Annotated in this window: 34 protein-coding genes; 28 read left to right on the top strand and 6 right to left on the bottom strand. The window is 37.1% G+C overall.

Annotation, left to right across the window (positions count from 1 at the left end):
• Positions 1 to 637: 637 nt before the first annotated feature.
• The 7 genes from dnaN to mscL all read left to right on the top strand — a co-directional run bounded on the left by dnaN (position 638) and on the right by mscL (position 10,200).
• Positions 638 to 1,759, top strand: a complete 1,122-nt coding sequence (gene dnaN / locus Q0X59_RS04795) for a DNA polymerase III subunit beta (protein WP_297643529.1) — start codon at positions 638 to 640, stop codon at positions 1,757 to 1,759.
• Positions 1,760 to 1,978: 219 nt separating this feature from the next.
• Positions 1,979 to 3,457, top strand: a complete 1,479-nt coding sequence (gene recF / locus Q0X59_RS04790) for a DNA replication and repair protein RecF (protein ID WP_297643527.1) — start codon at positions 1,979 to 1,981, stop codon at positions 3,455 to 3,457.
• On the top strand, positions 3,454 to 3,912 hold the full coding sequence (locus Q0X59_RS04785) for a DciA family protein (RefSeq protein WP_103043336.1): 459 nt from the start codon (positions 3,454 to 3,456) through the stop codon (positions 3,910 to 3,912). Before recF ends, Q0X59_RS04785 begins: the two co-directional genes overlap by 4 nt.
• Positions 3,913 to 4,188: 276 nt before the next feature.
• Entirely contained in the window at positions 4,189 to 6,264 is a 2,076-nt protein-coding gene (gyrB, locus tag Q0X59_RS04780; RefSeq protein WP_103043335.1) for a DNA topoisomerase (ATP-hydrolyzing) subunit B, read from the top strand.
• A 69-nt stretch (positions 6,265 to 6,333) separates the two neighbouring features.
• The gene (gene gyrA / locus Q0X59_RS04775) at positions 6,334 to 9,039 is read left to right on the top strand and encodes a DNA gyrase subunit A (RefSeq protein WP_297643522.1); all 2,706 of its coding nucleotides are present in this window, start codon (positions 6,334 to 6,336) and stop codon (positions 9,037 to 9,039) included.
• A 230-nt stretch (positions 9,040 to 9,269) separates the two neighbouring features.
• A complete protein-coding gene (locus Q0X59_RS04770; protein ID WP_103043334.1) occupies positions 9,270 to 9,773 on the top strand; it encodes a DUF3566 domain-containing protein in 504 nt (167 codons plus the stop codon).
• 16 nt (positions 9,774 to 9,789) lie between these two features.
• Positions 9,790 to 10,200, top strand: a complete 411-nt coding sequence (mscL, locus tag Q0X59_RS04765; protein WP_075523616.1) for a large conductance mechanosensitive channel protein MscL — start codon at positions 9,790 to 9,792, stop codon at positions 10,198 to 10,200.
• Positions 10,201 to 10,303: 103 nt separating this feature from the next.
• Here the strand turns inward: mscL and Q0X59_RS04760 are convergent, their stop codons facing one another.
• The gene (locus tag Q0X59_RS04760; protein ID WP_075523617.1) at positions 10,304 to 11,062 is read right to left on the bottom strand and encodes a phosphatase PAP2 family protein; all 759 of its coding nucleotides are present in this window, start codon (positions 11,060 to 11,062) and stop codon (positions 10,304 to 10,306) included.
• A gap of 211 nt (positions 11,063 to 11,273) precedes the next feature.
• Here Q0X59_RS04760 and Q0X59_RS04755 point away from each other — a divergent pair, with 211 nt between their 5' ends.
• The 8 genes from Q0X59_RS04755 (at position 11,274) to Q0X59_RS04720 (ending at position 21,810) form a co-directional block, all read left to right on the top strand.
• On the top strand, positions 11,274 to 11,975 hold the full coding sequence (locus Q0X59_RS04755; RefSeq protein WP_075523618.1) for a DUF3662 and FHA domain-containing protein: 702 nt from the start codon (positions 11,274 to 11,276) through the stop codon (positions 11,973 to 11,975).
• Positions 11,976 to 12,002: 27 nt separating this feature from the next.
• Positions 12,003 to 12,533, top strand: a complete 531-nt coding sequence (locus Q0X59_RS04750) for an FHA domain-containing protein (RefSeq protein WP_075523619.1) — start codon at positions 12,003 to 12,005, stop codon at positions 12,531 to 12,533.
• A gap of 158 nt (positions 12,534 to 12,691) precedes the next feature.
• Positions 12,692 to 14,338, top strand: coding sequence for a PP2C family serine/threonine-protein phosphatase (locus tag Q0X59_RS04745; protein WP_297643533.1), 1,647 nt, complete (start codon positions 12,692 to 12,694; stop codon positions 14,336 to 14,338).
• The gene (locus Q0X59_RS04740; RefSeq protein ID WP_297643518.1) at positions 14,335 to 15,924 is read left to right on the top strand and encodes an FtsW/RodA/SpoVE family cell cycle protein; all 1,590 of its coding nucleotides are present in this window, start codon (positions 14,335 to 14,337) and stop codon (positions 15,922 to 15,924) included. The genes Q0X59_RS04745 and Q0X59_RS04740 overlap by 4 nt, the downstream gene beginning before the upstream one ends.
• Entirely contained in the window at positions 15,917 to 17,383 is a 1,467-nt protein-coding gene (locus tag Q0X59_RS04735; RefSeq protein WP_297643516.1) for a penicillin-binding transpeptidase domain-containing protein, read from the top strand. Before Q0X59_RS04740 ends, Q0X59_RS04735 begins: the two co-directional genes overlap by 8 nt.
• Positions 17,380 to 18,345 (top strand): serine/threonine-protein kinase, encoded by a 966-nt coding sequence (locus tag Q0X59_RS04730; RefSeq protein ID WP_297643514.1) that lies wholly within the window; start codon positions 17,380 to 17,382, stop codon positions 18,343 to 18,345. Before Q0X59_RS04735 ends, Q0X59_RS04730 begins: the two co-directional genes overlap by 4 nt.
• Positions 18,342 to 20,387, top strand: a complete 2,046-nt coding sequence (gene pknB / locus Q0X59_RS04725) for a Stk1 family PASTA domain-containing Ser/Thr kinase (protein WP_297643511.1) — start codon at positions 18,342 to 18,344, stop codon at positions 20,385 to 20,387. The genes Q0X59_RS04730 and pknB overlap by 4 nt, the downstream gene beginning before the upstream one ends.
• 52 nt (positions 20,388 to 20,439) lie before the next feature.
• Positions 20,440 to 21,810, top strand: coding sequence for an SAM-dependent methyltransferase (locus Q0X59_RS04720; RefSeq protein WP_297643509.1), 1,371 nt, complete (start codon positions 20,440 to 20,442; stop codon positions 21,808 to 21,810).
• Positions 21,811 to 21,981: 171 nt separating this feature from the next.
• On the opposite strand, the gene crgA is transcribed toward Q0X59_RS04720, so the two are convergent.
• Positions 21,982 to 22,395 (bottom strand): cell division protein CrgA, encoded by a 414-nt coding sequence (gene crgA / locus Q0X59_RS04715; RefSeq protein WP_075523624.1) that lies wholly within the window; start codon positions 22,393 to 22,395, stop codon positions 21,982 to 21,984.
• A 75-nt stretch (positions 22,396 to 22,470) separates the two neighbouring features.
• On the opposite strand from crgA, the gene Q0X59_RS04710 reads away from it, so the two are divergent.
• The 3 genes from Q0X59_RS04710 (at position 22,471) to Q0X59_RS04700 (ending at position 26,134) form a co-directional block, all read left to right on the top strand.
• Positions 22,471 to 23,265, top strand: coding sequence for a DUF881 domain-containing protein (locus tag Q0X59_RS04710; RefSeq protein WP_297643506.1), 795 nt, complete (start codon positions 22,471 to 22,473; stop codon positions 23,263 to 23,265).
• Complete coding sequence (locus tag Q0X59_RS04705) at positions 23,262 to 24,374, top strand: class E sortase (protein WP_075523626.1); 1,113 nt, start codon at positions 23,262 to 23,264, stop codon at positions 24,372 to 24,374. Before Q0X59_RS04710 ends, Q0X59_RS04705 begins: the two co-directional genes overlap by 4 nt.
• 92 nt (positions 24,375 to 24,466) lie before the next feature.
• Positions 24,467 to 26,134, top strand: a complete 1,668-nt coding sequence (locus tag Q0X59_RS04700) for a PASTA domain-containing protein (RefSeq protein WP_297643504.1) — start codon at positions 24,467 to 24,469, stop codon at positions 26,132 to 26,134.
• A 464-nt stretch (positions 26,135 to 26,598) separates the two neighbouring features.
• On the opposite strand, the gene Q0X59_RS04695 is transcribed toward Q0X59_RS04700, so the two are convergent.
• A complete protein-coding gene (locus tag Q0X59_RS04695) occupies positions 26,599 to 27,306 on the bottom strand; it encodes a rhomboid family intramembrane serine protease (RefSeq protein WP_075523628.1) in 708 nt (235 codons plus the stop codon).
• 158 nt (positions 27,307 to 27,464) lie between these two features.
• On the opposite strand from Q0X59_RS04695, the gene Q0X59_RS04690 reads away from it, so the two are divergent.
• Positions 27,465 to 27,683 carry a hypothetical protein gene (locus tag Q0X59_RS04690; RefSeq protein ID WP_075523629.1) on the top strand — a complete coding sequence of 73 codons (219 nt, stop codon included), beginning with the start codon at positions 27,465 to 27,467 and terminating at the stop codon, positions 27,681 to 27,683.
• Between the two features lie 244 nt (positions 27,684 to 27,927).
• Here Q0X59_RS04690 and Q0X59_RS04685 read toward each other — a convergent pair whose 3' ends face one another.
• The gene (locus tag Q0X59_RS04685) at positions 27,928 to 30,411 is read right to left on the bottom strand and encodes a glycogen/starch/alpha-glucan phosphorylase (protein ID WP_297643501.1); all 2,484 of its coding nucleotides are present in this window, start codon (positions 30,409 to 30,411) and stop codon (positions 27,928 to 27,930) included.
• Between the two features lie 218 nt (positions 30,412 to 30,629).
• On the opposite strand from Q0X59_RS04685, the gene Q0X59_RS04680 reads away from it, so the two are divergent.
• Positions 30,630 to 31,058, top strand: coding sequence for a sterol carrier family protein (locus Q0X59_RS04680; protein ID WP_075523631.1), 429 nt, complete (start codon positions 30,630 to 30,632; stop codon positions 31,056 to 31,058).
• A 340-nt stretch (positions 31,059 to 31,398) separates the two neighbouring features.
• Here the strand turns inward: Q0X59_RS04680 and Q0X59_RS04675 are convergent, their stop codons facing one another.
• Positions 31,399 to 31,773, bottom strand: a complete 375-nt coding sequence (locus Q0X59_RS04675) for a DUF3073 domain-containing protein (protein ID WP_075523632.1) — start codon at positions 31,771 to 31,773, stop codon at positions 31,399 to 31,401.
• Between the two features lie 144 nt (positions 31,774 to 31,917).
• Here Q0X59_RS04675 and trpS point away from each other — a divergent pair, with 144 nt between their 5' ends.
• Positions 31,918 to 33,009 carry a tryptophan--tRNA ligase gene (trpS, locus tag Q0X59_RS04670; protein ID WP_297643498.1) on the top strand — a complete coding sequence of 364 codons (1,092 nt, stop codon included), beginning with the start codon at positions 31,918 to 31,920 and terminating at the stop codon, positions 33,007 to 33,009.
• On the opposite strand, the gene Q0X59_RS04665 is transcribed toward trpS, so the two are convergent.
• Entirely contained in the window at positions 33,010 to 34,701 is a 1,692-nt protein-coding gene (locus tag Q0X59_RS04665; RefSeq protein WP_103043517.1) for a threonine/serine exporter ThrE family protein, read from the bottom strand.
• A 307-nt stretch (positions 34,702 to 35,008) separates the two neighbouring features.
• Here Q0X59_RS04665 and Q0X59_RS04660 point away from each other — a divergent pair, with 307 nt between their 5' ends.
• The 7 genes from Q0X59_RS04660 (at position 35,009) to Q0X59_RS04630 (ending at position 42,956) form a co-directional block, all read left to right on the top strand.
• A complete protein-coding gene (locus Q0X59_RS04660) occupies positions 35,009 to 37,765 on the top strand; it encodes a phosphoenolpyruvate carboxylase (RefSeq protein ID WP_297643496.1) in 2,757 nt (918 codons plus the stop codon).
• Between the two features lie 292 nt (positions 37,766 to 38,057).
• A complete protein-coding gene (locus tag Q0X59_RS04655) occupies positions 38,058 to 38,723 on the top strand; it encodes a carbonic anhydrase (RefSeq protein ID WP_297643494.1) in 666 nt (221 codons plus the stop codon).
• Between the two features lie 138 nt (positions 38,724 to 38,861).
• On the top strand, positions 38,862 to 39,953 hold the full coding sequence (locus Q0X59_RS04650; protein WP_297643492.1) for a permease: 1,092 nt from the start codon (positions 38,862 to 38,864) through the stop codon (positions 39,951 to 39,953).
• Positions 39,950 to 40,099 (top strand): hypothetical protein, encoded by a 150-nt coding sequence (locus Q0X59_RS04645; protein WP_297643490.1) that lies wholly within the window; start codon positions 39,950 to 39,952, stop codon positions 40,097 to 40,099. Before Q0X59_RS04650 ends, Q0X59_RS04645 begins: the two co-directional genes overlap by 4 nt.
• The gene (locus tag Q0X59_RS04640) at positions 40,096 to 40,878 is read left to right on the top strand and encodes a TIGR03943 family protein (RefSeq protein ID WP_296157212.1); all 783 of its coding nucleotides are present in this window, start codon (positions 40,096 to 40,098) and stop codon (positions 40,876 to 40,878) included. The genes Q0X59_RS04645 and Q0X59_RS04640 overlap by 4 nt, the downstream gene beginning before the upstream one ends.
• A gap of 200 nt (positions 40,879 to 41,078) precedes the next feature.
• The gene (locus tag Q0X59_RS04635) at positions 41,079 to 42,386 is read left to right on the top strand and encodes a hemolysin family protein (protein WP_296157210.1); all 1,308 of its coding nucleotides are present in this window, start codon (positions 41,079 to 41,081) and stop codon (positions 42,384 to 42,386) included.
• Between the two features lie 90 nt (positions 42,387 to 42,476).
• The gene (locus tag Q0X59_RS04630) at positions 42,477 to 42,956 is read left to right on the top strand and encodes a DNA starvation/stationary phase protection protein (protein ID WP_296157208.1); all 480 of its coding nucleotides are present in this window, start codon (positions 42,477 to 42,479) and stop codon (positions 42,954 to 42,956) included.
• The last annotated feature ends 140 nt before the right edge of the window (positions 42,957 to 43,096 follow it).

Raw genomic sequence — 43,096 nt, 5'->3', positions numbered from 1 at the left:
GTGGACTTCCTCGCCAGCGAAGTGTCGAACTGTTAGTGCGTGCGCGATAAAAAATGGCACTAAAGATCTCATTCAGGGCGAAAAATCTTAAATCTCTGCCTAACTAATAGCAAAGCATACGTTGTAAATCTTTGTATTATTTTTTCATAAATAATTTTTACGAATTTTTCGCCTTCGTTCTGAATTTTTGATTTATTTTTAACTATAAAAAGCGGTTTTCCACAAACTTATTATTGGGTAGTTAATAAAAAAATAAAAAGTTATCCACATATTTATTAACAAATGTGGGTAAACCCTGGGTATAAGTCGTGGAAAACGCCGCTAAAAAATGTGGATAACAAGTTAATAAAAGCCTTTAAAATGTGGATACGCCAAGAAATAGCTCCGAATGTGGATAAGTCGCCAAGTTATGCACATTGACTTCCACAAGTTATGCACATTCTCTTTTTGTGGATAAGCCTTCTTATTTCTTGATTTTTATTAGTTATCCACATATCCACGGTGCTTAATATGAATATTATTTTTATTTTATTTAATAACTAAAGTAATAACCAACCATTTTTTATATCAGCTTTTGAAAAGATTTCGGGTAACACCTTACGCTAAACTAAATTAAGATTTTAAGAAACGAGGAAGTATGCAAGTAGAAGTTAATTCCGAAGCCTTTGCAGACGCAGTAGCTTGGACCACAAGAATCATAGATTCTAGACCAGCAAACCCTATTCTTGCTGGATTAAAAATTGAAGCATCAAATGGTACGCTAAACCTTTCTGCTTTCAATTATCAAGTTTCAAGCAAAAACCATATTGAATCTGAAGTTGAAGAAGATGGAAGCATACTAGTTCTTGGTCGCCTATTAGCCGAAATAACTAAACTTCTACCTAACGAAAAAACAACATTATCCTCAAATGAAACTACTTTGACTATTACTTCTGGAAAATCAACTTTTAATTTGCAACTAATGCCTGAAAGTGAATATCCAGATCTTCCTACAATGCCTGAAAAATTAGGTCAAGTTGATGCACCTACTTTTATTCAAGCAGTTAATCAAGCTTCTGTAGCTATTTCACGTGACGATGAAAGACCTGTTCTTAGAGGAATTCATGTTCGCTTTGAAAATGATTCTGTTATTATGACTTCAACTGATAGATATAGGCTATCTAGAGCATCTTTTAAGTGGACTCCAGAAAAACAAGATATAAACACTGAAGCTCTTATTATGGGCACTTTACTTAAAGATATATCTAGATCTTTAAACGATAATAGCAATGTTTTAATAAATCTTAATGCTGAAGATCCTAATCTCTTAGGATTTGAAAATTCATATCATTCCACTACAGCTCAACTTATTGATAGCGAATTTCCTTCTTTAGATCTCTTATTCTCAGAAGAATATTCTATTCACGCTGTTATTGATAAACAAAATCTTATTAACGCAATTAAAAGAGTTTCACTAGTCGTAGGTAGAGATCCTTCTATTACTCTTTCATTTGAAGGTCAAGAGCTAACTCTTTTCGCTGGAGATTCAAATGAATCACAAGCAAAAGAGAGCATTAACATTGACATGGATGGAGAAGATATTCAAGTTAAATTTAATCCTAATTTCTTAATTGAAGGATTAAATAATATTACTGAGCCATACGTTCATGTGAAGATAAAAACAGCTGTTAAACCAGTAGAATTTAATGGACAACAAGAAATAGATGGAGATGAATCTCTAACTTATCGTTATCTTGTTGTTCCAATGCTTCCACGATAAAAATAGCAATAAAAATATTAGATTCTTAGCCTTTGAATGATGTTTTAATAGATTATTTATAATCTTAAATTTTCTGCTAAATATCATTCAAAGGTAAATATTTTTATTTAGAAAACAAATAAGAATAAATAAATCATTAAATAATAAAATAAAAATATTAGAATATAAAAAACATTAGTTTTAAAAGATTTTGATTAGCATTTTTTTTTAGGAGGAATAATGCATATTTCGCTTATTGCTCTAGATAATTTTAGATCATGGAATCATTGTGTAATTGATTGCAATACTGATATTAATGTTTTTTATGGTAATAACGGTCTAGGTAAAACAAATATTGTTGAAGCTATTGAAGTTATTTCAACTGGAGTAAGTCATAGAACTTCTTTAACAACTCCACTTATTAAAAAAGGAAATTCTTCTGCAACTATTCGTTTTAATGTTAATAATTTAAATAGTTTAAGTGATTTAAATAATACTTTTAAAAATAAGAATTTATTAGACAATGAAAAATTAAACGATTCTTGTAACGAAATTTGTACTTATGAAGTTACTTTGAATTCTAGAGGAGCTAATCGCGCTCGTATAAATTCTGGAAAATCTATTTATATGCGAGATGTCGTTGGCTTAATACCATCTGTTTCTTTTACTCCAAGAGATCAGTTTTTAGTATTAGGAGATCCTTCTAATCGTCGAACTTTTTTAGATCAAGCTGGAGTTTTACTGATATCTGGATACTCTAGACTTATTCAAGAATATAAGCATATTGCTAAGCAAAGAACTGCTTTATTAAAACAATTATCAAATAATTCTGTAAATGTTTCTCTTTCAAGTTTGGAAATTTGGACTGGAAGATTGATTGAAGTTGGTATTTCCATAACTAAAAATCGCATAAAAATTATCAAAGAACTTTCAAAATATTTTTCATCTATTATAAGTGAAATAACTAGCTGTAAGCAAAATGCAAATATAATTTATAATCCTTCTTTTGAAGAAGTTTTTGATGTTTTTAGCGATGCTAATGGTGAAAATAACTGTAATCTTGATTGTAATGTTGATGGCGTTTTTTGCCGTGATACAAATGGTGAAGTTTCTGTTGGCGAAAAAAATAGTGATTATTTATTTAAAAGTTGTGCTTCAAAAATAAGTGAGCATTTTCAACGTATCTATGCTGGTGAAGTTGCTAGAGGATGTAATCTTATTGGCCCTCATCGTGATGATTTTTCTATAGAACTTGACGGATTTGATGCTAGAGATTTTGCATCTAATGGAGAGTCTTGGACTATTGCTTTAGCTCTGAAAATGTCTTTATTTAAGGCTTTAGAAGATAAAAATAATCAAAAACCTATTATTATTTTAGATGATGTTTTTTCTCAATTAGATGAGTCGCGTAGATTGCAAATAGTCAATTTTATTCGTAATAAAGGTCAAGTTTTTATTACTGTTGCTTCATTAAGTGATATACCGAAAAATGATGTTATAAAAAGTGATTCTTTTATTGATGTTTCTAAATTAGTTTTTTGTGAAAATAATTTTAATAATACTATTCAAAACATTGATTCTAGTCATAAAAGTATTATCGATGAAGTTATTTCTAAGCGAAATTTAAGTGGTTCGAGTAGTAGTGATTCAAGTAGTGGTTCGAGTAGTAGTGATTCAAATGATGTAAGCAGTAAAGAAAACAATGGTGAGAGAATATGAAGAAGCCTGTACATTTAATTTTGAATCTTGATACTAGAGTTTTACCATCACTTATTTTTGAACCTATTAAAAATAAGGGAGAAAAATTAGAAAAGCGAGATCAAAAGCAAGAGGATTCTTGGGAAAGTTTTGGTAAGCCTGGAAGAGATCCTAGCAAATTAAATTCTGTTTTAGACTTATTTGCTCATAATCATAATTGGGACAAATTCCTTACAATTTCTAAATTAAATAAGCTATGGCCAAATATTATTGGTGAATATAATGCAAAATTTAGCAAAGTTGAAGATTTAGATAAAGAAACTTTAATTATCAGCGCTTATAATCAGTCTGCTTATACAATTACAAAATTTTTAGTTAATTCATCTAAAAAAATTATTCTTAAAAAAATAGAGGAAAAGAGTATAAAAAATATTAAAAATATAAAGTTAGTTATTTCAACTGATAAAAAACATTAGTTTTTGTTTTTGTTTTTGTTTTTAGTTTTAGTTTTAGTTTTAGTTTTTTGGTTTCTAGTTTTATTTTTTAATATTGTTATTTAGTATTTTAATCTTTATATTTCGCTATATAAAGCCAAATCTTTACAATGGCTCTTATTCTTAAGCCGTCAGGGTATATGTGTAGAATGTCGTATGTTATAGTTCAATCGCTAGAACCCCCTTTTATGTGCTTTCTAGCGTGTATCGACCTTGTGAATAGCATATTTTGCGAGGCAATACGGGAAGGGATCGAAGTTGTCAAATATGGAAGACGATTCGATAGAGAAAATCAATGATGAGCATAAGTTAGATGATGCTCAACTTGATGATTCGCTTGCTCCTGAACATTACGATGCTAGTGATCTTCGTGTGCTCGAAGGTTTAGAAGCAGTGCGTATTCGTCCAGGTATGTACATTGGTTCAACAGGTCCTCGAGGATTACACCATTTGGTTTATGAAATCGTAGATAACTCTGTTGATGAAGCTTTAGCTGGTTATGCTTCTCACATTGAAGTGACGATTTTGCCAGATAATGCAATTAGAGTTGTTGATGATGGACGTGGTATTCCAGTTGATGAAGTACCTGGAGAAGGTGTTTCTGGTGTAGAAACAGTTATGACTAAGCTTCACGCAGGTGGTAAGTTTGGCGGCGGCGGTTATGCTGTTTCAGGTGGTCTTCACGGTGTTGGTATTTCTGTAGTTAATGCACTTTCTACAAGAGTAGATATTGAAGTTAGACGTCAAGGATTCCATTGGACTCAAACTTATATAAATCAGCATCCAACTGCTCCTTTAGCTAAAGGTGAGCCAATGGCAGAAGGTGAATCAACTGGTACTTCTGTTACATTTTGGCCGGATGCTGCAATTTTTGAAACTACTATTTATGATTTTGAAACATTACGTTCTAGATTCCAGCAAATGGCATTTCTTAATAAGGGATTAAAAATTTCCTTAACTGATTTGCGAAAGCCTGATGAAGCAGGTGATGAAGTAGCAGGGGATGCTGAATCTAGTAATGAAGATAAACATAGAAGTGTGAGTTATAGATACGAGCATGGTATTAAAGATTACGTTGACTATTTAGTTAAATCTCGTAAAGCTGTTCCAGTAGAGCCAGATGTTATTGATTTTGAGGCTGAAGATCTTGAAATTGGTATTTCTGCAGAAATTGCTATGCAATGGACTGTTGCTTATTCTGAAGCAGTTCATACTTTTGCTAATACAATTTCAACTACTGAAGGTGGAACTCACGAAGAAGGTTTCCGTGCAGCTCTTACTACTTTAGTAAATCGTTATGCGCGTGAAAAGAATATATTAAAAGAAAAAGATACTAATCTTTCTGGTGACGATGTTCGCGAAGGCTTAACTGCTGTTGTTTCAGTAAAACTTACCACTCCTCAATTTGAAGGTCAGACAAAAACTAAGCTTGGAAATTCCGAAGCTAAGACTTTTGTTCAGCGAGTTATGACTGAAAAACTCGGTGATTGGTTTGATGCTCATCCAAGTGAAGCAAAGAATATTATTCAAAAATCAATTGAAGCATCTCGTGCACGTTTAGCTGCAAAGAAAGCTAGAGAGAATACTAGACGCAAGTCTATTTTTGAAACTGCTGGAATGCCAGATAAATTGAAGGATTGCCAATCAAATAATCCTGAAGAATGCGAATTATTCATAGTAGAGGGTGATTCTGCAGGTGGCTCAGCAATTCAAGGTAGAGATCCTATTACTCAAGCAATTTTGCCTTTGCGTGGTAAGATTCTGAACACTGAGCGTGCTTCAATAGACAGGATGATGAAATCAGAAACGATTGAATCCTTAATTACGGCTGTTGGCGGCGGTTATGGTGAAGATTTTGATTTAAGCAAAGTTAGATATCACAAAGTTATTATTATGGCTGATGCTGATGTCGATGGTGCTCATATTGCTACATTGAATTTGACTTTGTTCTTCAGATACATGCGTCCTATGATTACTGCAGGATACGTTTACGTAGCTATGCCTCCGCTTTATCGTTTAAAGTGGAGTAAGGGAGCACATGATTTTGTTTATACTGATGCTGAGCGAGATAGAGTTTTAGCAGAAGGTAAAGCTGCTGGTCGTCAACTTCCTAAGGGTGAAGGTATTCAGAGATACAAGGGCTTAGGTGAGATGAGCTATCAGGAATTGTGGGAAACTACTATGGATCCTGATCATAGAATCTTAAAGCAAATTCATATTGAAGATGCTGCTCGTGCTGATGAAACGTTCTCAATGCTTATGGGTGATGAAGTAGAGCCTCGTAGACTTTTCATTCAGCGAAATGCTCATGATGCACGTTTCATTGATGCTTAAATCTTAAAAATATTTGTAAATATTTTATAAGTGCAAAAATACTTCGAATCGTAAGAAAAAGGAATTACATTGGTAGATGAAATGAACTCCGTCAATAATGATGGTGAAGAGCAGCTGCCGGACGAATCAATGGAGCCACAAAGCCCACAAGAAGCAGATAATACTGATTATGGCTTAATGAAGGGTGCTCGCGTAAAGCATATGGATTTGCAACAAGAAATGCGTGAATCTTATTTAGCTTACGCATTATCTGTTATTGTTGAGCGCGCTTTACCTGATGTTCGTGATGGTTTGAAGCCTGTTCATCGCCGCGTTATTTACGCTATGTATGATGGCGGTTATAGACCGGATCGTGGATATAATAAGTGCTCTCGCGTTGTGGGTGACGTTATGGGTAAGTATCACCCTCATGGTGATTATGCTATTTACGACACTTTAGTTCGTATGGCTCAATCTTGGTCTATGCGATACATGCTTGTTGATGGTCAAGGTAACTTTGGTTCTCCTGGTGACGATCCTGCAGCAGCAATGCGTTATACAGAATGTCGTATGGCACCTTTAGCCATGGAAATGGTTAGAGATATTGATAAAGACACTGTTGATTTCTTGCCTAATTATGATGGTAAAACTCAAGAACCTACAGTTCTTCCAGCACGTTTTCCAAATCTTTTAGTTAACGGTTCTGCTGGTATTGCTGTTGGTATGGCAACAAATATTCCACCTCATAATATGCGTGAAGTGGCTGATGGTGTGCACTGGGCTTTGAATCATCCTGAAGCAAGTAAAGAAGAATTACTTGAAGCTTTAATTCAGCGTATTAAAGGACCTGATTTCCCTACTGGAGCAACTATCTTAGGTCATAAGGGAATTGAGCAAGCGTACAGAACTGGACGCGGCTTAATTACAATGCGCGCAGTAGTTAATACTGAGGAAATTAAGGGAAGAATGTGCTTGGTTGTTACTGAGCTACCATATCAAGTTAATCCTGATCGCTTAGCTGCTTCTATTCGTGAAGCTGTTCGTGATGGCAAAATTCAAGGCATTGCGGATATGCGAGATGAAACATCTGGTCGTACAGGTCAGCGTTTAGTTCTTGTTCTTAAGCGAGATGCTGTACCAAAAGTTGTTTTAAATAACTTGTATAAGCATTCACAATTGCAGCAGACTTTCGGCGCAAATATGCTTGCTTTGGTTGACGGCGTTCCTAGAACTTTGAGTTTAGATGCTTTTATTCGTCATTGGGTAACTCATCAGCTTGAAGTAATTGATCGTCGTACTCGTTATTTGAAGCGCGAAGCCGAAGAAAGAGATCATATTTTACAAGGCTATTTGAAAGCCCTAGATATGATTGACGAAGTAGTTGCCTTAATTCGTCAATCTAAAGATGTTGATACTGCTCGCACAGGCTTAATGAATTTGCTTGATGTCGATGATGTACAAGCTGACGCTATTCTTGCTATGCAACTTCGTAGACTTGCAGCTTTGGAACGTCAAAAGATTTTAGATGAGCATGAAGAATTGATGCGTAGAATTGCTGATTATAACGATATTTTGGCAAGCCCAGAACGTCAACGCAAAATTGTTGGCGATGAACTTGATGAAATAGTTGCAAAATATGGCGATGAACGCAGAACTAAGATTCTCCCATTCTCTGGTGAAATGAATGTTGAAGATCTTATTGCTGAAGAAAACGTTGTTGTAACAGTAACTCGAGCAGGTTATATCAAGCGAACTAAGGCTGATGAGTATCGTGCTCAGCATCGCGGTGGTAAAGGCATTAAAGGTGCAAAGCTTCGTGAAGATGATGTTGTTGATCATTTCTTCTTAACATCTACTCACAATTGGTTGCTTTTCTTTACTAATCGTGGTCGAGTCTATCGTTTGAAAGCTTATGAATTGCCAGAAGGTTCACGCGATTCTAAGGGTCAGCATGTTGCTAACCTATTGCAATTCGCTCCAGGAGAAACTATTCAAACAGTTCTTTCAATTCCAAATTATGATGTTGCTAAATATTTGGTTTTGGCAACTCGTTCTGGAAAAGTTAAGAAAACTTCTTTGCAAGAATATGATTCACCTCGTCAAGGTGGTTTAATTGCAGTTCGCTTAATGTCTAATGAAGAAACTGGTGAACCAATAGATGAACTTATTGGTGCAGCACTTTGCAATTCAGAAGATGACATTATTCTCGTTTCTAAGCTTGGAATGAGTTTGAAGTTTAGAGCTGATGATGTGCAACTTCGCCCAATGGGTCGTCAGACTGCTGGTGTTCAAGGTATGCGATTTAGAGATGGCGATGAATTACTTGATATGGATGTAGTTGCTGCTGAAACAAGTAAAGATCTTCTTGTTGTTACAAATGAAGGTTTTGCTAAGAGGACTGCTATTGAAGAATATCGTTTGCAAGGTAGAAATGGTTATGGTGTTAAAGCTGTACAGCTTGCAGAGGGACGCGGTTCTTTGGTTGGTGCTTTGATTGTTGAACAAACAGATCAAGTAATGGCAATTATGAAATCTGGAAAAGTAATTCGTTCAGATGTGAATGAAGTTAAGCGCACTGGAAGAACTACTCAAGGTGTCACACTTGCTAAGCCAGATAAAGGCGATGAGATTATTTCTATAGCTCGTAATGAAGAAAAAGATGAAGAAAATCCTGAGATAGTTGAAAATCAAGAATCTTCTGAATTTGATTCAAAAGAAGTAAAAGAGAGTCAAGAAATAAATGAATCTCACACTATGAACGAATCTAGCGAAGATACAGATAATAATAGTATTTAATAATTAAAAATATTTAATACTTAATTAAATAATTATTATTAAACACTTAAATAAAGAATAATAAACTTTAATAAAGTGTGAAAATTAAAGAGTATCAGTCTAATGGCACGTCCTTTTCGACTGATACTCTTTTTTATTAGAAATAAGCAATAAATAGGCTTAATCAGCACATTATAGAGTTATTAAAACTTCTTGTACTGACTAAACAAATATAAGAGAAGGAATAATTCATGAGCGAGGATTATGAACCAGTGCGTACAGCTTCTTCTGGAGCGTATTCATCTGAAAATAGTGGTGGTGCAATGCCTCGTACTATTGGAGGAGTGGCTTCTTCTCAGACTAAAAAAAGAGCGCATTCTTCGCATCGTCCACGAGCACGTAGAATGAGCCTTTCTTTAGTTAGGGTTGATCCTTGGTCTATAGCTAAAGTAGCATTTTTGCTGAGTGTTGCTGTAGGAATTATTCAAGTTATTGCTGCAGGTTTAGTATGGGTGTTCTTGAACATGGTTGGTGTTTTTGATCAAGTAACGCAGATTGTATCTTCTACCGGTTTAGACACTAATGGTTTTAATCTTGCAGACGTATTCTCACTTCCTGCTGTTTTAAGCGCGACAACTATATTTTCAGTTGTTGAAATATTAGTTGCTACTGTTCTTTCTGTAATTGTTTCTTTGCTTTATAACGTTGTTGGAGCATTAGTTGGAGGAGTTCATCTCACTTTGGGAGATGACTGATAGAGTTTAGAACATTATGTTAAAGGGATTTAAGAAGTTTATTTCTCGCGGCAGCGTTATTGATATGGCTGTTGGTGTTGTTATGGGTAGCGCTGTTACTTCAGTTGTAACAGCAATTGTTAAACACATAATTAACCCTTTAATTGCTATGATTTGTGGAAAACCAGAGCTTAATGGTGTTCTTACAATTACGTTTAACAGAGCAACAATATCTTTTGGAGCTGTTATAGGTGCTTTATTGAACTTCATTATTGTTGCTGCAGCTGTATATTTTTGTATAGTTCTTCCTATAAATAAATTAAGAGAAGTTAGCGCGAATTTGTTGCAAATAGATAAAGAAAAAACTGAAGAAGAGAAACGAGAGATTCGCGAAAAAGAAATAATTTCACTATTGAAAGATATTCGTAGTGAGTTAGCGAATAAGTAGTTTAGATTTAGTTTAGATTTAGTAAAGAAAAATATCCTCTCTAACACAAAAAGATGTTCAAAAGTTAGAGAGGATATTTACTTTTATTGTTATTTTGTTATTTCTATTTTTCGCTAGTGTTTTCTATTTCAGTGTTTTCTATTTCAGTGTTTTCTACTTTATTCAATATATCTGATCCATTTATTTTATTGATTTTAATTGATTCATATAAACCACGTTTTTGAAACATGTAGAAAATAGTTGTTGCTAATAGCGGATAAATAATAGCTGAAGTTAGAACATCTGTAGGGAAGTGTGCTGCAACAATAAGTCTGGATATTGCAACAATAATCACAACAAATCCACTTATAAACAATCCTGATTGAAGGAAAGTAGGTTTTTTAAGATAAACAATTAACATGATCATCGTGCAAATTGCTACAGCTGCAGCAGTGTGACCACTAGGAAAGCTTGGATCTGGAGGTAATTGAACGGATATTCCTATATTTGGCCTATTTCTATGAACAGCAAATTTAACTGCAAAAACGTATATCATCGGAAGTAATGATATAAGGAGTTGAACAATAGTAATTTTATAATTTTTATGTATATAAAGAGATGCTAACGCTAATAAAACTAATATAAGAATGCAACATTTAGTTGAGAAAATTATTGCTATAACATGAGAAATTGAATACAAAAAATGTGGAGAATTATTATGGAATAAAGCGACTATAGAATTTTCATAAGCAATTTCTTTTGGATTTGTCAATATTGCTTTACCTATAATAGGAAAAGCAACAGCTAGTAAAAACGTTATAGAATACAAAAAGCATTGCATAACTTTTTTAAAATTCGAATTTTCATTATTATAAGTATTCATATTATTTAAGAGTACTACATTAACTATGCTAAAAGGTGAATAAGCTATAACTAATAATGAATACTTTGATAAGGCTTTAATATTGATATATAAACCTTAATATTTGTTTTTGAGAGTTAAAAATTATTATAAAAATTATTATAAAAATATGGAATGTTGAATACCGTACCCGGTGACGAGTACTATGTTGAAAAGATAGAAAGGGTTTATAATGAGCGTGCTTGACCGACTTGAGAAAAGCGTTGAAGGTGCAATGAACGGTGTCTTCGCCAAATTTGGCTCTAAAGATTTACAACCTGTAGATCTTTCTAGTGCTTTGGAGCGAGAAATTGATTCTGAAGCCATGCCAATTGGTCATGATCATACGGTTGCTCCTAATGAGTATCGTTTTAAGTTGAGTACACCTGATTTTGATCATATTGAGCAATGGGGAAGTGAAGCATTGGCAAATGAACTTGCCGATAATCTTACTCAATATGCTAAAAGTCAGCATTATGCTTTTGTTGGCCCTGTTGTGGTTATTTTTGAGGAAGATTTGGAATTAACAAAAGGCAATTTCCAATTATCTTCTGAATCTGTTCAAGGTAATGCTGTTCCTGTTACTACAGAAGATCAATCTCAAAATCATCCTATGCTGGAAATCAATGGAAATCAGTATTTGTTGACTAAAGATAACACTATTTTAGGTCGTGGATCTGGATGCGATATTGTTATTGATGATCCTGGTATTTCTCGCCGTCACCTTAATATCAATATAACTCCAGATGGTGTGATTGCTAGGGATCTTGGTTCTACGAATGGTACTTTTGTTGAAGGTCACCAAGTTCCAGCAGCTACTTTAGTTGATGGCAATACGATTACCATTGGTAGAACTCGCATACTCTATTGGGCTTCCTCGCAAGATCAGGAGTAAGAGAACTTCTAAGAGACGAGCACGCGCATGATTTTTACTGAACTTACATTTGCAATACTGAAGTATGGTTTATTAGCTTTACTTTGGATTTTTGTGTGGTGTGCTATTCGGTCTTTGCATAAGGATATTGAAATTTTTAGTCCTCGTAAAAAGAAGTTGATGGACAAAAATAAGCGTTCTAATTACGCTTCCGAGTCTAATAATAAGGTTCGTAACAATATTTCGCAAAATGATGAGCAGCATAACAAGTCACCTCATAATAATGGTCCTACACTTTTAGTTATTATTGACGGGCCTTTAGCAGGATCTTCATTCCCATTAAATGCGTCTGGAGTTACATTAGGAAGATCTGCATCTAATACTGTTGTATTAAATGACGAATTTGTTTCATCTCATCATGCTCGTGTTTATTTCAACAATAGTGTTCAATCATGGGTTCTTGAAGATTTGGGAAGTACTAATGGAACTATGATTGGTCATGCTCGTGTAACAGAGCCAGTTGTACTAAAGCCTAGGACTTCTGTGCGTATTGGCGCGACCATGTTTGAATTGAGGTGATACATATGGCTCATTCTGATTCAAATATGACCAATAATAATATAGATGATTCTGATTATAAAAATATCGAAGATTCATTTAAAAATAAATCTGATGAAATAAAAGAAGCTAAATCAGAAAATTATAATAATTCTTTTTCTATAGATAAGACTTTATTCATGTATGCTACAGCTGTAAGTGATGTTGGTACAGTTCGTAGTAATAATCAAGATTCGGCATTTGCTGGTGAACATCTTGCTGCAATTTGCGATGGTATGGGTGGTCATGCTGGTGGAGATACTGCTTCTACTATTGCTATTAGATCTTTAGCTCATATAGAACAAGATTCTCGCCCAAATGATGTTAAAAAAGTTTCTGATATGTTGGAAACTTCTATTATGGCAGCTCACGATGCAATAGTGGGTAAAGCTAAGCGAGAACGTAAATTAGCAGGAATGGGTACAACTGTTACTGCATTATCTCTTGTAAGTAGTTATTGGGTTTTAGCTCATTTGGGGGATTCTAGAGCATACTTATTGAGAGATAATCATCTTATGAGAATAACTTCAGATCATAGTTATGTTCAACATTTGATTGATATGGGTCACATAACTCCTGAAGAAGCTCGAAATCATCCTCAAAGAAATGTTGTTATGAGAGTATTGGGTGATTTTGATATTGATCCTCGTCCAGATATTTCAATACGTGTTGCGCATCCTTCTGATCGTTGGCTTTTATGCTCAGATGGTTTATGTGGAGTTTTAGAGGATTCTACTATTCAAGAGGTTATGAGCACTATTTCTAACCAGGAAGAATGTGCTCAAAAACTTGTTTCTATGGCACTTCGTGCAGGTAGTACTGATAATGTTACTGCTGTTATTGCGGATGCTACTTTGGCTTTAGATGCTGATGCTTTTGATTTACCTCATCAAACTCCTCTTATTGGTGGAGCTGCTAGTTTAGATTTGGAATCTATTGCAGATATTGTTAATAAAGCTGTTGCTTCTACTCCCGCATTGCGTGACGATAATTCGCCTGCTAAAAGAGCTGCAGCTTTAGCTCAAAATAGCGATCAATCTTCTGATAATTCTAATATTGAGCAGGCAACTCGTCTAGTTCAGCCATCGCATATTCGTGAAGATTCTAGTGATTTGTATACTCCAGATACTAATGAAATACCTGTTGTTGCTAAGAAAAATGGGAAAATTTCCACAGATCCTCGAGATCCTGATGTTGCGCGTGCTGTAAAGCGTGAACAGGACGAAGCGCATAAAGCAAATCATTTACGTCGACGTTGGACTAGAATAGGAGTCGCTTTAGCGTCACTATTTGTTGTAATTATTGTATGTGCATGTGGATATGGAGTTTATGCTTGGACTCAAATGCAATATTACGTTGGTAGCAACAATAATCGTGTTGCTATTTATCAAGGTGTACCAACGAATATATTCGGTTTAGCTTTATCTCATGAAGTTGAATCAACTGACATAATCGTAAGTAATCTTGATAAATCTTGGCAAGAGCAACTCAAAACTGGTATTACTGTTAGTAGTCTTTCTGAAGCTAGAGGTCATGCTGCTTTAATTCGTCGTGAAATGCACGCTAGAGAAATAGAAAAATTGCGTGATAGCGGTAAAAATACTAAATCTAATAATTCTGAAGATTCAGATAAGAAAGATAATTCAGATAAGAAAGATAATTCAGATAGTAATAGTGGCAGTAAGTCTTCTTCCAATAATCAAGAGTCACAAAAATCTGATGGCGATTCAGATAAAGATAATAATCATAAAAGTGACGGTACTGGTCAGGAGGATCACAACTCATGACTTTTACTCGTATTAGACAAGTAGCGTTATTAGTATTTTCAATGTTGATCGCAAGCATTATATTCATTCAAATGTTCTTGCGAATAGATGGCTATATAACAACTCAATTCGCTTCAATACTTTTATTAGTTGCGATTCTTTATTTGATTCTATGGGGAGTTTTATTAGTTAAAAAGCCATTTGCAAGTCAAGTTATATTACCTTGCATGTTGATTTTGACTGCTATTGGTACAGCGATGATAGCTCGTATTGATAAGCAACTTGGTACGCATGTGGCTCTTAAACAACTAATTTGGGTTTGTGTTGCATTAGTTCTTTCGATTTTATTAGTGATTTTTATTGATGATTATCGTATTTTAAGAAGATTCTCGTATGTAAGCATGGTTATTGGTATTGTGCTTCTTTTATCTCCTATGATTCCTGGTTTTGGAAAAGAAATCGGTGGAGCGAGAATTTGGGTTGGTTTTGGTCAACATACTCTTCAACCTAGTGAATTTGCGAAATTATTCTTATCGTTCTTCTTTGCAGCGTATCTTTTTAATCACAGAGATCGTCTTGCTGTTGGTGGTATGAAGATTTTTAAAGTTCATCTTCCTAGATTGAAAGATACAGGACCTATAGCTATAGTTTGGGCAATTTCTATGGGCGTGTTAGTTATTCAACACGATTTAGGAACTTCCTTAATGTTCTTTGCTATGTTCGTATCGATGTTGTATGTGTCAACAGGAAGAAAAAGTTGGCTTGCAATTGGCGTAATAGCATTCATGATAGGATGTTTTGCTGCTGTAAAACTATTTGCGCATGTTCAATATAGAGTTGATGCGTGGTTACATCCATTTGATTCGCAAATTTACAATAGGTTCCCTGGAGGTTCTGCTCAAATTGTAAGTGGTCTTTTTGGACTTGCATCTGGTGGAACAATGGGTACAGGTTTAGGTAAAGGACATCCTTCTCTTACTCCTTTAGCTAATTCAGATTTTATTTATGCTTCTGTTGGAGAAGAATTAGGACTTACTGGATTACTAGCTATATTGATGCTTTATTTGATAATTATTACTTCTGGCATTATTACAGCTATGAAAATTAAAGATGGATTTGGAAAATTATTAGCGTCTGGCTTAGTTTTTACAATGGCTTTCCAAGTTTTCACTGTTGTTGGAGGTATTACATTAGTTATTCCATTAACTGGTTTAACAATGCCTTACATGGCTGCTGGAGGATCTTCGCTAGTAGCTAATTATATTCTTGTTGCAATTCTTGTTGTGATTTCTAACGCTGCTAATAAGCCTGAAGCTGCTGTGATGTCTGATACGTTCCAATATGAAGCTTTAGCTGCGTTAAGAGAGCGCGAATTACAAGAGCGTGCTGATGCTGCTCAAAATAGAGAACAAGAAAACGAAGATTATGATGATTTAGATAGCGATGAGAGTTCATCTTATTCGGATTCTGATTCTTCGGATTCGGATTCTGGTTCTTCGGATTTGTATGAAAATAGGCAATTAGATGATGACTTATGGCCTGAATTAGTAGTTCCATCTCTTAATATAAACAATCACTCTGCAAATAGGGGTGATAGTGATGAATAAATGCTTAAAGCAACTTTTTGCTACAGTAGTGATTTTGTTTGTTATTCTTGGAATATCAAGTATGACAATCACTTCTATAAGAGCGAACGCGTTAAATTCAGATCCTCGTAATAGGCGTGCTTTATATAACGAATTTGGAGCGCCTAGAGGTTCAATATTGGCATCTGATGGGACTATTTTGGCTAAATCAGAGCCTTCTAAAGATGCTTTTGCGTATCAAAGATATTATACCCAAGGAACACTTTACGCTCCTATAACTGGATATTTTTCTATCAGTCAACGTGCAGATAGAGGTCTTGAAGCTTCACGCAATGAACTATTGAGTGGTGATTCTCATGCTTTGTTCTGGCAAAAATTTAAGTCGTTATTTACTGGTGTAGCAAATAAAGGTGCTTCGATAGAAACTTCAATAGATCCTAAACTACAAAAACTAGCCTACGAATTACTTAAAGATAAAGATGGAGCTTTGGTTGCGATAGAGCCTAAAACTGGCAAGATTAGAGCAATGGTAAGCACTCCAAGTTATGATCCGAGTAATTTAGCTCTTCATAATATAGGTTCAGTTAATAGTTCTTATAATAAGTTGACTTCAGATGTTAATAATCCAATGCTTAATCGAGCAATATCTGAATTATATGCTCCTGGTTCAATATTCAAAACTGTTGTTGCAGCAGCTGCATTAGAGTCTGGAAAATATCAGCCAGACAGTATTATTCCTGCTGGCTCAAGTTATATTCTTCCTGGAACTAAAACCTCGTTAATGAATGTTGTATATCAAGCAAATGGAAATGATGGGAAAATTTCTTTAGAAGATGCTTTAGCTTATTCATCTAATACTGCTTTTGCTCAGCTTGGAGTTAGTTTAGGTGCTGATGCTATAACGCAACAAGCTAAAAAATTTGGATTCTTCAGCTCTATTACAGTTGATGGTTCAGATTCTACTGGTTTCCCTATGCGCGCAGTAACATCTAGGATACCAATTAAGCCAACGCCTGATAAGTTAGCTATTGAGTCAATTGGACAAGGAGATGTAGTAGTTACACCTTTGCAAGCTGCAATGGTTGCGTCTGCAATTGCGAATAAAGGTGTGTTAATGAAACCTACGTTAGTGGATTGTGTAAGGTCTAGTGATTTATCGGTTCTTTCTCAAACAAAGCCAACTGTTATGAGTGAAGTTATGAGTGCTGATAATGCTGTAAAATTAACAAATATGATGCAGTCTGTTGTAACTAAGGGTAATCCTCACTTATCTTTGCCAAATATTCCTGTGGCGTCAAAAACAGGTACTGCTCAAATTGGTGTTCATAAAGAATCATTAAATGGTTGGGTTATTGGATTTGCTCCGGCTCAAGACCCTAAAATAGCTATAGCAGTTGTTATTCATAATTCTCACTCATTTGGAACTGTAACAGCAGGACCAATTATGCAAAAGGTGATGAAGGAGGCGCTTACGAAATGAAACTTATAGAAGGACAATTAGTTCATCATAGGTATCGCCTTGATCATCGCTTAGCACAAGGTGGAATGGGAGAAGTTTGGAAAGGCTTTGATATACAACTTGGTCGTGTTGTTGCTATTAAAGCTTTAAGAACAGATACTTCTAATGTTGAAGCTAAATTAAGACGTTTACGCGCTGAAGCTCATAACTCTGCTAATCTTGCGCATCCTAATATTGCTGCTTTATTTGATTATTATGAGCATGATGGAATTGGATTCCTTATTATGGAATACGTTCCAAGTAAATCTCTTGCTGATTTGTATCGTAAAGAAAAAGTTGTTGAGCCAACTAGATTGTTGCCAATTCTTATTCAGACTGCTAGAGGACTTTTTATAGCTCATTCGCATGGAGTTATTCATAGAGATGTTAAACCTGCAAATATTATGGTTTCTAAAACTGGTAGTGTGAAAATCACTGATTTTGGTGTTTCTTATTCTAATGATCAAGAACAAATAACCCAAGATGGAATGGTTGTTGGCACTGCACAATATATTTCCCCTGAACAAGCACAAGGTGAACAAGCTACTGCTCAGTCAGACATTTATTCTCTTGGAGTTGTAGCTTACGAAGGATTGTGTGGGCATAGGCCTTTTACTGGAGCTACTCCAGTTGATATTGCAGCTGCACATGTAAATGATCCTGTACCGCCTTTACCTGAAACTATTGATTTGCAATTAAGACAATTTGTAATGTCAATGCTTTCAAAAGATCCTAAAGATCGTCCTCAAGACGCTCTTATAGTTGCAAAAGTTCTTTCTAAAATTGAACGAAGATTGTTAGATCAACAGACAGCTTTTGACGATAAAACATCGGTGCTTAATTCGCAGAATTCAAGGCCGCTACGTCGAATAAAAAGTTTACCTCAAACAAAAATAAATATAATAGATATTTTTGATACCAATAATCGCAAGGAGCAACAATGAGTAGTACAATGCCAACTTCATTGGCGAATGGCCGATATCAATTAGGAGAACTCATTGGTCGCGGCGGTATGGCTGAAGTTAGAATAGCGCAAGATAGCAGGCTTGGCAGAACTGTTGCTGTAAAGATAATGCGTTCTGATTTAGCTACAGATGAGATTTTCTTATCTAGATTTAGAAGAGAAGCACATTCGATTGCTCAAATGAACAATCCAAATATTGTGAATATCTATGATTCTGGAGAAGAGTCAGTTGTAACCGAAAATGGCGTTGAAGAATGTTTGCCATATTTAGTAATGGAATATGTAAAAGGCAAAACACTTCGAGATATTCTTAAAATGAATGGAGCGTTGAGTCAACGTGATTCAGAGCAGATCATGTTGGGAGTTCTAAATGCTTTAGAATATTCTCATAGAATGGGAATCATTCATAGGGATATTAAGCCTGGAAATATAATGATTTCCGAACAAGGGATTGTTAAAGTCATGGACTTTGGCATTGCTCGTGTTCTAGATGATTCTGCAACTACTATGACGCAATCTCAAGGTGTTGTTGGTACTGCACAATATTTATCTCCTGAACAAGCTCGCGGAGAGCAAGTTGATATGCGATCTGACTTGTATTCAGCAGGATGCGTATTGTATGAAATGCTTACTGGAAGACCGCCTTTTATAGGCGATTCTGCTGTTGCAATCGCTTACCAGCATGTTTCTGAAGTTGCAACACCTGTTAGTACCTTAGTGCCAGGTTTACCTGTTATGTGGGATAAAATTTGCGCTAAGGCAATGGCTAAAGATCGTCAAAATCGTTATGCTACTGCTGCAGAATTTAAGAATGATATTCTTGCTTTTATGAATGGCGGTGTGCCAGCTGCAGCAGCATTTAATCCGCTAACAGATCTCGCGAATATAAAATCTCGTAAGCAAGCGGAAATGTCTGCTACTCAAACCATGAGTGCAATAGACACAGCATCAACTCAGAGTTTTAATCCTATAGAACAATATGGAGAGGATTCAAATAATACAGGAACATTTACTACTAGAGCAGCTCAGCGTGCAGCCGTTCAAGCTAAGCATAGAAAGAAGGTAGTGCTTGGCTCTATAATCGGCGTGTTTGTAGCTCTTGCAGTTATACTCGGTTTGGTAATTGTGCTCATACAGGGGCGTAATACTGGAGAAGTTACTGTTCCAACTTTTAGAGAATCTACTACTCAAGATGCTGCTAGAGAAAAACTTCGTGCGCTTGGCTTGATAGCAGATATTCGTGAAGATACTAAGTCTATTCAGCCTGAAGGAACTCTTACAAAGCAATCTCCTAAAGGAGGGGAGCGTGTTGCTGTTGGATCGAAGGTAATTCTTTGGTTCTCTGTTGGTCCGCAATCTACTAAGATTCCTGATGTAACTAATGAAAGTCAAGAAGATGCTCGTAAAGCATTGACTAAAGCAGGATTTAAGGTATCTAGTGTTTGTGTGGAAGATAGTTCTGATGTTAAGAAGAATCATGTAACTCGAACTGATCCAGTTGGAGGATCGTTTGCAGATAAAGGTTCTTCTATAACACTTTATATTTCTTCTGGAATGACTAAAGTTCCTGACAATATGGTTGGTCATCCTAAAGATAGTGTTATTAGCCAATTGCAGAGTCTTGGTTTTAGCACAGACACTACAACTGAGGAATCAGATTCTGTTCCTGAAGGTTCAGTAATACGTTTAGATCCTTCTTCTGGTAGCGTTGTAGAGCCGCATAGTTCTATTAAGTTGTATGTTTCTTCAGGAAGTTCAAAAGTTGAAGTTCCTCATATTGCGTTTGGAACAACTACAGTTAAACAGGCAAAGATGATTCTTGGATCTAGAGGATTTAAGGTTATTTTAAGTGCCGGTGCGACTGATGATGACATTGTTACTGAAATGTCTGTAGCTGAAGGAACTAAGCTAGAAAAGGGTTCTCAGATTACTCTTACTACTACTCCGTCTGCTTCAACTACGCCTACTGATCCGAACGGAAATCATTCCGGATCTCAAACGCCTTCTGGCAATGGAAATTAGATTGTGCGAATTTGAGTAAAACTTAAAGGAGATATTTACGCAAGAATAAATTATGTTTTTAGAGTTAAAGAAACCTCAAAAAGTAGTTCAAACTAATCCTCAGACGCTTAAATTTATTGAGGATAATTTGAGCTTGCCTTCTGATGTGGCTGCTCTGAAAGCATCGAAAAATTCTAAAGTAGATACTGTTTTTGCTGTTAATCAAATCGCAGGGCGGAAAATCGCATCAGAAAAGCTGCCGCTATGGGCGTCTTTAGAAAATGTGATATATTCAGTTCATCTTTCTTTAGAGCAATGTTCGTCACAATTTACTGCAGAATATAAGAAATCTTTAACTAGAGAATTACTTAAATCAATACCAGAAAATCATTCAACGTTTGTGGATTTAACTGGAGGATTTGGAGTAGATTTCACTATACTTTCTCAGTTGTTTGATGAATCTATTTATATTGAACAACAGAGTGAATTAGCTAGTATTGCTCAACATAATATTAGTGTTATGTGCAAAAATATTGTGCATTGCTTTAATGAAGATAGTGTTATTGCTCTTAATGCGATTCATAAAGCAACTATGATTTATATAGACCCTGCAAGACGTGATTCGCATGGTTCTCGAACTTATGCTATTGAGGATTGTACGCCAAATGTATTGTTACTAAAACATAAATTACTTGATGTATCTGATTTTGTTATAGTTAAACTTTCTCCAATGTTAGATTGGCGTAAGACTATATCTGATTTTGAAGGTAACGTTTCGCAAGTTCATATTGTTTCTTGCAATAATGAATGTAAAGAATTACTTGTTGTTTTAGATAATAATATACATACTAATATTCGTATTCATTGTGTGAACGATGATCAGCACACTATTTTTTGCGCGAAATATGATTTAAAGTCTGCTCGCATAGAAGTTTTCTTAGACGATTCAATTGATGCGAGTGAATCTGATTGTGAATCTGCTAGTGAATCTGAAACTAGCGAGTTCGGTCTTTCTGCTGTTGAATCGTCAATTCCAACTTGTGTGGGAAAATCAAAAAACTTTTTAAAAGAATACGCAAATTACGTTTATGAGCCAAATGCATCTATTATGAAATCTGGATGTTTTGAACTTTTAACGCATATGTATTCAGTTAATCAAATAGCACAAAATAGTCATGTTTTTGTTTCTAAAAATCCTGTAAAACAATTTCCTGGGAAAATGTTAGCTGTTACAAATATTTGTACTATGAATAAACTTGATTTAAAGCAAGCTTTAAATGGAATAACTCATGCGAGTATTGTAGTACGTAATTTTCCTATGTCTGTAGATTCTTTGCGTAAGAAATTACGAATTAAAGATGGTATGCAAATGCGTATTATTGCAACAACTGATTCGCAAAATAATCATATTTTAATTTTTGCAAAACCAGAAAATGAAAAATAAGAAATAAATAACAAAGAAATCAATAACAAATAACAAAGAAATAAGAAATATTTCTAAATATAAAAATATAGCGTTGAAGCAATCTCATAAATTTATAAGAAATACTTCAACGCTAAAACTATCTATGAAATAACATAAATAGTTATTTAAGTATCAGTGCTTATTTAAGTATCAGTGCCAATGCATCATCATGAAGAATCCTGCAAGTGCAATAACTCCAGCAATAAGCAGGTTCCAAGCGCCAATACCAGGAATTGGATAAGATGCAGTCAAGTAAAAAATAACTGCCCACAATAATCCAATTATCATTAAGCTGCAGAAAAGAGGCACAAACCAGCCTGCGTTAGCTTTAGTACCTTTAATGCTCTCTTCAACGCGGCGCGTATTTTCAGCTTGGCGCTGCATCATACGTTGCATCTGTGGAGTCAAAGTAGATTTATCTGCAGTAGTATTTAATACTGCTTCTACCTTATCCATAGGGACGCCATAAAAATCGTCATGAGATTCCTCATCACTATTATCGCTTGCTACGGCAGCGTCGTTAGCTGCAGTCGTGTTTAACGTATCTAATTTTTCGTCAGCCATAACTGTAACTCTCCAATCAATAGGCTACACGCTATAATAATAGTTACACTCGAACGCAGAAAGAAACAAGTCATTATGTCAAAGCAAACAGGAAAACATATAGCAAAAAAACACTTGCTAAGCAGCGTTGCTATTGCTCTTGCATTAACGGGTTTCTTATTCGTCACAAATCAACGAGTGAATCGCACAGCCTTTGTAACTTCAGATACTAGTCAAATGGTTGAGCGAAATTCTCAACGAGCGAAAGAACTTAGAGAAGAAGTTAAAAAATTAGATTCGAAGGTCACTCTTTTAAATAAGACGTTAGATAATAATAATGAAAATAATCCTTCTAATTCAAATATAAGCAGCACTGTATTGCCTGAAATACAAGGTCCTGGTATTACTGTTACTCTTAATGATTCGCCTTTATGGAAATCAACAGTGAATGGATCTGGAAGTTCTCCAAATATAAATGATTACGTAATACACCAACAAGATATTGAAGCAGTTGTGAATGCTTTATGGCGCGGCGGCGCAGAAGCAATGACAATTCAAGGACAGCGAGTTTTATTTAATTCCGCTGTTATTTGCATTGGAAATGTTCTAATGTTGCAGGGTCATCAGTACTCACCACCATATAAAATATCTGCTATTGGTTCTACTGACGATATGTTAGAAGCGTTGGATAATTCTCCGGCAATTCTTACATATAAGGACTACGTAAATGCTTTTGGATTAGGGTGGAAAGTAGAAAAAAAGGAGAATTTGCATTTCTCTGAATCTTCTGCTTTGCTGCAACCGCTTAGGTATGCACGAGTTCCACGCGGAACGAATATGGATACTTTTGGTTCACAGCATCATTCTCATAGCAATAAAGGGGTGGCATGAAGCACTATCGCACTGATGAAGAAAATCCTCAGGCTAAAGTTCAGAAAAGCACAGGATTTTTCTGGCAAGCCATAAACGTATTAGGAGAACTTCTAATTGCTTTTGCTGTAATTTGCATACTTTATATTGTTTGGCAATTATGGTGGACTGGAGTGCAAGCTGAACACGCTCAAGTTGCTGTGCGTACATCAGTTTCTTGGACTAACCCTAATAAAGGGAATAATACGAAAATTGCAATGCGCCAATCTGGTGAGCCTCCTGTAGAAGGAAAAGTCAAAGTAGGCGAATTGCTTGCTCGTGCGTATGTTCCTAGATTTGGAAATCAGTGGGAACGAAATATTATTGAAGGATCAACTGTTCAGATTCTTAATAGATTGGGCTTAGGTCATTATGAGGGCACTCAATTACCTGGTCAAATTGGCAATTTTGCTGTTGCCGGTCACCGTGAGGGTTACGGACAAGCATTGATTGATGTCGATAAACTTGTTCCAGGAGATCCAATAATAATACGTACAAAAAATTATTGGTTTGTGTATAGGTATACTACTCATAAAATTGTAACTCCTGATCACACTGAGGTTATTGCTCCGAATCCTGAAAATCCAGATAAAGAGCCAGTCAAGCGTATGATTACTCTCACAACGTGTGAGCCAAAGTATGCAACACCGATTTACCGTTGGATTAGTTATGGAGAATTTGATTATTGGGCTAAGGTTTCTGACGGTATACCTAAAGAGCTTTCAACGGTTGATGAAAGTGGCCATGTCCGTTTTATAAACAATGAGCAGCAATCTCTTATTTCTCATCTCGATTCATTGGTTAATCCAATGATTGTTGTTTCTGTGTTATATGTGATTGTTTTTATAGCAGGCGCTGCCGCTTGGCGTTGGCCTTTGCGCAAAAAGATTCGTGAAGGAGTTGTTAAAAAGCCTGATGCTAGTATTTTTGGAGGCATAGCTAGGCTTCAGCCTGGAATCTTATTTATTCGTTTAGTACTTCAAGTTCTGCTCTATTTGCTTATTATAATGATTTTGATGCAATGGATATTCCCGTGGCTTTCAGCAAATATACCATTCTTGCAGAGAATGTCTAATTACACTCCAATTTAAAAAATTTAATGTATTTAACGCATTGGCTATGATTAAAGTTACATAGTCAATGCGTATTTGTTTAATTATTGTTTTTTTAGAAGAGAGAAAAGATGAATTTCTGTGATAATTGCGGATCTAAGCTAGAAGAAAATAGTAAATTCTGTGATAATTGCGGAGTTGCAATTGAAGATAGTGTTAATGAAAATTTAGATTCACAAAATAATTCTGATAATGTACAAAATAATTCTGATAATTCAAAAAAGCGTAAACCATTTGGAATATGGAAATTTATTGTTATAGGAATTGTTGTAGTAGCACTTATAGTTTGCGCGGTTGCGTATGTAGTTTTCCAAAAATCTGTGATTCCTGCCCTAAAAGCTGATAGCGCGAAAGAAATGGCGGATAAGTTATCGTCATATGGTCTTCCTGTAAAGGTAGTTAAAAAAGTTTCTCCTCTTAAAAAAGGCGATCTTGTTGAAGTAAAAGGAGTAAAAGAGGGCGAAAAAGTAGATCGTTCGCGCAAAGTTACAGTAGTTGAATCTCTTGGACCTGGTGTGCCTGAAGGCGTTAATAAAATGTCTTTAAATAAAGCTTTAAAAGTCTTAAAGAGTATGAAAGTTCCTGTAAAAGTTCATAAAGCTATTGCTACAAAACCAGGTAAAATCGTTGGGTCTTATCCAATGCCGGGAAACCCAATTATCGAGCATTCAGAACGTGTTATAAACGTGTTGGTTGGCTCAGAGGGTAGGGGAGTTCCAGCAGATTTATATGGAATGGATTCTAATAAAGCAAAAGATATATTGAGTAAATATGGATTTAAGAATATATCTTTAGTTCCAAAATTATCTTCTCGTAAAAATATTGGTAAGATTATAGGCTCAAATCCTTCTCTTGGCTCACAAACTAATAGTGACACTGTTACGCTTTATTTTGGCGCAGGTGTTGATAAGAAAATGTTTATAAGTGAGGACAAAGATTTTGACGGCAGCACAGTATATTTGGCTGAGAACTTTGATCCTTTTGATGGTTTGTGGTGTACTAATTCAGGTGATTGTCTTGATTTTGTTTCAAAAATTAAGTATCCGGGAACTAATATGAAAATGCTTGAATTGCATGGTTCTCATGAGCGAGATTATTTGAATTTACGTAAAGCAGATAATGTTGCTAGTTTTGAAGGTCTTGGCCTAAATAATGAATTGAATATGTGTGTTACAAATCAGACGTTTATGGGCTGTGATTTGAATCCTGCTCTTGGAGAAAAGAGTTGGATGAAGAATCATCTCATATTCGGAGATACTGGAGCTGTAGAGCTTTATCGAGGCGGATTTGAAGAATTCTGTGGTAATTCGATGTTTGATCCAATTACTGGCTATTCTTGCGTTGGTGGAAAGATTGACAAAAATTACGAGAACGAGGAAGAAAATAAAAAGAATCCAGAATATAACCATAAAATGAGTTTTAGAATGGCTGATTTTTATGTGATTTTCCCTGTTGGAGCAGATTTGAAGAAGTTGGAAGCTGACGGTTATTTCCAAGGTGTTGGCAAACATGAGCCAGATATGAATAGACCGTTTATTCTACGAAGAGATCCTAAGTTATATAAGAAAACTCAAATAAATATTCCTCCGAAGGATGTAAACAGTATGTCTTTATTTAATCCTTTTATTCCAACTAGAGAAAGTAAGCCTGTGAAGTTTGCTCCAGCTCCAGATGACGACAATGCTTACTATTTGGTTGAAAAGCCTTTTGATATGAGCAAATTGCCTATAGAAAATTAGTAGTTTAAAATTCACTGAAAAACGTGCTGCGTTTGTCATATGCTCATCTTTATGTGAGTTAAGTGGTTCTCGTGGCGCGCTTTTTATATTTTAGGTTTATTGTGCTTTTGGGAAATAATCCGAAATATCTCGAAATAACCAGCTTTGGGCTGTAACGCTGCTTTTATTTTTGTTGTTTCTTGGCTATTTTTGGATATTTTTATTATTTTGGGGGATATTTTTTAACTGTAGCTGAGCGTATTCTAGAGCGCTATAAAAAGTAATCCACCAATTCGTTAAAATGTGGATAACTTTTTATCCACATGCGCACAGCGCTAAAAAGTGCTAGTTATCAACGTTTGTGCATAACTTTGTGGATAACTTTTGGGCATTTTGTGGATTTATACCCAACTTATGCCCAGGTTATCCACATTTTTGTGCACATCTGTGGAAAACTACATGCGTGTAATTTGTTTGATATCGAATTAAAAAACAAATAAGCACAACATAGATATTGCCAACAGAATAATTAGCAATGCTGAAGAATAAATAGTGAATCGTTTATTAAAAGAACAATTTTTCAAAATAGGATTATGTGTTACTAAAAGCATTGATAAAACAATTCCAACAACAAGTCCTCCAAGATGTGCTTGCCATGCAATGCGAGGAATAATAATAGGTAAAGCTAAAGTAATAGCAATCCAAATAAGCGTTCCTTTAATATTCTGACCTAACTTCCATTGTGCAACTAGAAGTGCTCCTATAAGCCCCATAATCGCCCCTGAAGCGCCGTAAGCTGCCATATTCCAGTCGTTGGTAATGGAACAATATAAAATCGTTGCTGCGCTGCCGCCTAATCCGCATAAAGCGTATAAGAAAAAGAACTTTAATCTACCAAAAAATCTCTCAAGCTCCAAGCCTAGAGAATATAAGCAAAGCATATTGAAAAATATGTGTTCTATAGAAATGGAATGAACGAACATAGAAGTGAACCAAGTCCAGCTCGTTTTGAAAGCGAGTGAAGGCACGAAAGCAGTGTTTTCTATAAATAATTGATAAGAATCTTTCGAAAAAACGTATAAAATAATTTCAATTGCCCACACTAAGACACATGCGTAAATAAGCATGTATGTTGTACTTTTGCTATCAGCTTTTAATTTTTTTAATAAATTTTTAACAGAGAAATTGCCCATAAAATAAACATTAACTAGTTGACTGCACAAATGTAAAAAAATATTGAAAAATTTCTACTAGTGTCACGGAAAGTTACTATTATTAAACATAAGCGAGAAATCGTGGTAGAAATCGTTGACTTGGACGAGCAGGTCAGCATAAACCGGAAGGAGTCATCATGGAGAACAAATCCTCTGGCGGTTGGAAGTTCTTTGCACTGCTCTTCGGAGCACTGCTCGCAGGTGTTGCCGCATATTATGTTTATAAGCGTCATAATCCTGATTATGATCCTTGGGAAGAGCCATGGGAGAATAGCTCTTCGCCAATTGATTTAGGTACTTCACCTAAGAAAGTAGCTTCAGAAACAACAAGTGAAGAAGCTGCTACTGAAGAGTAAATTCAATATCGTATGAAATATAAGATAACGGTAGATGTCAGTGGATGTCTACCGTTATTTGTTTGTGCATAATAAAAACTTAAATATTTCGACACTTAAAATTTATAAACTTATAAACTTATATAAAACATATAACGTTTCAAAATTCACAAAAGGGCAGCAGAATATTAAATTCCACTGCCCTTAAGTTTATCTAGTAATTTTCTAGTAGCTCAATAAATCTGAGTTACAGCGCTATATGCACTTACTCAGCTGTTGGAAGAGCTCCAGTATGCCAGATGCGATCGAGGTAATCTTCGATAGAGCGGTCAGAAGAGAAGTAACCAGAGTTGGCTACGTTCAAAACTGCCATGCGAGCCCACTTCATTGGATCGCGGTAAGTTTCCTCAATCTGAGCCTGAATATCCATGTAAGAGCTGAAGTCAGCCATTGCCATGAAGTAATCGTGGGTAAGCCAATCGTTGACGAGTGGCTCGTACACGCTCTTGTCGCCGTTGGAGAAGGTGCCGTCAGCAACCATATCCACAGCGGTCTTCAAGCGAGGATCAGACTCGTAGTACTTGCGGGAGCCGCCGTGATCGTAGCCTTCAGCGTAGAGCTTATCAACTTCGTCAACGGTCATGCCGAAGAGGAAGAAGTTCTCAGCGCCAACGCGCTCGCGAATCTCAACGTTTGCACCATCGAGAGTACCAACAGTCAAAGCACCGTTCAAAGCGAACTTCATGTTACCGGTGCCGGAAGCTTCCTTACCAGCCTGAGAAATCTGCTCATCCAAATCGGTGGCAGGAATCAAGTTCATTGCCAACTCGATGTTGTAGTTTGGTGGGAAGAACACAGCGAGCTTGCCCTTGCATGCTGGGTCGTTATTCACCACGCGAGCAACATTGTTAATGAGCTGAATCGTGAGCTTTGCCATAGCATAGCCTGGAGCAGACTTAGCGCCGAAGAACACGGTGCGTGGAAGCATCTTGTCTACGTCGATTGTGCCATTCTTAATTCCAGCGTATGTGGAGATGACCTGAAGAATCTTCATGGACTGACGCTTGTATTCGTGCAAACGCTTAACAATGGTGTTGAACATTGTGTCTGGGTTGATTTCGAAGCCATACTTTTGCTTTGCAAAATCAACGAAGGCAAGCTTGTTCTGCTTCTTTACTTCAGCAAACTTCTTAACGAATGCCTTGTCGTCAGCCAATGGCTTCAAACCTTCAAGAAGTTCCAAATCGCCTTGCCATGCGTCAGTACCCAAGCCCTCAGTAATAAGAGCAGACATGCGTGGGTTGCTCAAGCGCACGAAACGACGAGGGGTTACGCCGTTAGTGACGTTCTTGAACTTATCTGGATAAACGCTAGAGAAGTCCTTCAAAGTGACGTCCTTTAAAAGCTCAGAGTGAAGTTCAGCAACGCCGTTGACGTAAGAGCCACCATAGGTTGCTAAGTAAGCCATGCGAACTACAGCACCTTCGCCATTTTCGTCAGCGTCTGTAGCGATACGCATGCGCTCAACCTGATCTTCAGCAACACCCTTACCGCGAAGCTCGTTACGGAACTGCTCGCTAATACCCTGAATAATCTCAAGGTGACGTGGCAAAAGTTCGCCAATAAGCTTGGCTGGCCATACTTCCAAAGCTTCTGGAAGCAAAGTGTGGCAAGTGTAGTTGAAGGTCTTTGTGGTAATACCCCAAGCGGTGTTCCAATCGTAGTCGTACTCGTCCATAAGAACGCGCATAAGCTCTGGAATACCAATAACTGGGTGAGTATCGTTAAGCTGGAAGTTAATCTTGCTTGGGAAGGTTGTAAGATCCGGCTTATCTTGACCTGGGTAGAATACGCGGATTGCATCGTGAATAGAAGCAGCTACGAAGAAGTATTGCTGCTCAAGACGCAAAGCTTTACCTTCTGGAGTTGAATCTTCTGGGTAAAGAATCTTAGAAATATTTTCTGCTGCAACCTGTGGCTTAACAGCGTCTAAATAATCAGACTTGTTAAATGTGAGCAAATCAAATTCGTCATAAGACTTAGCGGTCCACAAGCGAAGAGTGTTCACGCGGCCAGAATTGTATCCTGGAACCATGTAATCAACTGGTACTGCGCGAACAGACCAAGCTGGCTTCCACACGCGCTTGCCGTTTTCTTCTACAACTTCACCACCGAAGTTGACGCGCTGGTCACGACCATAATCAATGTGGCCCCATGGCTCTTCATTGTTTAGCCAATAATCAGGTGTTTCTACCTGCTTGCCTTCTTCGTCAAAGCGCTGCTTGAAGATGCCGTAACGATATTGGATGCCGTAGCCGAATGCTGGAACGCCAATAGAAGCGAGCGAGTCGATGAAGCAGGCCGCGAGACGACCCAAACCGCCGTTACCTAAACCTGGCTCATACTCAGCATCGATAACAGCCTTTGGATCGAATCCAAGCTTTGTAACAGCTTTGTTGAACTGATCTGTAAGGCCAGCGTTAAGTAAAGCGTTTTCAAGTTGCTTACCCATCAAGAACTCAGCGCTTAAATAGCCTACAGCCTTGGTGTTGCCATTAACCATGTCATGCTGTGTCTGCATCCAAGAGTCCATCAAATGGCGACGAACTGCTACCGATGCGGCAACATACACATCTGCCGTAGTTGCCTGCTCTGGCGTAACACCCTGAGTGTACTTGAGATGCTCTTGAATTTCTTTGGCAAATGCCGTCGCAGTAGTCTTGGCTTTCGGCGCGACGTGTTTAGTCATATTTGACTCCTTGTGCCGTTTGTTTATTTACTAAAGTGTGTGCTCGGTTTTGATAGCCGCCGCATCTGAGTGTGCTCTCTTTGAATGAGTACAAAATCAAAGGAATACGGTAATGCACACGTTTTCATTGTCAGATGATAGCATAACCCCAAACCCTTACTAAGAATAATTCACAATAAAACTAGCTAAAACTTAATTTTCAGTGAGATAATTCAAATATGACTGTTATACGTGAAAAAGATATAAGTCGTGGCAAAAAATCCTTTAAATTATGGGAAGATAAAGCAAAGTCTTATATGCAAACTTCTTCAAATTTGCAATCTATTAACAGCAATGCGATTGGAATTTCTAAAAACGATGAAGCGATGGCAGTTAGGTACTCTTTATATGTTCTTGAAAATAACGTGCCGGGAGGATCTGTAGAAGTTAGAGTAGCTCCGTGGGGAGCTGTGAAAATTCTGAAAGGTCCTATCTCAGATCCGCATAATTTAACTCCTCCAGATGTTATTGAACTTAATCCGGATGTGTGGTTGCGTTTAGCTTGTGGCATAACTTTTTGGGAAGATGAAAAAGAGTTTGGGAATATAAGTGCAGTTGGAGAGCGAGATAATCTAAGCGACTTTTTACCTTTAGATACTGGCATATAGGTTTTGGACTATATCTCAAGCTTTTGTGTGCTATATCTCAAGTTTTTTGTGTGGTATATCCAAAAAGTAATTAGGTTTATGTCTTTTGTAATTAGCTTTATGTCTTTAGCAGTAAGCGTAAATATTAAATATCTAGTAAGCGTAAATATCTGTAAAGCTGTCACTATCTAGTAAGCTGTCAATATGTTAGTAAGCGTAAATATTTAATGAGGGCAAGTATATTGGGAATTAACCCTGTTTGCATACTTACCCTCAAAATTTAATTGCATAAGCTATTTGCAATATTAGCAAATTTGCAATATTAGCGACTTATTATTTTAATCTACTTATATTTGCTATGCTACTTATCTTCACTGTGCTTGTGCATGAAATCAGGCACAGGCATAGGAATATGGTGGTGAATAGGAGAGTGCGCGTTTGAAGACGATGAAGTCTTCTCATTGCTCATCGCTTTCGCTGCTGATTCTGCAGCCCACTTAGCATACTCATCTAAATCATCATCTGTTTCATCTTGATTGGAAGATGAAGTATCTTCATTTAGATACTCGCTATTGCCTTCATAGCTTTCAGTAGATTCTTGTGGATCGACAGATTCTTGTTCGAGCTCATGAGCATTAAGTTCTTTAGCGAGCTCGTCATAATCCGTATCGGTCGTCAGGTATTTGAGCTTACGGGCAATTTTCTGTTGCTTTGCCTTCTGTCGTCCGCGGCCCATCTGACCCCCTCTAAAAATTCTGTAACAATCAATTCATCACACAAGAGCGTACCACTGTGCCACAACTGAATATATTGTCTGAGCAAACTTTTACGATAAAAGCCATATTTTAAGCGTAAAATCTGCATGTGCAAGGAGTCGTATATGTCGCAAGAAGCACAAGTAACTGCTGTAGGTAATGAGATGAGTGCAAGCTTTGTGGCTGCTAGAAAACGCTCGGATGCAACATTAGAAAAATTGGAAGCTAATCCTTCTTCATTTACAATGCTGACCGGCGATCGTCCTACAGGTAGATTGCATTTAGGACATTATTTCGGTTCTATTCGTGAGCGTGTTGCGATGCAAGAGCGTGGCGTTAATACGAATATTATTATTGCAGATTATCAAGTGATTACAGATCGCGATACAACAGAACACATTAAAGATAATGTATTAAATCTTGTTCTCGATTATATGGCTGCTGGGATTGATCCCGAAAAAACTATGATTTTCACACATTCCGCTGTTAGCGCAGAAAATCAGCTTATGTTGCCATTTTTGTCTTTGGTTACAGAAGCAGAATTGCACAGGAATCCTACTGTAAAGTCGGAAATGGAGTCCTCTGGTCACGCTTTAACTGGATTATTGCTAACTTACCCTGTGCATCAAGCATGTGATATTTTATTCTGCAAAGCTAATGTAGTTCCAATAGGCAAGGATAATTTGCCTCATATTGAAATTACGCGAACAATTGCTCGTCGTTTTAATGAGAGGTATGCGAAAAAGAATCCAGTATTTCCAGAGCCTGCAGCAATTCTTTCAGATGCTCCAGAAATACCAGGATTGGATGGTCGTAAGATGAGTAAGTCTTATGGGAATTCGATTATGCTGGGAGCGACTGCAGAAGAAACTGCTAAGTTGATTAAGAAGAGCCCTACGGATTCTGAAAGAATGATTACTTTTGATCCAGTTTCTCGTCCGCAAGTTTCGGCACTTCTGACTACTGCTGGATTGGTTACAGGTAGGAATCCTAAAGATATTGCAGAAGAGATTGGTAATTCTGGTGCTGGAGCATTAAAAGCTTACGTGATTGAAAATGTAAATAATTTCTTAGCACCTCATCGCGAACGTCGTGGTGAATTAGCGAAAGATATGGATACTATTCGCGATATTTTGCACGATGGGAATAAGAGAGCTAATGCAATTGCAGAGGAAACTCTTGATCAAGTTCGCGAAGCAATGGGAATGAAGTACTAATCACACATCGTAACGCCAATTCTTGTCTGTAATTACGCGAGCTACAGCAAGTCCTATTGGCAAGCACACTATTACCATAAAGGCGCGGAAAGTCCAATTTAGAGCTGGCAAAGTGTTAAATTGACCAAGGTAAAACATTGCGCGATACATATATAAGCCTGGAACCATAATCACGATTGAAGGCACAGTTAGACTTATTCGAGGATATCCTAAGTATTGAGGTGCCCATCCGTGACGCACGATAGACCTCCAAGTAGAAGCAAGAAGCCCTGCAAGAAGCGCCCCTGTAAATGCTGCTATTTCTGCGCTAACACCGAAATCAACCATAGTAAGACGAAGTGTATCTGTAATTGCGCCTATAACTCCAGCAACAACACACATTCGTTGTGGTGAATTAAATAGCACGGAGAAGCCCCACACGCCAGCAAATGCTGTAATCATGCGTAAGATGCCATTTAGCCAAGGGTTTAAACCTAAAGGAGTGAATCCTTGCGGATTTAACTGTACTAGGCTTGCGACCATCCAGCCTGCTAAAGTTCCCATCAAAATTATTGCAAGCGTATAAGAAAGACGTTGTATTCCAGATGGAAAATCTATTTTTGCAATATCTAAACCGCCTGTAATCAGTGGAAAACCAGGAATTACGAATAATACTGAACCTATATACGCTGTATTATGCAAAGGTGCAGTAGGATCAAATAATCCTATAAGTTGAAGTGAAGCAATACATGATAATGCGCCAACTGCTACAGCTATGAATGTCACAACGAATTGATTTAGATGATGCATAAACATTCGTCTACGAACCCAGTGTCCTATTCCAGCTCCAATAAATGCGCCTATCATATCGTAAATTCCGCCTCCAAGTAGGAATGCGAATGATGCGCATGCTGTAGCTGAAGCAAGTCCTGCAAACCAAGGTTTATAAAGAGGTTTGCGGTTTTTAATTAGGTCAAGCCTATCGTGAACTTCTCGAACTGTGAGAGGTTTATGTTTTTTATTAGAAAGATCTTGTGAATTTTCTAAATGCTCAAAATGTTCTTCATAAGTGTTCTCAGGTTTTAATGCAAAGATTCCGCGAGGTTTTTCTTCCGATATTGCTTTCTCTATTGCTTCATCTTCAGCGCGTTTAGTAGCGTTTATTTCAGATTTTTTAGCAGTGTTAATAATTGCATTTTCGTCATCTGAAACTTGCAAAGTATCGACTAGTTCTTTTGAAACAGATGCTTTTGAGTGATATAAGGAATCGTTTCCGAGTTTTACATTAAACCAGTCTGCAAAATGTTCAAGAAGCCAAATTCGTTCTGTATTTACTCCAGTTGTTGGTAAGTCAACTACCTCTGTTATTCGTGAATGTTTATCAGTGCATGTGGCTTCAATATCTGTGAGGTTTACGTCTGCTCTTACGCTTACACCCATAGGTTCGCCAACGCTATGCATAAGTTCTCTAACTCTGTAGCTTCCAGTTCCTGCGCCTAAGCCAAGAGATCCGACTCGAATAATAATGCTAGATTTTGCGGCTATTCCAGCTTCGCAAACAGGTTTATCCCAATCGCGTTCAACATCTTCCATATCCAGAGGGATAGCATGAGTGAAAAATCTACCAGAAGGTTTTCCAACAACGTGTCCATTAGGAAGAATTTCCTGCTTACTTTTGTTGCTGTTAATGTAACTTTCTCTATCGATAAAAATATTATCGTTTTCGTCGTTTTCGCTATTTTCTTCGCTATAGTCGCTACTGTCAGTTGGTGTGTTATTCTCTGCTATACTCACAATTTTTTAGTATACGCACCCCTGTTGCCTAGTTGTTTTATTTAGTTTGGCAGATGTTTTTTGTTTATAAATGAATATTCTGTGTTACGTCCTGTGGTAGTTTCAAAATTAACGTGGTATCTCGCTGTATCAAAGGCTGTGGGCTTGCAACTTCTAACCCAATAACCGTGGAGGAGCCGCGGAAGTTAGATGACCAAGCAACCTTAAAACGGCGTAAGGAGGTCTGATGACAACTCATAATCAACAGGTAACTCCAGCAGACGCCACTATTGTGACGTCTGGTTTAGGACGAAAAGGTCCTGAGGAGCGTGAACTTCCAGCATCGCTTCAGCAAGACATGGATTTGTGCTTGCATATTCTTCGCGATGTTTTGGGCGAATTTGATGAAAAATTATTAGCAGTATTTGATGAAGTGCGTTTGAATGCAGTTGAAGCTAGTGCAGCTCATTTTGCTCAAATGGTAGATGCTCAAGAAACTGCTGATGATGGATTAAGTAAGGCTGTTGAGAAAATCAATGGTATGGATTTGGCTGACACTCAGCTTTTAGCTCGTGCATTCGCTACTTATTTCCATTTAGCAAATCTTTGTGAGGAAAATTACCGAGTTTCAGTATTGCATCAGCGTGAGTGTGATGTTGCTGATTCTAATCCAGTAGATCCAGTAAATGAGCTGACTTGTGCATATCACAAGTTGCTAACTGAAATGAGCCCTGCTGAAGCTAAGGAATTGTTGGCAAAACTTGAATTCCATCCCGTTTTTACAGCTCATCCAACAGAAGCTCGCCGTAAAGCTGTTGCTGGCAAAATCCGCAGAATTTCCAAACTTTTAAGTGAACATCATCGTTTAGGTGGATCAGATAAACGAGAAAATTATCGCCGTCTTTATAATGAGATTGATGCGCTACTTCGTACTTCCCCTATAGCTTTGAAAAAGCCAACGCCGGTTGAAGAAGCAGATACAATTCTTGAGATTTTTGATGCAACTTTATTTGATACTATTCCACTTGTTTATCGTAGATTTGACGATTGGCTGCTTGGTAAAAAAGCTGGTTTAGTTCCTCCGCGTTGTCCTGCATTCTTCCATCCAGGTAGTTGGATTGGATCTGATCGCGATGGAAATCCAAATGTTACAGCTAAAGTAAGTCGTCAAGTTGCGCGTAAGTTTAGTGATCACGTTTTGGCAGTTTTAGAAGAGCGCACACGTGAAGTTGGCAAATGTCTAACAATGGAAACTCGTACAACTCCGCCAAGCGTTGAGTTGCTAGAGCTTTGGAATCGTCAGCGTGAAATGAGTGAGCAGCTTACAGAGAGCGCGTCTGATGTATCTAATAGCGAACCTCATCGTGCTGTAATGCTAGTAATGGCAGATCGTTTGAATAGAACTATTCGAAGAGATACTGATTTAATGTATCATTCTTGCGAAGATTTTATTGAAGATTTGCATATAGTTCAGCGTTCTCTTGCACAAGCAGGTGATGCACGTGCTGCTTATGGACCGTTACAGGATTTGATTTGGCAGGCTCAAACATTTGGATTCCATATGGTGGAAATGGAATTCCGTCAGCATTCTCTTGTGCATTCTCGCGCTCTAGAAGATATTCGTGAGCACGGGTTGCATGGCGAGAGAGGTCCGTTGCAACCGATGACGCGTGAGGTTCTTGATACTTTCCGCGCTTTGGGAGCAATTCAGAAACGTAATGGTATGCGTGCTGCTCGCCGATATATTATTTCATTTGCAAAATCAGCTCAACATGTTCGTGATGTATTTGAGTTGAACCGTCTTGCGTTTGCTCATCCTCAGGATGCTCCGACTATTGACGTGATTCCATTATTTGAACAACTTGAAGATTTGCAAAATTCTGTGAATGTTCTTGAAGAAATTATTAAGATTCCTGAGGTTCAAGCTAGATTAAAGGCAACCGGTCGCAAGATGGAGGTTATGCTTGGATACTCTGATTCTTCTAAGGATGCTGGACCTACTTCTGCAACTCTTGCATTGCATAGCGCTCAAGAGAGAATTGCTCAGTGGGCTAAGAAGCACGATATTGATTTGACTTTGTTCCATGGCCGTGGCGGTGCTGTTGGTCGTGGTGGCGGTCCTGCTAACCGTGCTGTGCTTGCGCAGCCTGTTGGTTCTGTAAATTGCCGATTTAAGCTTACTGAGCAAGGAGAGGTTATTTTTGCTCGTTACGGTAATCCTATTTTAGCAATTCGCCATGTTGAGTCTGTTGCAGCTGCAACATTGTTGCAGTCTTCGCCAAGCGTAGAGAAGACTAATACAGATATGACTCATAAGTATGCGAATATGGCTCAAAAGCTTGATGTTGCAGCTCATGAAAGATTCCTTGATTTGCTGCAGACTTCAGATTTTGCGCCGTGGTTCTCAACTGTCACTCCTTTGAGTGAAATTGGCTTATTGCCTATAGGTTCGCGTCCTGCAAAACGTGGTTTGGGTGCGAAATCTTTGGATGATTTGCGAACAATCCCGTGGGTCTTCTCTTGGGCTCAAGCTCGAATCAACTTGGCTGCTTGGTATGGATTAGGTACAGCATGTGAAAAGTTTGGCGATTTACAAACATTACGCACAGCATATGAAGAGTGGCCGTTATTTAGTACTTTTATTGACAATATTGAGATGTCTTTAGCTAAAACAGATGAGCGTATTGCTCGTATGTATTTAAGCTTGGGAGATCGTGAAGATTTGAGCGATAAAGTGCTTTCAGAAATGCAATTGACTCGTAAGTGGGTTTTGCAAATTGTTGATGATAAGTGGCCTTTGCAACATCGACACGTGCTCGGTCAAGCAATTCGCGTGCGCTCGCCTTATGTGGATGTTTTGTCTGTAATTCAGTCGCTTGCATTGCATAAGTTGCGCAATAAAGTTGATAAAGAAGAGCTGAGTCAAAGTCAGCAAGCTGAGTTCATCTACCTTATTTTGTGCACTGTTTCCGGTGTGGCTGCCGGTTTGCAAAATACTGGATGATTTCACTGTTTGTTTAGTAAAGAAAGCCTTCACATTGCTATTTGCTTAGCTTGTGAAGGTTTTCTTATATTTGGTTTGTTGCTGTTTATATTTTTGGGGAATAACCCATATTTTGTTTGTCGCTGTTTGTTGCTGTTTATCGTAACTTTTTGTGTAATCGCCTTGTTGTAGTGAATTTGTAGTCTTGTTGTAGTGAATTTCAACGTCTTAATATCTTTTGTGAAAAGCATTTGTGAATATACAATATTGTTGGTAATGAAAGCTTGTTTTGATTTACGTTTTAGAGGTGATTATGCAAGATAGTTTTATTGAGCAAAATAATTTGATTGAGCAAAATGCTGTGTTAAAAACATCAATATTGACTTCACTTCTCGAAGGTAATCGCAGATTTGCGGAAGGTAAATCGCTACATTCTGGCGTGGATATCGAAACTCGCAAATCACTTATTGACGGTCAAAATCCTAATGTTGTTGTGCTTTCTTGTGCTGATTCTAGAGTTGCTCCTGAATTTATTTTTGATGCTGGTTTAGGAGATATATTTTCTGTTCGAAGTGCTGGCGAAGTTGTTGATGATGCAGTTTTAGCTTCTTTGGAATATGCTGTGAGTGATTTGCATGTTAAATTGCTTGTTGTACTAGGTCACGAGAATTGCGGCGCTGTAAAAGCTGTTTTGCCAGAAGTTTCTAAGATTATTAAAGATATTGATGAAGATGATGTATACGAAGCTATTGAATCTTCAAAATCAATATTATTGCGCGCTTTAGGCCCTGCTGCAGTTTCTGGAATTGAGGATTCTTTGGAAACTGATGATATTGAGCGTATTCACGTTAGTAATGTACTTATGAGTATTTGTGATAAATCTGAAGTTATTCGTGAAGCTATGAATAGTGAGAAGCTCATGATTGTTGGAGCTAGATATCGAATGAGTGACGGATTAGTTGAAATATTATCTTGCTGATATTGAAAGTATTGTCTTACTGAGATTTAAGAATATTTTCGCGTTTGGCTGGTTTTTCGGTTCAGTTCGGTTTGTTGGCTTGGTTTAGTTTGATTTAGTTCGTTGGCTTATTAGTTTATTTGTGAAAATGGTTTAGACATGAAACAGGATATGCAAAAAACAAGTTCTGCGCATTATTTATATGTGATTCTTGGCGTACCTATAATAGCCATACTTATTGCAATTGCGCCTGCTTTACAAGCTAGATTTACAGGATTTGCAATAAACACTACAATTCGCGCAATAGCAGGTTTACTTTTGCAAGCTGTGCCTTTTACGCTTATTGGAGTATTGGTTTCTGCAGCAGTTGAAACTTTCGTGACGACTCAATTTATAGAAAAGCATATGCCTAAATCTACTTCAGACGGATTTTTGGTAGCGATTATAGCAGGATTTTGTATGCCTGTTTGCGATTGTGTTATTGTGCCAACTTTTTCGAGATTGGTTGCTAAAAAATTGCCTTTGCCTGCCGCTGTAACGTTTTTATGTGCTGTTCCTGTTGTGAACCCTGTATCTGTTTTAGCTACTTGGTACGCTTTTTCTGACGCTCCAGCTGTTGTTGTTATTCGAGTTGCATTGGGAATTGTTGTTGCTCTACTTGTTGGAATGAGTTTTGTAATATTCCCACATAAAGGCACAATTCTTAAACAGAGTCTACTAGGTGATAAAAGTACTTTATGTGTTTGTAAAGATTCAGATTCTTCAAATAGTTGTTGTTCTCGCGATGGGTCTTGTTGTTCTTGCGATGAGTCTTGTATGCAAAACTCATTTGGATCGAAATTATTAACATATGCTAATCATATTTATGAAGATTTTGTTCATTTAATGCCAATAATTTTATTTGGTTCAATTATTGCATCAATAATACGAGCTTGGTTAGGTAATGATCCAGCATCCCATATAAATACAACTGTTGCGCTTATATCTATACCTGCAATGATGTTAATTGCTTATGCAAGTTCTTTGTGTTCAAGTTCCGATGCTGTAATTGCAAGAAGTTTAGCTGCATCTTTGCCAATATCTTCAGTCCTAGCTTTTCTGCTTTTTGGACCTATGCTGGACGTTAAAAATACACTTATGCTTATTAGTGATTGTAAAGGTAAATTTGTTTTACGTTTTACTTTAACTGTTGTTTTGTTGTGCTTAGTTGCATCTTTGCTTGTTCATTTTGCTTGGGGAGGTGTGCTATGAATCGGATGAATCGTGCGAATCGTGCGAATTGGATGAATCGGACGAGTTGGATGAATTGGACGAATCAGATTTTAGTAATTAGCATAAGTTTTCTTAAATTTTTCAATCTGAATCTAGAAACTTTAGAAAAGGTGAGTGAAAGATGAGTAAAATCACGCAGAATTCGTCTTTGCGCAATCCTTTGTTTTCTAGGATTGTGCTTTGTTTGTCTTTGTTTTTTCTTTCTGTATCAATAGCTTGGTCTGCTTTTAGTGGAAGTTATACTTTTCTTACAACGCCTCGCGTTTTTCCGTATTTAATAATTGCGTCAATAATGCTTATTTTGTTGGCTTTTTGTGCGCTTTTCAACGTTTGTAAAGTATCTTCACGTGAGTCTTTTCGTATATTAGTTGCAATATGCATCCCTGCTTTACTTATTGTGATTCCTTTGCAAAATCGCGATTATGCAAATTTTGGATTCGATAAATATGCCGGCGGAAGAGCTATAGCAATTAAGGATTTTCAAGGATATAAAAATTTTAGAGGTCTTGATCAAGCTAGTCGCACTATTACTGTTTCTAATGATGATTTTGGAGCTTGGTATGACGAAATCGATCACAATGTGAATCGTTATAAGGGATATAAAATAATAGTTAATGGATTCGTAAGTAAATCTAGATCTCTTGGCTCTAACCAATTTTATGTTGCTCGTCATTTTATGTCTTGCTGTATTTTAGATATGTCACCATTTGGGTTTGTTGGAGAGATTTCTTCTTCTAGCAAGAATGATTTTTCGTTAGTTAAAGAACATCAATGGATTCATATTATTGCACATATTGATGTTGGAAACGTTGGGAATGATAATAATCGGCGTTCGGGTGTGATTTTGCGAATTGACAAAATATCTGAAGCTGCTCCTCCTAGCGGATATTTTTACAGGCAGTAAAGCATGGGCAGTAAATCGGCATAAAGTATTAAAAATGTTGAGGATGTTATTCTAGTGAATCCAGAAGCAAAAGTAAGGCAATCGTAAAAGTAGTAAAAGTCATGAAAAATTAAAGATAAAATATAAAATTTACTTATTTAAAAATCGATTTTTATTGTATATGTGTTGATATCGTAGCGAAGTTCACTAATATAACAAGTATGGCGCTGGCTTTTAACGTTTTGCTTATTGTAATTTTTTTGTTATGCGGTTCTATTTTTGCTGCTACTGAATTAGCTCTTGTAAGTTTGAGAGCTTCACAAATTGATCGCATGGAGTTGCAAGATGCGCGTGGGGTGCGTGTGGCGCGAATTGCACGAGATCCTAATACTTTTCTTTCAACATTGCAAATTGGCGTAACTCTTTCAGGTTTTCTTTCTGCTTCTTTTGGTGAATCTGCAATAGCTCCATATATTGTTCCTCAAGTCAAATCATGGGGTGTGCCAGCTCATATTGCATCTCCTTTAACAACGATAGTTTTAACATTGGTAATATCTTATTTTTCGATTGTTATTTCGGAGCTTGTTCCTAAAAGAATTGCAATGCAAAGATCTGAGCAAATCGCTAGAGCTGTAGTTCCTGCTGTAGATATTGTTTCTATGATTTGCAAACCTTTGATTTGGCTTATAGCAAAGAATACCAATGGTTTAGTGCGACTTTTAGGATTTGATCCAAATGAGAAAGAAAGCGAAGTTTCTGACGAAGAATTGCGTGTACTCGTAAATTCCAATAAACGCTTAAGTCAAGATGAGAGAACTATTCTCGATGATGTTTTTGATGCTTCAGAAACGATTGTAGCTGAAGTTATGCGTCCTCGTGCTGATGTTGAGTTCTTAGAGGGTTCACTAAGCCTTAAAGATGCTGCTGATAAGATTCGTGAGCTTCCTTATTCTCGTTATCCTGTTACTGGAAAAGATTTTGATGATGTTATTGGCTTTGTGCATGTGCGTGATTTGTTGGATGTTAAAGATCCTAATGCAAAAACAGTTGCAGATGTAACAAGGGAGGGTATTAGTCTTCCTGGAACTTCAAAATTATTACCTAGTTTGTCGTTGTTGCGTAAGCGCGGAATACATTTAGCTGTAGTGATTGATGAATATGGTGGAACTGATGGAATTGTTACTTTAGAAGATATGACAGAGGAGTTAGTTGGTGATATTCGTGATGAATACGATTTACCGCCTGAAACGAATCAAGGTCATGATAATAAGGTAACTGCTTTTGTGAACGGTGTTGCCACTATTGATGGCGGTATGACTATTGAAGATTTTGCAGATATAACCGGCATTGAGCTTGAAGATGGTCCTTATGAAACTGTAGCTGGATATTTTTTGGCTCATACTGGTGCGATGGGCAAAGTTGGCGCTGTTTTGCATGATGCTGACGGTTACGATATGACTGTTACTGAGGTTGATGGAAGGCGTATTGCTACTCTTGAAGTACGCCGTAGAGCGCAGCCTGAGTCTTAGCTGTAAAATAAAGATGTTATAGCAAAGGTTTATTAACAACGGCTATTATATATTACGAAGGTTGTATTAACGAAGGTTATGGAGGATAAAATGACTTTGTTACATATAGTTCCAGGTCTTGATGAAGATGCTAGTGAGAAAGCTATAGAGATTTTGCAAAATCGCTTAAGTCATGAGCAAGAGGCTGCGTTAGTTTTGAAACATGCTCATTGGAATGTGACTGGGGCTGATTTTATTGCAGTTCATGAAATGCTTGATCCGCAAGTTGATGAGGTTTTGAATCAAGCTGATGAAACTGCTGAGCGTATTGCGACTTTAGGTGGTTCCCCACTTGGACGCGCTGATGACGTTATTTCTTCTCGTACATGGAAGCGCTTTGCCTTGACTGGTCGTAAGTCTACTAAGGAATATTTGCAAGCTTTAATTGATTATTATAGCGATATGATTTCAGATGATCGTAAGGCTATTTCTGAGCTTGATGAATTAGATTTTGTTAGCTCAAACATTATTCAGGATCACGTTCAGCAGCTTGAGAAATTCCAATGGTTTATGCGTAGTCATCTTGAATAATCTGAATAATTGATTGCGACACGCCAGCGCCACCAGCTTTGACTATTTAATTTGACTTTTTTCTTTCCTGTGCTAATCTATCTATTTGTATGTTTTCGACATACATTGGGCCCGTAGCTCAGGTGGTTAGAGCGCATCCC

Origin of the sequence: uncultured Gardnerella sp., assembly GCF_947280595.1 — a bacterium.
In the GTDB taxonomy this organism is placed as follows: Bacteria; Actinomycetota; Actinomycetes; order Actinomycetales; family Bifidobacteriaceae; genus Bifidobacterium; species Bifidobacterium vaginale_A.
The sequence above is the reverse complement of the archived record's forward strand: the minus strand, read 5'-3'. Positions and strand labels throughout refer to the sequence as shown.

What these genes read in the sequence shown, in the direction of transcription:
- dnaN (WP_297643529.1), top strand. Translation starts at nt 638, where the DNA reads ATGCAAGTAGAAGTTAATTCCGAAGCCTTTGCAGACGCAGTAGCTTGG.
- Q0X59_RS04630 (WP_296157208.1), top strand. Translation starts at nt 42,477, where the DNA reads ATGACTTTGTTACATATAGTTCCAGGTCTTGATGAAGATGCTAGTGAG.
- Q0X59_RS04730 (WP_297643514.1), top strand. Translation starts at nt 17,380, where the DNA reads ATGAAACTTATAGAAGGACAATTAGTTCATCATAGGTATCGCCTTGAT.
- Q0X59_RS04710 (WP_297643506.1), top strand. Translation starts at nt 22,471, where the DNA reads ATGTCAAAGCAAACAGGAAAACATATAGCAAAAAAACACTTGCTAAGC.
- Q0X59_RS04680 (WP_075523631.1), top strand. Translation starts at nt 30,630, where the DNA reads ATGACTGTTATACGTGAAAAAGATATAAGTCGTGGCAAAAAATCCTTT.
- Q0X59_RS04655 (WP_297643494.1), top strand. Translation starts at nt 38,058, where the DNA reads ATGCAAGATAGTTTTATTGAGCAAAATAATTTGATTGAGCAAAATGCT.
- Q0X59_RS04740 (WP_297643518.1), top strand. Translation starts at nt 14,335, where the DNA reads ATGACTTTTACTCGTATTAGACAAGTAGCGTTATTAGTATTTTCAATG.
- Q0X59_RS04735 (WP_297643516.1), top strand. Translation starts at nt 15,917, where the DNA reads ATGAATAAATGCTTAAAGCAACTTTTTGCTACAGTAGTGATTTTGTTT.
- Q0X59_RS04760 (WP_075523617.1), bottom strand. Translation starts at nt 11,062, where the DNA reads ATGAATACTTATAATAATGAAAATTCGAATTTTAAAAAAGTTATGCAA.
- Q0X59_RS04750 (WP_075523619.1), top strand. Translation starts at nt 12,003, where the DNA reads ATGATTTTTACTGAACTTACATTTGCAATACTGAAGTATGGTTTATTA.
- Q0X59_RS04690 (WP_075523629.1), top strand. Translation starts at nt 27,465, where the DNA reads ATGGAGAACAAATCCTCTGGCGGTTGGAAGTTCTTTGCACTGCTCTTC.
- Q0X59_RS04785 (WP_103043336.1), top strand. Translation starts at nt 3,454, where the DNA reads ATGAAGAAGCCTGTACATTTAATTTTGAATCTTGATACTAGAGTTTTA.
- Q0X59_RS04720 (WP_297643509.1), top strand. Translation starts at nt 20,440, where the DNA reads ATGTTTTTAGAGTTAAAGAAACCTCAAAAAGTAGTTCAAACTAATCCT.
- Q0X59_RS04705 (WP_075523626.1), top strand. Translation starts at nt 23,262, where the DNA reads ATGAAGCACTATCGCACTGATGAAGAAAATCCTCAGGCTAAAGTTCAG.
- Q0X59_RS04635 (WP_296157210.1), top strand. Translation starts at nt 41,079, where the DNA reads ATGGCGCTGGCTTTTAACGTTTTGCTTATTGTAATTTTTTTGTTATGC.
- Q0X59_RS04675 (WP_075523632.1), bottom strand. Translation starts at nt 31,773, where the DNA reads ATGGGCCGCGGACGACAGAAGGCAAAGCAACAGAAAATTGCCCGTAAG.
- Q0X59_RS04660 (WP_297643496.1), top strand. Translation starts at nt 35,009, where the DNA reads ATGACAACTCATAATCAACAGGTAACTCCAGCAGACGCCACTATTGTG.
- recF (WP_297643527.1), top strand. Translation starts at nt 1,979, where the DNA reads ATGCATATTTCGCTTATTGCTCTAGATAATTTTAGATCATGGAATCAT.
- Q0X59_RS04650 (WP_297643492.1), top strand. Translation starts at nt 38,862, where the DNA reads ATGAAACAGGATATGCAAAAAACAAGTTCTGCGCATTATTTATATGTG.
- Q0X59_RS04645 (WP_297643490.1), top strand. Translation starts at nt 39,950, where the DNA reads ATGAATCGGATGAATCGTGCGAATCGTGCGAATTGGATGAATCGGACG.
- Q0X59_RS04640 (WP_296157212.1), top strand. Translation starts at nt 40,096, where the DNA reads ATGAGTAAAATCACGCAGAATTCGTCTTTGCGCAATCCTTTGTTTTCT.
- pknB (WP_297643511.1), top strand. Translation starts at nt 18,342, where the DNA reads ATGAGTAGTACAATGCCAACTTCATTGGCGAATGGCCGATATCAATTA.
- Q0X59_RS04770 (WP_103043334.1), top strand. Translation starts at nt 9,270, where the DNA reads ATGAGCGAGGATTATGAACCAGTGCGTACAGCTTCTTCTGGAGCGTAT.
- mscL (WP_075523616.1), top strand. Translation starts at nt 9,790, where the DNA reads ATGTTAAAGGGATTTAAGAAGTTTATTTCTCGCGGCAGCGTTATTGAT.
- Q0X59_RS04700 (WP_297643504.1), top strand. Translation starts at nt 24,467, where the DNA reads ATGAATTTCTGTGATAATTGCGGATCTAAGCTAGAAGAAAATAGTAAA.
- Q0X59_RS04745 (WP_297643533.1), top strand. Translation starts at nt 12,692, where the DNA reads ATGTATGCTACAGCTGTAAGTGATGTTGGTACAGTTCGTAGTAATAAT.
- Q0X59_RS04685 (WP_297643501.1), bottom strand. Translation starts at nt 30,411, where the DNA reads ATGACTAAACACGTCGCGCCGAAAGCCAAGACTACTGCGACGGCATTT.
- trpS (WP_297643498.1), top strand. Translation starts at nt 31,918, where the DNA reads ATGTCGCAAGAAGCACAAGTAACTGCTGTAGGTAATGAGATGAGTGCA.
- crgA (WP_075523624.1), bottom strand. Translation starts at nt 22,395, where the DNA reads ATGGCTGACGAAAAATTAGATACGTTAAACACGACTGCAGCTAACGAC.
- Q0X59_RS04695 (WP_075523628.1), bottom strand. Translation starts at nt 27,306, where the DNA reads ATGGGCAATTTCTCTGTTAAAAATTTATTAAAAAAATTAAAAGCTGAT.
- Q0X59_RS04755 (WP_075523618.1), top strand. Translation starts at nt 11,274, where the DNA reads ATGAGCGTGCTTGACCGACTTGAGAAAAGCGTTGAAGGTGCAATGAAC.